This is a genomic window from Mucilaginibacter gynuensis (genome assembly GCF_039541195.1).
GTDB lineage: Bacteria > Bacteroidota > Bacteroidia > Sphingobacteriales > Sphingobacteriaceae > Mucilaginibacter > Mucilaginibacter gynuensis.
In genome coordinates this window covers 57,672-115,342 of sequence record NZ_BAABFT010000013.1, presented here as the reverse complement: position 1 = coordinate 115,342, position 57,671 = coordinate 57,672, and the positions used below count along the sequence as shown (strand labels likewise).

At 43.0% G+C, this 57,671-nt stretch carries 48 protein-coding genes (1 of these 48 only partly in view); 25 read left to right on the top strand and 23 right to left on the bottom strand.

All coding sequences use genetic code 11. The features are described from left to right. A protein-coding gene (locus tag ABD894_RS20790) for a hypothetical protein (RefSeq protein WP_345213000.1) crosses the window boundary here: on the top strand, positions 1–56 show its end. It extends 184 nt beyond the left edge of the window; the window shows 56 of its 240 coding nt (coding positions 185–240); the start codon falls outside the window, past its left edge; it ends in the stop codon at positions 54–56. A 16-nt stretch (positions 57–72) separates the two neighbouring features. Then, complete coding sequence (locus ABD894_RS20785; RefSeq protein WP_345212999.1) at positions 73–1,023, top strand: aldo/keto reductase; 951 nt, start codon at positions 73–75, stop codon at positions 1,021–1,023. 142 nt (positions 1,024–1,165) lie between these two features. Here the strand turns inward: ABD894_RS20785 and ABD894_RS20780 are convergent, their stop codons facing one another. The 5 genes from ABD894_RS20780 to ABD894_RS20760 all read right to left on the bottom strand — a co-directional run bounded on the left by ABD894_RS20780 (position 1,166) and on the right by ABD894_RS20760 (position 5,107). After that, the gene (locus tag ABD894_RS20780; RefSeq protein ID WP_345212998.1) at positions 1,166–1,687 is read right to left on the bottom strand and encodes a tetratricopeptide repeat protein; all 522 of its coding nucleotides are present in this window, start codon (positions 1,685–1,687) and stop codon (positions 1,166–1,168) included. A gap of 489 nt (positions 1,688–2,176) precedes the next feature. Continuing rightward, on the bottom strand, positions 2,177–2,476 hold the full coding sequence (locus ABD894_RS20775; RefSeq protein WP_345212997.1) for a hypothetical protein: 300 nt from the start codon (positions 2,474–2,476) through the stop codon (positions 2,177–2,179). A gap of 42 nt (positions 2,477–2,518) precedes the next feature. Then, on the bottom strand, positions 2,519–3,268 hold the full coding sequence (locus ABD894_RS20770; protein ID WP_345212996.1) for an ABC transporter ATP-binding protein: 750 nt from the start codon (positions 3,266–3,268) through the stop codon (positions 2,519–2,521). A 2-nt stretch (positions 3,269–3,270) separates the two neighbouring features. Next, positions 3,271–4,134: an ABC transporter permease gene (locus ABD894_RS20765; protein ID WP_345212995.1), complete on the bottom strand. Its 864-nt coding sequence runs from the start codon at positions 4,132–4,134 to the stop codon at positions 3,271–3,273. Between the two features lies 1 nt (position 4,135). After that, positions 4,136–5,107 (bottom strand): ABC transporter substrate-binding protein, encoded by a 972-nt coding sequence (locus ABD894_RS20760; protein ID WP_345212994.1) that lies wholly within the window; start codon positions 5,105–5,107, stop codon positions 4,136–4,138. A 361-nt stretch (positions 5,108–5,468) separates the two neighbouring features. Between ABD894_RS20760 and ABD894_RS20755 the strand changes: the two genes are divergently transcribed. The 3 genes from ABD894_RS20755 (at position 5,469) to ABD894_RS20745 (ending at position 10,673) form a co-directional block, all read left to right on the top strand. Continuing rightward, a complete protein-coding gene (locus tag ABD894_RS20755; RefSeq protein ID WP_345212993.1) occupies positions 5,469–6,614 on the top strand; it encodes a methionine aminotransferase in 1,146 nt (381 codons plus the stop codon). Between the two features lie 66 nt (positions 6,615–6,680). Next, a complete protein-coding gene (locus ABD894_RS20750; protein ID WP_345212992.1) occupies positions 6,681–7,460 on the top strand; it encodes an amidohydrolase in 780 nt (259 codons plus the stop codon). Between the two features lie 189 nt (positions 7,461–7,649). After that, positions 7,650–10,673, top strand: coding sequence for a GH92 family glycosyl hydrolase (locus ABD894_RS20745; protein WP_345212991.1), 3,024 nt, complete (start codon positions 7,650–7,652; stop codon positions 10,671–10,673). Between the two features lie 168 nt (positions 10,674–10,841). Here the strand turns inward: ABD894_RS20745 and ABD894_RS20740 are convergent, their stop codons facing one another. Further along, positions 10,842–11,723, bottom strand: coding sequence for a polyphosphate kinase 2 family protein (locus ABD894_RS20740; protein WP_345212990.1), 882 nt, complete (start codon positions 11,721–11,723; stop codon positions 10,842–10,844). Positions 11,724–11,836: 113 nt separating this feature from the next. Between ABD894_RS20740 and ABD894_RS20735 the strand changes: the two genes are divergently transcribed. From ABD894_RS20735 to msrB, 4 genes are all read left to right on the top strand, one after another. Continuing rightward, positions 11,837–14,161 (top strand): penicillin-binding protein 1A, encoded by a 2,325-nt coding sequence (locus tag ABD894_RS20735; RefSeq protein WP_345212989.1) that lies wholly within the window; start codon positions 11,837–11,839, stop codon positions 14,159–14,161. Between the two features lie 76 nt (positions 14,162–14,237). Next, complete coding sequence (locus ABD894_RS20730) at positions 14,238–17,435, top strand: tolB protein precursor (protein WP_345212988.1); 3,198 nt, start codon at positions 14,238–14,240, stop codon at positions 17,433–17,435. 10 nt (positions 17,436–17,445) lie between these two features. Next, positions 17,446–17,997, top strand: a complete 552-nt coding sequence (locus ABD894_RS20725) for a fasciclin domain-containing protein (RefSeq protein ID WP_345212987.1) — start codon at positions 17,446–17,448, stop codon at positions 17,995–17,997. Between the two features lie 52 nt (positions 17,998–18,049). Further along, positions 18,050–18,544 (top strand): peptide-methionine (R)-S-oxide reductase MsrB, encoded by a 495-nt coding sequence (msrB, locus tag ABD894_RS20720; RefSeq protein ID WP_345212986.1) that lies wholly within the window; start codon positions 18,050–18,052, stop codon positions 18,542–18,544. Here the strand turns inward: msrB and ABD894_RS20715 are convergent. Then, positions 18,534–18,887 carry a GIY-YIG nuclease family protein gene (locus ABD894_RS20715; RefSeq protein ID WP_345212985.1) on the bottom strand — a complete coding sequence of 118 codons (354 nt, stop codon included), beginning with the start codon at positions 18,885–18,887 and terminating at the stop codon, positions 18,534–18,536. The genes msrB and ABD894_RS20715 overlap by 11 nt on opposite strands. A gap of 82 nt (positions 18,888–18,969) precedes the next feature. Between ABD894_RS20715 and ABD894_RS20710 the strand changes: the two genes are divergently transcribed. From ABD894_RS20710 to ABD894_RS20685, 6 genes are all read left to right on the top strand, one after another. Next, positions 18,970–19,743: an XRE family transcriptional regulator gene (locus ABD894_RS20710; RefSeq protein ID WP_345213040.1), complete on the top strand. Its 774-nt coding sequence runs from the start codon at positions 18,970–18,972 to the stop codon at positions 19,741–19,743. A 91-nt stretch (positions 19,744–19,834) separates the two neighbouring features. Beyond that, positions 19,835–20,233 (top strand): hypothetical protein, encoded by a 399-nt coding sequence (locus ABD894_RS20705; protein ID WP_345212984.1) that lies wholly within the window; start codon positions 19,835–19,837, stop codon positions 20,231–20,233. 60 nt (positions 20,234–20,293) lie between these two features. Next, positions 20,294–21,421, top strand: a complete 1,128-nt coding sequence (locus ABD894_RS20700; protein ID WP_345212983.1) for an aminotransferase class I/II-fold pyridoxal phosphate-dependent enzyme — start codon at positions 20,294–20,296, stop codon at positions 21,419–21,421. Next, positions 21,414–22,031 carry a dethiobiotin synthase gene (bioD, locus tag ABD894_RS20695; RefSeq protein ID WP_345212982.1) on the top strand — a complete coding sequence of 206 codons (618 nt, stop codon included), beginning with the start codon at positions 21,414–21,416 and terminating at the stop codon, positions 22,029–22,031. Before ABD894_RS20700 ends, bioD begins: the two co-directional genes overlap by 8 nt. Positions 22,032–22,094: 63 nt before the next feature. Further along, complete coding sequence (locus ABD894_RS20690) at positions 22,095–22,991, top strand: 3-hydroxybutyryl-CoA dehydrogenase (RefSeq protein WP_345212981.1); 897 nt, start codon at positions 22,095–22,097, stop codon at positions 22,989–22,991. 247 nt (positions 22,992–23,238) lie between these two features. Beyond that, positions 23,239–23,532 carry a hypothetical protein gene (locus ABD894_RS20685; RefSeq protein WP_345212980.1) on the top strand — a complete coding sequence of 98 codons (294 nt, stop codon included), beginning with the start codon at positions 23,239–23,241 and terminating at the stop codon, positions 23,530–23,532. A gap of 74 nt (positions 23,533–23,606) precedes the next feature. On the opposite strand, the gene argS is transcribed toward ABD894_RS20685, so the two are convergent. Then, complete coding sequence (gene argS / locus ABD894_RS20680; RefSeq protein WP_345212979.1) at positions 23,607–25,373, bottom strand: arginine--tRNA ligase; 1,767 nt, start codon at positions 25,371–25,373, stop codon at positions 23,607–23,609. A gap of 276 nt (positions 25,374–25,649) precedes the next feature. Between argS and ABD894_RS20675 the strand changes: the two genes are divergently transcribed. Beyond that, the gene (locus ABD894_RS20675; protein ID WP_345212978.1) at positions 25,650–27,086 is read left to right on the top strand and encodes an arginine deiminase family protein; all 1,437 of its coding nucleotides are present in this window, start codon (positions 25,650–25,652) and stop codon (positions 27,084–27,086) included. Between the two features lie 220 nt (positions 27,087–27,306). Continuing rightward, the gene (gene ctlX / locus ABD894_RS20670; RefSeq protein ID WP_345212977.1) at positions 27,307–28,233 is read left to right on the top strand and encodes a citrulline utilization hydrolase CtlX; all 927 of its coding nucleotides are present in this window, start codon (positions 27,307–27,309) and stop codon (positions 28,231–28,233) included. A gap of 25 nt (positions 28,234–28,258) precedes the next feature. Here ctlX and ABD894_RS20665 read toward each other — a convergent pair whose 3' ends face one another. Together ABD894_RS20665 and ABD894_RS20660 are read right to left on the bottom strand one after the other, a co-directional pair. Further along, positions 28,259–28,768 (bottom strand): hypothetical protein, encoded by a 510-nt coding sequence (locus tag ABD894_RS20665; RefSeq protein ID WP_345212976.1) that lies wholly within the window; start codon positions 28,766–28,768, stop codon positions 28,259–28,261. Positions 28,769–28,923: 155 nt separating this feature from the next. Continuing rightward, on the bottom strand, positions 28,924–29,622 hold the full coding sequence (locus tag ABD894_RS20660) for a hypothetical protein (RefSeq protein WP_345212975.1): 699 nt from the start codon (positions 29,620–29,622) through the stop codon (positions 28,924–28,926). Between the two features lie 555 nt (positions 29,623–30,177). Between ABD894_RS20660 and ABD894_RS20655 the strand changes: the two genes are divergently transcribed. Further along, positions 30,178–31,572 carry an arginine decarboxylase gene (locus ABD894_RS20655; protein WP_345212974.1) on the top strand — a complete coding sequence of 465 codons (1,395 nt, stop codon included), beginning with the start codon at positions 30,178–30,180 and terminating at the stop codon, positions 31,570–31,572. Between the two features lie 155 nt (positions 31,573–31,727). On the opposite strand, the gene ABD894_RS20650 is transcribed toward ABD894_RS20655, so the two are convergent. Beyond that, positions 31,728–32,447: an RluA family pseudouridine synthase gene (locus ABD894_RS20650; RefSeq protein WP_345212973.1), complete on the bottom strand. Its 720-nt coding sequence runs from the start codon at positions 32,445–32,447 to the stop codon at positions 31,728–31,730. A 196-nt stretch (positions 32,448–32,643) separates the two neighbouring features. Between ABD894_RS20650 and ABD894_RS20645 the strand changes: the two genes are divergently transcribed. Beyond that, positions 32,644–33,120 (top strand): hypothetical protein, encoded by a 477-nt coding sequence (locus tag ABD894_RS20645; RefSeq protein ID WP_345212972.1) that lies wholly within the window; start codon positions 32,644–32,646, stop codon positions 33,118–33,120. Positions 33,121–33,181: 61 nt separating this feature from the next. Here ABD894_RS20645 and ABD894_RS20640 read toward each other — a convergent pair whose 3' ends face one another. From ABD894_RS20640 to gatB, 3 genes are all read right to left on the bottom strand, one after another. Beyond that, positions 33,182–33,871 carry a response regulator transcription factor gene (locus ABD894_RS20640; RefSeq protein WP_345212971.1) on the bottom strand — a complete coding sequence of 230 codons (690 nt, stop codon included), beginning with the start codon at positions 33,869–33,871 and terminating at the stop codon, positions 33,182–33,184. 93 nt (positions 33,872–33,964) lie between these two features. Continuing rightward, a complete protein-coding gene (locus ABD894_RS20635; protein ID WP_345212970.1) occupies positions 33,965–35,089 on the bottom strand; it encodes a peroxiredoxin family protein in 1,125 nt (374 codons plus the stop codon). Further along, a complete protein-coding gene (gene gatB, locus ABD894_RS20630) occupies positions 35,086–36,558 on the bottom strand; it encodes an Asp-tRNA(Asn)/Glu-tRNA(Gln) amidotransferase subunit GatB (RefSeq protein WP_345212969.1) in 1,473 nt (490 codons plus the stop codon). The genes ABD894_RS20635 and gatB overlap by 4 nt, the downstream gene beginning before the upstream one ends. Positions 36,559–36,699: 141 nt before the next feature. Between gatB and ABD894_RS20625 the strand changes: the two genes are divergently transcribed. Further along, the gene (locus ABD894_RS20625) at positions 36,700–37,242 is read left to right on the top strand and encodes a hypothetical protein (protein ID WP_345212968.1); all 543 of its coding nucleotides are present in this window, start codon (positions 36,700–36,702) and stop codon (positions 37,240–37,242) included. A gap of 230 nt (positions 37,243–37,472) precedes the next feature. Here the strand turns inward: ABD894_RS20625 and alaS are convergent, their stop codons facing one another. Beyond that, the gene (alaS, locus tag ABD894_RS20620) at positions 37,473–40,124 is read right to left on the bottom strand and encodes an alanine--tRNA ligase (RefSeq protein ID WP_345212967.1); all 2,652 of its coding nucleotides are present in this window, start codon (positions 40,122–40,124) and stop codon (positions 37,473–37,475) included. A gap of 305 nt (positions 40,125–40,429) precedes the next feature. Between alaS and ABD894_RS20615 the strand changes: the two genes are divergently transcribed. The 4 genes from ABD894_RS20615 to ABD894_RS20600 all read left to right on the top strand — a co-directional run bounded on the left by ABD894_RS20615 (position 40,430) and on the right by ABD894_RS20600 (position 45,568). Beyond that, positions 40,430–40,765 (top strand): MerR family transcriptional regulator, encoded by a 336-nt coding sequence (locus ABD894_RS20615; RefSeq protein WP_345212966.1) that lies wholly within the window; start codon positions 40,430–40,432, stop codon positions 40,763–40,765. A gap of 52 nt (positions 40,766–40,817) precedes the next feature. After that, a complete protein-coding gene (locus ABD894_RS20610; protein WP_345212965.1) occupies positions 40,818–42,917 on the top strand; it encodes a ComEC/Rec2 family competence protein in 2,100 nt (699 codons plus the stop codon). Between the two features lie 58 nt (positions 42,918–42,975). Then, positions 42,976–43,623 (top strand): DUF4412 domain-containing protein, encoded by a 648-nt coding sequence (locus ABD894_RS20605; RefSeq protein WP_345212964.1) that lies wholly within the window; start codon positions 42,976–42,978, stop codon positions 43,621–43,623. A 76-nt stretch (positions 43,624–43,699) separates the two neighbouring features. Next, positions 43,700–45,568: an LTA synthase family protein gene (locus tag ABD894_RS20600; protein WP_345212963.1), complete on the top strand. Its 1,869-nt coding sequence runs from the start codon at positions 43,700–43,702 to the stop codon at positions 45,566–45,568. A 628-nt stretch (positions 45,569–46,196) separates the two neighbouring features. Here ABD894_RS20600 and ABD894_RS20595 read toward each other — a convergent pair. The 4 genes from ABD894_RS20595 to ABD894_RS20580 are packed head-to-tail and all read right to left on the bottom strand — an operon-like array spanning position 46,197 to position 49,498. Then, a complete protein-coding gene (locus ABD894_RS20595) occupies positions 46,197–46,805 on the bottom strand; it encodes a hypothetical protein (protein WP_345212962.1) in 609 nt (202 codons plus the stop codon). Between the two features lie 5 nt (positions 46,806–46,810). Beyond that, a complete protein-coding gene (gene bioA, locus ABD894_RS20590) occupies positions 46,811–48,076 on the bottom strand; it encodes an adenosylmethionine--8-amino-7-oxononanoate transaminase (RefSeq protein WP_345212961.1) in 1,266 nt (421 codons plus the stop codon). Next, positions 48,063–48,521: an NUDIX domain-containing protein gene (locus tag ABD894_RS20585; protein WP_345212960.1), complete on the bottom strand. Its 459-nt coding sequence runs from the start codon at positions 48,519–48,521 to the stop codon at positions 48,063–48,065. The genes bioA and ABD894_RS20585 overlap by 14 nt, the downstream gene beginning before the upstream one ends. Positions 48,522–48,523: 2 nt before the next feature. Then, entirely contained in the window at positions 48,524–49,498 is a 975-nt protein-coding gene (locus ABD894_RS20580; protein WP_345212959.1) for a cation diffusion facilitator family transporter, read from the bottom strand. Positions 49,499–49,590: 92 nt separating this feature from the next. Here ABD894_RS20580 and ABD894_RS20575 point away from each other — a divergent pair, with 92 nt between their 5' ends. After that, a complete protein-coding gene (locus ABD894_RS20575; protein ID WP_345212958.1) occupies positions 49,591–50,784 on the top strand; it encodes a pyridoxal phosphate-dependent aminotransferase in 1,194 nt (397 codons plus the stop codon). Positions 50,785–50,851: 67 nt separating this feature from the next. On the opposite strand, the gene ABD894_RS20570 is transcribed toward ABD894_RS20575, so the two are convergent. The 4 genes from ABD894_RS20570 to ABD894_RS20555 form a co-directional block, all read right to left on the bottom strand. Then, positions 50,852–51,388: a hypothetical protein gene (locus ABD894_RS20570; protein WP_345212957.1), complete on the bottom strand. Its 537-nt coding sequence runs from the start codon at positions 51,386–51,388 to the stop codon at positions 50,852–50,854. 370 nt (positions 51,389–51,758) lie between these two features. Further along, the gene (locus tag ABD894_RS20565) at positions 51,759–54,938 is read right to left on the bottom strand and encodes an efflux RND transporter permease subunit (protein ID WP_345212956.1); all 3,180 of its coding nucleotides are present in this window, start codon (positions 54,936–54,938) and stop codon (positions 51,759–51,761) included. An 82-nt stretch (positions 54,939–55,020) separates the two neighbouring features. Then, a complete protein-coding gene (locus ABD894_RS20560) occupies positions 55,021–56,157 on the bottom strand; it encodes an efflux RND transporter periplasmic adaptor subunit (protein WP_345212955.1) in 1,137 nt (378 codons plus the stop codon). A gap of 10 nt (positions 56,158–56,167) precedes the next feature. Beyond that, the gene (locus ABD894_RS20555) at positions 56,168–57,511 is read right to left on the bottom strand and encodes a TolC family protein (RefSeq protein ID WP_345212954.1); all 1,344 of its coding nucleotides are present in this window, start codon (positions 57,509–57,511) and stop codon (positions 56,168–56,170) included. Positions 57,512–57,671: the final 160 nt, after the last annotated feature.

The following is a 57,671-nucleotide window of genomic DNA, read 5'->3' as shown; positions in this document are numbered from 1 at the left end:
ATTTTTCGGGTTGGGTAGACGAACTGGCCGAGCAAATTAATTATTCACATCAATAAGCATTTAATTTTAAGTATGACAAAGAGAGAGATTGGAAGTTCAGGATTATATGTAAACCCTTTTGCCTTTGGAGGGAATGTTTTTGGCTGGACAGCAGACGAAAAAACATCGTTTGAGCTGCTGGACGCTTTTGTTGATTCGGGTTTCGACCTGATTGATACAGCCGATGTATACTCGTACTGGGTACCCGGCAATAAAGGCGGCGAATCGGAGAACATTATTGGCAACTGGTTAAAAAAATCGGGCAAGCGCGATAAGGTTACCATTGCCACCAAGGTGGGCAAACCAATGGGCGAAGGTAAAAAAGGTCTTTCGAGAGCTTACATTACACAAGCCGTTGAAGATTCTTTGCAACGTTTGCAAACCGATTATATCGACCTGTATCAATCGCACGACGATGATAAAGACACGCCGCTTACCGAAACACTCGAAACTTATAGCGACCTGATAAAACAAGGGAAAGTACGCGCGATAGGCGCTTCAAACTTTACGGCAGACCGTTTAAAGGAAGCTTTACAGGTAAGTGCCGAAAACAATTTGGCGGCGTACCAAAGCCTTCAACCCGAATATAATTTATATGATCGTGCAGGTTACGAAGCCGAACTGGAGCCTCTTTGCCGTGAAAATAACATCGGGGTAATTACCTATTACTCGCTGGCCAGTGGTTTCCTAACCGGCAAATACCGCTCGCAGGAGGACCTGAACAAGAGCCAGCGTGGCGGCGGTGTAAAGAAATATTTGGATGAGCGCGGTTTCAGAATACTGGATGCTTTGGATAAAGTAGCGGCAGACCATGCCGTTAACCCGGCAACGGTAGCCGTGGCCTGGGTAATTGCAAGGCCGGGCATCACCGCCCCTATTGCCAGCGCCACCAGTACCAAACAACTCAATGATATTGCCAAAGCAGCACAGCTTAATTTAAGCGATGCTGATATTGAGTTATTGAATAACTCAAGTAAATATTAATAAGAAAGCCATATCCGGCATAACCGGGTATGGCTTTTTTTGCAAAATTCCTACAAAGGGTCATCCTGAGCTTGTCGAAGGATCGTGCGTAGAGGCCCTCACCCACACACCCTTCGACAAGCTCAGGGTGACAGTCCTATCCTTATTCTATAACCTCATAAGTATACGCCTGCTTTTGTTGAATTTTAGACTTTACACGCTCAATCGCTTCTTCAATATCAATTTTTTGCTGTTTATCGGTAACCTCCATAAAGGCGGTTCGGTAATCGGCAAGGGCGGCTGCCCAGTTTTTGTTTTTTTCCTGAAACAAGCCCGATACCTTGTAAATTGAAGCAGCGGAAACACCCGGTACTGTAAGGGCCTTTTCTTTTACCTTTATTACCTGGGTTTTCATATTTAAAAAAACCAGTAAACGCATATAATGATAATACGCGTTAGGAAAGGTAGGTTCAAGATCGATACAGGTTTTGAAGTGATAGCCGGCCGTTTGATAATCGTGCACCTCGTAATAATATATTTTACCCAACTGGTAATGCGCCTTGGCATAAGTTGGGTCGTTATTGATGATCTCGGTAAGTAAACGTAAGCCCATTGGTCGTTCGCCGTAAGCTAACTCGTCAACCGCCTGCAGATATTTTTCATCAACAGAATAAAAAGTGTCCATAAAAAAATTTATGATGATGGCTTAAAATTAAAAGCCGTAATAAAAATTGTAATTAGTAATTGTGTACGTTTTTTGGTAAGGATACTGTACTATACCGGCACAGAGAAGAGTGGTAACGTAGCTGCACACTGCTTCTGAAGCGAGGCCATAGGCCACACCACATTTTTATTGCAGAAGTTATTTATCCGTAGCATTGCAGTATGTTTTGCTGCAAAAGTAACGATAAAGCACCGGTATTACAAAAATTAAGATACAGCAGGTTAATGGCTTAGGGAAATAAGAGGTATTATACAGGCAGATACGACTCGATTTAATAGGCTATCGCGAGTTTAGCATAGCGTAACTCGGATAACACATGGCTTAAGCTTTCAGACTTAACCACATTAATATACATATCGTTTTCACGAAAGCTGAAAGCTTTCGGCATGCTCTGTCACGAGTTACGCTATGCTAAACTCGCGACAGCAATAGTTCAATAAAATGCGGTAATTAAGCGCTTCTCAAGCTATTGATATCCTGCATCACATCAGCTTGCGATACAGCCGAATTGATGGCTTTTACTTTTACCACTTCTATCAGGTAGTTATTTTTAAGTTCTTTTTCAGATACCAGTACGCTAAAGTCTTTATAGCGTACGCCTTCTTCGTAAGGGTACACGGTGTAGCCGCGTTTGTTAGCATCGTAATGGCCAAGCTCAAATATTTCGTCTTGTTTTTTGCCTTTTATTTTTGCACCGTTTACCAGTTGGTAAGCGTCGTATATGGTTTCAAAGTTGTTAGTCTTCATCATACTTACCCAAATACAATAACTTTGCCAGTTTTTTACGGGAGCCTAACTAAACCAATCAAAAAGGTCATTTTGCTTTAATTGTAATTTTTGTGACTGTGGAATGTCTTTTAATATTTGCCCCTCGCCCATCTGTATAATTCGTGTTCCATAATTATAGGCATCTTTTAAATTGTGGGTGATTAAAATTGAGGTCAGTGCGAAATCTTTTACCAGTTTATCGGCAGTTTGCATCACCACCCCGGCAGATCGCGGATCGAGCGCCGCGGTGGGTTCATCCAGCAAAAGCACCTTGCAATCGTCCATAACGCTCATGAGCAGGGTAAGCGCCTGCCTTTGTCCGCCGGATAAAGTACCCATGGGTTGTTCTATCTTATTTTCGAGCCCCATGCCCAGCGTCGCAATTTTTGTTCTCACGTCGTTTTTAAACCCGGCATTAATACCTATCGATAACCCTTTGCTTTTTGTACGGATAGCCGCCAGTCTGAAATTATCCAGAATGCTCAAATCGGGCGCGGTGCCACTTAGCGGATTTTGAAATACCCTTGCTATCCATTTACTGCGGCGATGATCGGCCAGTTTGGTTACGTCGTTATCATCTATCAGCACTTTGCCTTCATCGGCAATAACGCTGCCCGCTACTAAGTTAAGCAGCGTACTCTTTCCCGAACCGTTAGCCCCTACTATCACTACAAATTCGCCCGTTTTTATTTCAACGCTCACATTATTGAGCGCCGTTATTTCGGCGGGTTTACCTTTATTAAATACCTTGGTTACGTTGCTTAACTGTATCATCGTTATCTTTTAAAGGCCAAACGCGGTATACCCACTATTAATAAAACAAATACGGCAGTTACCATTTTTAGCAGATTGGCATCCACCCCTATATCGAGCGTAATAGCCAGCACCAGTTGAAATATTATCGCCCCGGCCAGTACCAGGGCCAGGCTTATCCATATAGAGGTAATGCTTAACCAGTTGATAAATGTTTCGGCAATTATTACCGAGCCTAAACCTACTATAACCACACCTATGCCCATATTAATATCGGCAAAGCCCTGAAACTGGGTCATCAAGTAACCACTTAACGCTGTTAACGCGTTGGCGAGCGCCAAGCCGGTGATTTTCATGCGATCGGTATTTACACCTAATGCCCTGATCATGCTTTCGCTGTTACCTGTGGCCCGCATAGCCAGTCCGAAATCTGTTTTGAGCAGGTAGCCTATCAACAGTATCACGATGAACACTACTACAGCCAATATTAAAAATGTATTTTGGTTAGGATCGGTGATCACATGCAGCAGATCGAACAGTGTAGCGGTACCAATAAGCGGCAAATTAGAGCGCCCCATGATGGTTAAATTAACGGAGTATAAACCCGTCATCACCAAAATACCGGCAAGCAGGGCATTTATTTTCAGCTTAGTATGGATAATTCCTGTAAGCGCACCCGCCAATGCCCCCGCGCCAAGCACAACAGGCAAGGCAATGTACACCGGCTGATGATGGGTGAGCAATATGCCTGTTACCGCACCGCCCAGTGTATAGCTGCCATCGGTAGTGATATCCGGAATGTTAAAGATTTTCATGGATATGAAAATACCCAGCGCGATGCCCGAAAAACACAAACCCTGTAAAAGCGCGGTAAGATAAAAATCCATTTTATTTTACAGCTTCAAAATTTGAGGGGATGCTGATGTTATACTTTTTAACCATTTCCGGATTATATACCCTTTTCCTGATCTTCACCATTTCGGGTTTCAGGCCATCGGTTTTGTGCGTTTTTAAATATTGCGCGGCCTGTTCACCTGCCTGGTATCCCCATTGGTAAATATCTGCACCAAAGGCGGCTACTGCTCCGCGCTGTACCAAACCTGCTTCGCTGGTAAAAATGGGCACATTTTTTTGGTCGCAATTCTTTTTAATTGTTTCAAAAGCCGCGAACACGGTATTGTCCGGATTGGCGAAAAACGCGTCGATGTTTTTACCCAATAAAGATTGTGTTACCAGTTGCGCATCGGCAGATGAATTAAGCGGCAGGGCGATCAGTGTAACATTCAGTTTATCTGCCAGACCCTTAATACGCTGCATAGCATCAGCCGATTGAGGTTCAGATTGATTATAGATCATCCCGATCACCAGCTTCGCCCCTTTTGGTTTAAGCAGTTTTGGGATGATGGAAAACGAGGTATCAATGTAATTCAGATCTTCCACCGTACCGAACAGGTTAACCGGCGCCTTGCCATCTTTAAGTACGTTCATACGCTCCGGTGTTGGCGATACCATTTCGAAGATAGGAATGGTGGTTGTTTTTTGAACGGCAGTTACCGATGATAAAGTAGTTGAGGTTGCCAGCAGATCAACATTTTCAGACACATAATGGTTAACGATCTGCGTAAGGGTTGGGATATCACCCTGCGCGTTGCTGTATTCTATTTTGATGTTCTTTTGTTCTTCGCTAAAGCCGTTCTTTTTAAGGGCATCAACAAAACCGGTTTTGGCTTGCGATATGGTGGCATCTTCAAAAGCTTCCACAAAACCCACAACGGGCACGCCGCTTTTGGTTTTTGATTGGCACGATACAATGGCTGCTAATATAAACAGGGCACTAATAAATTTTAGAGGCTTCATCATTTTACTAAGGTAAATAAAAGTAAGAAAAGCGAAAGTGGAAAGAATTTGGTAATTGCGGTGTGATGACAAACGTTTATAGTTTTTTATGGTTATTGTTTTTTTACCACAGAGTTCACAGAGGTTTTCACGGAGTTACACAGAGTTTTTATTATATCTTAAGGTCTATAATTCATAATAAAGGAACTATTGCGCCACAACAAAGTACTCTATTAAACTATTAGCTTTCTCTGTGTAACTCCGTGCAAACCTCTGTGCACTCTGTGGTTAATAGCCTTTATGCGGTTAAACCCACTCTCTACCAAACCCATATTTTTCAACAAATCACACCCTTCAAACATTAAAACGCTTATTTTAGCCACTGATGATTCCTTTTATATCAAAACTTCCGCAAACCGGAACTACCATATTCACTACCATGTCGGCCCTGGCTAATGAGGTTGGTGCTATAAATCTTTCGCAGGGTTTCCCTGATTATGAGTGCTCTGCCGAATTAACCGACCTGGTGAATGCCGCCATGAAACAAGGCCATAACCAATATGCGCCTATGGGTGGCGTTATGTCGCTTCGCGAACAACTGGCTATTAAAACCGAAAAACTTTACGGCGCGGTATACAATCCCGAAACGGAGATCACTATTACCGCAGGCGGTACTCAGGCATTATTTACAGCCATAAGTACGGTAGTTAATCCAAACGACGAGGTAATTATTTTTGAGCCTGCTTTTGACAGCTATGCCCCTGCCATTAAACTGATGGGCGGCGTGGTGAAATCATTGTCGCTTGATCCGCCCGATTATCGTATTAACTGGGAGATGGTAAAAAGGCTGATCACCAACCGCACAAAAATGATCATTCTTAACTCGCCGCATAACCCTACCTCTACTATTTTGCATAAGGAGGATATCGAGCAGTTATACAGCCTCATCAAAAACCAGGATATTTTTATTTTGAGCGATGAGGTATACGAACACCTGATATACGATGGCGAAACCCACCACAGCATTGCCGCCTATCCCGAATTGCGCGACCGCAGCTTCATCATCGCATCCTTAGGTAAACCTTTTCATACCACCGGCTGGAAGGTTGGTTACTGCATAGCGCCCGAATATATGATGAAGGAGTTCCGCAAGATCCACCAGTTCCTGGTGTTCAGTGTGAACACACCCATGCAATACGGGTTGGCCGAATTTTTAAAAAATGAAGATAATTATTTGAGCTTGCCGGGCTTTTTTCAGCAAAAGCGTGATTCGTTTCGCCAAGGACTTGAGCAGACCCGTTTCAAGCTGTTACCATGCTACGGATCATACTTTCAGTCAGTAACTTATAATGACATTACCGACGAGAAAGATATGGACTTCGCCATACGTTTAACCAAAGAATTTGGGGTGGCATCTATCCCTACATCGGTGTTTTATAGCAAGGGTACTGATCATCATGTATTACGTTTTTGTTTTGCCAAAAGGCAAGAAACGCTCGATAAAGCCGTTGATAGATTGATGAAGGTTTAATAACCTAAAGCATAGTATGTACGTACAAGGCTATTATTTGCCGAACCTATAAAAAACATTTCGCTTATGGATAATTTAAAGATCACAGTATTTCAGGGCTATTTATTTTGGGAAAATATTGATAAAAATCTCCAGAATATAACCCTCCGGTTATCCGGCATCCGCGAAAAAACTGATCTCATCATCCTGCCCGAAATGTTTAATACCGGCTTCACCATGAATGCCGCCACTTTAGCCGAACCCATGGGCGGCAAAACCATAGAGTGGATGCACACCACCGCCAAAAAGTTTGATTGTGTAATTACCGGCAGCCTTATTATTGTAGAAAACGGCAAATGCTACAACCGCCTGATATGGATGCGCCCCGATGGTAGCTATGAGCATTACGATAAACGTCATTTATTCGCTCTTGGTAAAGAGCATGAAACTTATACCGCTGGCGTAAAAAAACTGATAGTTGAACTTAATGGCTGGAAAATTTGCCCGGTTATATGTTACGATCTGCGTTTCCCGGTGTGGTTGCGTAACGTAGATGCCGAGTATGATCTGCTGCTGATTGTAGCCAACTGGCCCGAGCGACGTGCTTTGCACTGGCGTACCCTTATCCCCGCCCGTGCCGTGGAGAACCAAAGCTATGTAATAGGTGTAAACCGTGTTGGTCACGATGGCAACGAAGTATACCATTCCGGAGATTCAACCTGCATAGACCCCAACGGCAACGTGGTATACTACAAACGCGACGAAGAAGATGTATACACCTTCACCATTATAGCCTACGAACTGGAAAAAGCACGCCGCACCCTCCCCTTTTTAAAGGATGCCGATAAGTTCGAGATCAAAGATTAATACAGATAGCTTCGGTACAAAAATATAACAGGCAGTTGTCCGCACAAGCAAATCAAAGCATTCTTATAGAACGTGTTAGCTACACCTTTTTACTTACAGATACAAATTTCGTTCAGGTTGTTGGATTTTTTCAGATATTCACACTAAACGTAGTATTTTGCGTTAATTAAAAAATCTAAAAATCAATCAATGGTATCTGTAATACGCGGCGTTTTAACCGGCGCATTGGTATTGATCATTTCCGTAACGGCATCGGCCCAAAAAAAGAAAGATTACACGCAATTTGTTAACCCGTTTATAGGTACAGGTGGCCACGGGCATACCTACTCGGGCGCGGTAATGCCTTTCGGTATGGTGCAGCTTAGTCCGGATACCAGGCTTACCGGTTGGGATGGCTGCTCGGGATACCATTATACAGATACCGTAGTTTACGGTTTTTCGCACACACACTTGAGCGGTACAGGCATTGCCGATTATTGCGACGTACTGTTTATGCCAACCACCGGCGAACCTAAATTTAAGAATACCGAATACAGCTCGCCATTTAAAAAGAAAGATGAAGAAGCCTCTCCCGGCTATTACAAAACCGAACTTTCAAAATACGATATAGAGGCCGAACTTACCGCTACGCAACGCGTTGGCGTACACCGGTACGATTTCCCGAAGACAGCGCAAGCCAATATCATTATCGACCTGCAACACCGCGACGAGGTGCTTGAATCGTGGATTGAAGTAGTTAACGACCATGAGATCCGTGGTTTTCGCAAATCAAAATCATGGGCTAACGATCAGCATGTATACTTCTACGCTAAGTTCTCCAAACCATTTAAAACCTACGGTATAGCCGTTAACGATAAGGTTGAACAAGGCAAAAACAAGGCTGAGGGCAAAAACATAAAGATGTACATACAGTTTGATAACCCCGGCGAAGTAATTGTCAAAGTGGGTATATCTGCCGTTAGTGCCGAAGGCGCATTGAAAAACCTGGATGCCGAGGTACCCGATTTCGATTTCGTGAAAGTAAGAAAAGCCGCTAAAGCCGCCTGGAATGTAGAGCTTTCAAAAATACAGGTGGAAGGCGGCGCTCCGCCCCTGCCCATGCAACCGTCAACATCAAACGGCGTATATAATGGTTACGGTCGCCCAGAAACAAAAAAGAAATTACCCGACCCGGCGAGAATAAAACAGGTGATATTTTACTCGGCATTGTACCATACCATGCTGGCCCCCAATATTTATAACGATGTGGATGGCCAATACCGCGGCCTCGATCAAAAGATCCATACCGCGCAGGGCTTTAATTATTATACGGTATTCTCATTATGGGATACCTTCCGTGCCGAAAACCCGCTGTTGAGCATCATCGACCGCAAACGCACGCTCGATTTTATCAAATCGTTTTTGGCAATGTATGATGAGGGCGGCTTGCTGCCGATATGGCCGCTGGCAAGTACCGAAACTTATTGTATGGTGGGCAACCACGCTATTCCGGTTATTGTTGACGCGTACGCCAAAGGCATCCGCGATTTTGATGCGGAGAAAGCGTTCACTGCTATGAAAGCAGCCGTTAACCGCACACAATTCGGTCTTGATGTTTACCGTAAAAACGGTGTAGTGCTTAGCGATGATGAACATGAGTCGGTATCTAAAACTTTAGAATACGCTTTCGATGATTGGTGCATAGCCCAAATGGCCAAAATGCTGAACAAACCTCAGGACTATACCGAATACATACAGCGCGCCCAATACTGGAAAAACAATTTCAACGACGAGAACAGCTTTATGCAAGCCCGCGCCAATGGCGGCTGGTATAACCCTTTCGAGCCAACCGAAATCAACAATAACTACACCGAGGGCAATGCCTGGCAATACTCATTTTTAGTTCCGCAGGATGTGGAGGGGTTGATGAAAAGCATGGGTGGCAAGCTGAACTTTGAAATTCAGTTAGATGAGTTATTTACCACACAAGCTAAACTAAGCGGTCGCGAACAGGCTGATGTTACGGGCTTGATCGGTCAGTACGCACATGGCAATGAGCCAAGTCATCACATAGCTTATCTGTACAACTTCACCAATTCGCCGCATAAAACACAGTATATGCTCAGCAAAATTTTTGATGAAGAATACAGTGACCAGCCTGACGGCCTGGCCGGCAATGAAGATTGCGGACAGATGTCGGCATGGTATGTAATGAGTGCATTGGGTATTTACAACATAGCGCCGGGTCAGCTGCAATACCAGATAGGCCTGCCTCAGTTTGAAAAAGCCACCATTAATTTAGAGAACGGCAAAAAATTTGTGATCAGTAACAGCGGCGCGGCTATTACCCGGGCTAATACCTATTTACAGGGCATGAACTTCAACAAAGAGGTTTACAACAAGCTGTATCTTGATTTCAACGACATTAACAAAGGCGGCGATTTTGAAGTTTTCACCGGCAGGTTACCTAACAAGATCTTCATGCAGGATCTGGAAAAGGGCAAGTCGGCCATTACCGATAACCTGATTGTGCCTAACCCGTACATCATCGCGCCATCGCAAACCTTTACCAGCCCGATGAGCATCAGCATATCAAGTGCCGATAGTCTCGCGAAATTATATTACACATTAGATGGCACTGAACCTACAGCAAGCTCAACCCTGTACACCAAACCGTTCAGCATCAGCAACAGCACTACTATAAAAACCATAGCTATTAATAATGGCAAACAAAGTTTTGTAGATGTGGGCACCTTCACTAAAATAAGGGGCGATATTAAGCTAACGCTGACCAACCGTTACCTGCCCAATTATGCCGCGCAAGGCGATATTGCACTCATAGATGGCATCCGTGGTAAGGCCAACTGGCGAATAGGCAACTGGCAGGGCTACCAGGGAAAGGATTTGGAAGCTGTGCTTGATTTGGGGCAGGTTAAAGAAGTTAAAAAGGTAAGCCTTGGTACTTTGCAGGATAGCGGCTCGTGGATAGTTTTCCCTAAAAATGTGCAGTACCTGGTATCAAACGACGGCAAAACCTATAAGCTTGTAAGTACGGTTAATACCAAAGTTGACATTACCGATACCAAACCGCAAACACAGGATTTCAGCGCCGATATTAACCTGCGTACCCGTTTCATTAAAGTGATTGCCAAACAATACGGTCCGCTACCCGAATGGCACGAAAGCAAAGGCAATCAGTCGTATATTTTTGCGGATGAAATTACGGTAGAGTAAAAGAATTTTATATCAACAATTTTGCAGTCGCTCCGCCTCCGGGCGAGTGACCATTATTACCCGGCCTCCGGCCGTACGCATTTTTATTATTTGAGTACGGCCGGAGGCCGTGGGATAGTTGCCACTCGCCTGGAGGCGAGCGGCTGTGGTTGTTCTTTATTTATATTCCTATTTACTATTAACAAGTTCGGTTTTAATACCATCTAACCTCGTTTTATCATCATCTGACAACTCCGGGTAAGCCATTTTTAATCCTTTAAGCGTATCCAACACAATGGTTGATATTGCTACACGAGTAAACCATTTTTTATCTGCCGGGATAACATACCACGGGCAATCTGTTGTAGAAGTTTCGCTGATTGCTTTTTCGTAGGCCTGCATGTAATCATCCCAATACCCGCGCTCTTGCAAATCGGCAGCCGAGAATTTCCAGTTTTTCGAAGGGTCATCTATACGTTTCAGAAAACGTTCCTTCTGCTCTTCCTTTGAAAGGTTTAAAAAGAATTTGATAATTACAGTACCATTAGCGGTAAGGTGTTTTTCAAACTGGCGAATGCTCTCGTAACGTTGCGCCCAAAAATCCTTATCTACCTTTTTTACGCTATCAATACCGGGGATACTTTCCTTCAGTACATATTCTGGGTGTACTTTTACAACCAGCACATTTTCGTAATGCGACCGGTTATGGATACCTATCCTGCCACGTTCGGGCAAAGCCTTGTAATGTCGCCACAAAAAATCATGATCGTAATCTTCGGTGCTGGGCTGTTTAAAACTGTATACCTGGCAGCCTTGCGGGTTGATGCCACTCATGGTGTGCTTAATGGCGCTATCCTTACCCGCCGCGTCCATCGCCTGAAAAATGATCAGCAACGATTGCTTATTGGCAGCGTATAATTGGTTTTGCAATTCCGAAATTTCGGCTACCAAACCTTGCAGTATACCTTCGGCATCTTCCTTTTTCAGGTCGGCCGAGTAGGCCGGATCATAGTCTTTTAAGTTGAATTTTTTACCTTGATCGACCTTTAATTTACTTTTTATATCCTTCATAATTAAAAAATAAGCAGATAAAAATATGAACCTAAAATTTACGTGATATTTTTACGTTGTTAATATTTATTATCCCGCTATGATTTAGCACCATATTTTTACATCTTTACCACATGTTCAGACGCATAAGAAACCAATACCTGCGCTATTTTGTTATATTTATTTACTTCACAATCATATTTTTTTGCTCTATCGAGCTAAACTTCCTGTGGCTATTCGGTTATTCACCTGATATGCAGGACATTAAAATGCCTACCCTATCAGTAGGATCAGAAGTTTATACTGCCGACGGCAAGCTTATAGGCCAATATTTTAAGGAAAACCGCTCGCCTGTCGATTTTAAAAGTATATCCCCCAACCTCATTAATGCCCTTGTAGCTACCGAAGACGAGCGTTTTTACAAACATAACGGTGTTGATGTAGTATCATTTTTCAGCAGCATGCTCTCTACCGCCAAAGGCGACAGGCGTGGCGGCAGTACCATTACACAGCAGCTGGCTAAAAATCTTTTCAAAACCCGCAAAAAGAAATCGCAGGGTGTGGTAAGGTATATCCCGGTATTAAGCACGGTGGTTTATAAGTTTAAAGAATGGCTTACCGCCTTTAAAATTGAGCATATTTACAGCAAGCAGGAAATACTTACCATGTATTTCAATACCGTGCCTTTTGGTAATAACACCTTTGGTGTAAAAACGGCGGCGCTTAAATATTTCGACAAAACGCCCGATCTGGTTAATCCGGCAGAGGCGGCTACATTGATCGGGATGTTGAAAGCCACATCGACCTACAACCCTATACGCAACCCTAAGCGGGCTATTGAACGCCGTAATGTGGTTTTGGGGCAAATGAAAAAGAACAATTATCTTAATGAGGCCCAGTACAAAAGCAATGTAAGTCTTCCGCTTAATCTCGATTTAAGGTATGTGGATAACGATTCGCATGGCGATTCATACATACGCCGCGCGGTAGAAAAATGGCTGGATAAATGGTGTAAGGATAACGATTACAACCTGTATGAAGACGGCCTGAAGATATACACCACTATTGATTCGCGCCTGCAACAGTATGCCGAAGAAGCTGTTGTTGAAAAGATGAAATCGCTGCAAAAACGCTTTAATAATGTTTGGGGCGATAAAAATCCGTGGCGAGATTCAAAAGGTGAAGAAATAAAGGATTTCATCCTGAAAAACGAGCAGCGCCTGCCCATTTACAAACTTTTAGAGAAGAAATACAAGGGTGATACCGTACAGATCCAAAACTACTTCAAAACCAAAAAACGGATGAAGGTATTCACCTGGAACGGCGAAAAAGATACCACCTTCTCCAGTATCGATTCTATTAAATACTACGCGCACATCCTTAATACCGGGATGATCACCATTGAACCAACCACCGGTAAAATAAAAGTTTGGGTGGGCGGTATCGATTATAAGTACTTCAATTACGATCACGTAAAGCAATCAAGGCGCCAGGCTGGTTCAACCTTTAAACCGTTCGCCTATTTAACCGCGCTCGATAACGGTTACACCCCTTGCGATAAATTTACCGATAAACCGGTCACTATAAAGTATAAGGATAATGGTAAGGACGAAGTTTGGCAGCCCAACAATGCCGATTTCAATTTCTCATACCGCGAAATGTCGTTACGCTGGGCCATGGGCCGGTCCGTAAACTCTATTACCGCGCAGTTAACCGAAAAGGTAGGCTGGGATAAAATTGTAGAATACGCTCATAAATGCGGAATAGAAAGTCCGTTGAAATCGGTACCATCCGTATCATTAGGTTCAAACGATGTATCTGTTTATGAAATGGCGAGGGCTTACAGCACCTTCCTTAATAAAGGCGAAAAGATCGATCCGCTGCTGGTAACAAAAATAACCGACCAGCAAGGTAATGTATTGCAGGAGTTTACACTGAAAACCGAAAGGGTATTAAGCGAAGAAACCGCCTGGCTGATGTTGTACATGTTCCGTGGGGGTATGGAAGAACCGGGTGGTACATCACAAGCCCTTTGGGAGTACGATATATGGAAGAAAAACAACCAGATAGGTGGTAAAACAGGCACCTCATCCGACTATGTAGACGGTTGGTATATGGGGATCACCAAGGATTTGGTTACCGGTATATGGGTAGGTGCCGATGACCGCAGCGTACACTTCAAAACATCAGAAACCGGCGAAGGCTCGCGTACCGCGCTGCCAATATTCGGTCGTTTTATGGAGAAAGTATATGGCGATCCTAAATCGGGTTACACTTATGGCGCGTTCCCTAAGCCATGGGTAAAAATAACCAAGGAGTACATGTGCCCGTCGCCGCATATATCGGTAGATACCACATCAACCGATAGCATGGGCTTTGATGCCGACAGCGCGATAACAGCGCCTGAAACCACCACACCCGAAACACAGCCCGAAGGTGAACAACCTGTAACACAGTAATAATTATTTTAACAGCTTATAAATTTAATTAGCCATTTAAGTAAATTAGCCCTAAGTTATTATCAATTCATCAACCATGAATAAAACTTTTACCCCTGTATATAAAGTTGTAAAATATATCCTTATCGCCCTTTGCTTTGCATCGCCTGTATTGCTTACCACGCAGGCAAATGCGCAGTACTTTGGCCAAAACAAGGTGCGCTACAAAAAGCTAAACTTTAAGCTGTATAAAACCCCGCACTTTGATATCTATTATTATATGCATAATGATAGTTTGATCAAACGTTTCGCGCAGGAGAACGAGCTTTGGTATACCCTGCATCAACAGGTTTTCAGGGATACCTTTAATATTGCCAATCCGGTAATACTATATAATAATCACCCCGATTTTCAACAAACCACGGCTATTGACGGCGAGATCAGTGTGGGTACAGGTGGTGTTACCGAGGGTTTAAAAAACCGTGTGGTAATGCCGGTAATGGAAACCAACCATACCACCAGGCACGTAATTGGCCACGAGTTAGTGCACGCGTTTCAGTACCACATTTTATTAGGGAAAGATTCAACCAGTTACGAAAACCTGGGAAACATCCCCTTGTGGATGATTGAGGGTATGGCCGAGTATTTATCCATAGGTAAAAAAGACCCTTACACCGCCATGTGGATGCGCGATGCCTATTTGAATAAAGATATCCCATCGGTAAAAGACCTTACCGAGAGCAATAAATACTTCCCTTACCGCTATGGTGAGGCCTTTTGGTCGTTCATTGGTTCAACTTATGGCGATACCGTAATTGTGCCTTTCTTTAAAAATACGGCACGCTTTGGTTTGGAGTATGGTATTCGCCGTACATTCGGGTATGATGACAAGACGCTGTCGCGCCTTTGGAAAAACTCTATCGAGAACACTTATAAACCACTGTTATTAGATACCGTGCAGAAACCGGTAGGTTACCGCGTGATAGACGAGAAAAGCGGCAGCGAAATGAACGTTGCCCCTACTGTAAGTCCGGATGGAAAGTATCTTACTTTCCTGTCGTCGAAGGATCTGTTTACGATAGACCTCTATCTCGCCGATGCTAAATCGGGCCGCATCATCCGGCGGTTAAGCAGCAAGGTATCTAACACGCATATTGATGAATTTAACTTTATAGAGTCGGCTGGCGCATGGTCGCCGGATAGCAAGCAATTCGCTTTCAGCGTGTTCAACAAAGGCCGTAACAGGTTATTGGTTGTTGATGTAAATAACGGCCGTGTAAAATACGACCTCTCGATGGGTAAAGCCGAACAATTCGGTAACCTTACCTGGTCGCCTGATGGTAAGCATATCGCTTTCCAGGGTTTATCAGAAGGCCAGGGCGATTTGTATACTTACAACCTCGAAACCAAAGAACTAAAACAACTTACCAACGATAAATACTCTGATTACCAGCCGAACTATTCGCGCGATGGTAAAAAGATAGTTTTCGCAAGCGACCGTACTACTTACGACAGATCAACTTCGCAGGATATCAGCTTTAACCTGGCCGAATTGGATATAGCCACCGGCAAGGTAACCGATTACATGATATTTAACGGTGCCAATAACCTTAACCCGGTTTACTCGGCTGATGGTAATAAGATCTTCTTCCTGTCAAACCGCGATGGTTACCGCAACTTATACCGCTTTGAACCTGCCACCGGTAAAATTGAGCAGATGACAGAGTTGTTCACCGGTATCAGTGGTATTACGGAGTTTTCGCCCGCGTTGAGCGTATCAAATAACGATGACGTTTTATACTCCTATTACCGCAAGCAGAAATATTTATTATACAATGCCAAGGCTACCGATTTTAAACCCAAAGAGGTACAGGCTACCGATGTAAACTTTGCAGCGGGTATGTTGCCGCCGCCGCGTTCGGTAGGTGTCGACCTGATCAACTCCAACCTAAATAATTTTTTGGCTTACCCGCGCATAGGCAGCGATTCGATTAAAAGTTCGCCTTACCGCCCGATGTTCAAAATGGATGCCCTGGCCAGCAGCGGTATCGGTATTGGGGTGAATAGCTATTACGGTACAGGCCTGTCAAGTGGTATACAAGCTATATTCAGCGATATATTGGGCCAAAATCAAATATATGCTGCCGCTAACGTAAACGGCCAGATCTACGATTTTGGTGCCCAGTTTGCCTATGTTAATCAAAAAGGCAGGTGGGATAAAGGTATCAGCGTATCGCATATTCCTTACCAGTTTGGTTTCTACAACCAATCATACGATTATCAGGAAATTAACGGTAACCGCGAGTTAGTGTTCAACAGCGATAACTATATCGTAAGGAACTTTGAGGACGCGATAAACATTTTCACTTCGTACCCTATTTCACGCATTAACCGATTGCAATTTGGTACCGGTGCATCTTATAACTCATACCGTACAGATCGTTACCGTACTACATCAGTAATCGATACGGTAAATAACTACTCTTACTTTTATAATGCCGACCGCAAAAAGGTTAACAATAATGAAGTTGAAAACACGCTTGGTTTCAGCCTTAAATCATATACCCTGTTAAAAGCCAATGTGGCTTTAATTGGCGATAACTCATTCTTCGGAGTTACCGGACCGCTTAATGGTTTCAGGTATCATTTAGAGGCTGAATATATTTTCGGCTCTTTCAACTTCTTCTCGCCTACTATAGATTTAAGAAAATATGTGCGTGTAGCACCGGTTACATTTGCCGCCCGTTTATATGGTACAGGTCGTTTTGGTAACAGCGATAACCGCTTATACCCGTTATATGTAGGCTATCCATTCCTGATAAGGGGTTATGAAGCACAGAGCTTTTACAATGCGCAAAGCGCGTCAACCAACGGTTTCAATATCGATCAATTATCGGGCGATAGGATAGCCGTAGCTAACTTCGAGGTACGTTTACCACTTACCGGGCCTGAAAAGTTAGCGCAAATAAAATCGGGTTTCTTATTTACGGATCTTAACTTCTTCTTTGATGCCGGTTTGGCATGGAGCAAAGGCGACAAGATATACTTCAGAAAAGATCCGCCGATTGTAGGTACACGCCAGCTATTGGATGCCAACGGAAACCCGGCTGTTGATATGGATAATAAACCACTAACTACCAATGTTTATGGCAGAGTGCCTGCGTTAAGTGCCGGTGTATCTATACGTGTTAACCTATTTGGCGCGTTAATACTTGAACCTTACTATGCCATTCCGTTTAACCGTACCGATGTTAAAAAACCGGTATTCGGGCTTGCATTTACACCGGGTTGGTAATTTTATAGTGATGAGGAAATTTATATTAGCCTTTTTAGCAGGCTTGCTTTGTTTGCATGTTAGCGCGCAGGTGAAAACCATTGATGGCGATAACATGCCTGCAACAAAAAGCATCTATGATAATTTAGCTACGGCCAAAAACTTCACGGTTTTGCTGAACGCTATACAAAAGGCAGGCTTATCAACGCAATTTACAGGCACTACGCCCGTAACCATTTTAGCGCCTAACAACAAAGCGTTCGCGGCTTTACCTGCCGGTACTATCGACACCCTTTTAAAACCCGAACATAAGATAGAACTGGCAAGGTTGATCAATAACCATATACTGGCCGGTAAAATAACATCGGCAGATATTGCGAGGCAAATAAAAATGAATAATGGGCAGGCTGTATTTACCACGCTTGCGGGCAGCAAGCTTACAGCTAAAATAGATGCTAACCGCAACATAGCGCTTACCGATGAAAACGGAAGCCAAAGTGTGGTCAGTCGTTTTGATGTGCAACAGCTTAACGGTGTATTGCATACCGTAACCGCTTTGCTCATTCCCTCCCCGGCATTGTAAACAAGACCGTTAGCTGACAAACTACAGGGCATTTTCATACGTATCTTTAAGTATGAAAAAGTCGATAATAATTATACTGATATTAGGTGTTATTACAGCTATTGGCTGCGAAAACACAAAAGGCCAAACCGATAAAAAGAACGATGCTGTCAAAGAAGTTACCAAGGCAGATAAATCAGTTTGGAAAACCAAACTTACGCCCAACCAATACCACATTATGGTTGAACAGGGCACCGAAACCCCATATAAGAACGAATACTGGAACAATCACCAAAAAGGTGTTTATGTTAGCGCTGCCACCGGCGAAGTACTATTTACATCCGACGATAAATTTGACAGCGGCACCGGCTGGCCGAGTTTTGTTAAACCGGTTAGCATGAGCAAAATTGCCATAGTAACTGATCGCAGCTTCGGCATGAGCCGCGACGAGGTAGTTGAAAAAAGTACCGGCCTGCACCTTGGCCACGTATTTGACGACGGCCCTGCCGACCGTGGCGGTAAAAGGTACTGCATGAACTCGGGCGCGTTAAAGTTTATTAAAAAGTAACCGCGCGGCGTGGGCTTATTGAAGGGCGCAGCTGTGGTCTTACACGGGTGTTCCCTTCCTGGCTTAAACCAATGGTAAGATCAACCCACTCCTTATTAACAGCCCTGATCATTCTTTCTTTTTGCATGCGGGTAAAAGTGCTCACAAATTTAAAACGCTCCATAGCCATCTCTTCAGAATTTATCTCTTCAAAATAAACAAGGCGGGTAAGCTGCTGCGCGCTGTCGAAAAACAGGGTTGGCATCTGTTTGTAAAACTCCAGTGTTTTTAGCAAATCCGAGCTTAAGCCTACGTGCAAATTGTTTCTGTTTCTGTCTGTAATGATATAAATAAAGCGTTTCATGATAATAAAATTTGCTGTTTAAAAAATAATTACTAATTTTATGAGCATAAAAATACTAACTATTTTAGCAAATCCAAATTTTATGTCAATTATTTCATCAAATATTAAATTCCTAAGGAAAAAGAAAGGCTTAACCCAGCAACAATTTGCAGATCAGGTTGGTATAAAACGGTCTTTAGTGGGTGCGTATGAAGAAGAAAGAGCTGAACCAAAATACGAATTGCTAAAAACGATAGCATCTTTCTTTGATGTAACCATTGATGATTTTATAAAAGAAACCATCGATGAGAAATGGGCGCCAAAACCAAAGGGTAATCCGGCCAATTTGCGCGTGCTTAGCATATCGGTAGATAAGGATGATAACGAGAATATTGAACTGGTACCGATGAAAGCCAGCGCAGGCTATATGAATGGCTACGCCGACCCTGAATATGTATCAAAACTGCCTAAGTTTTATTTGCCCATGTTTAAGCAGGGCACTTACCGTGCTTTCGAAATAAAAGGCGACTCGATGCTGCCTTTATTATCGGGTACTATTATAATAGGTGAGTATGTAGAAAACTGGGGCGATATTAAACAAGGTGAAACCTACGTGGTGTTATCAAAAACCGAAGGTGTAGTATATAAACGTATAGGCAACAAATTCAGGGATAACAAAAAGCTGAAATTAATGTCAGACAATCCGGCGTATGAACCTTATGAAATAGGCGGCGAGGATATACTGGAAATATGGAAGGCAAAGGGTTATATATCAACCCAATTACCTACCCCAACACCCGAGCCTACTATGGAAAGTTTAACAGCCATGATGGCCCAAATGCAACGCTCAATATCCAAGCTGCAAAGCAACAACTAAGTTACAAGCAACAATTAAGTTACACGGGTGCGGCTAAACCATTATACATTACTTTTATCAAAACATCTATAAAAACCAAACAAATAGAAGAATGAAAAAGATTTTGTTAATGTGCTGCCTGTTTTTAGGAATTGCAGCTGTAAGCCATGCCCAGGGTGGCGGTGGTGGCCGTAGAATGAGCCCCGAAGACAGGGCTAAACAATTACAATCTGATTTGAAGTTAACTGACGATCAGACCACTAAGATTGTTGCTATTTACAAAGAGCAAAACACTAAAAGAGACAGCGTAAGAAAAGCTGCCGGTGACAACGCCGACAGACAAGAGTTGTTGAAGGCAATGATGCCTTTGATGCAAGCATCGAACGACAAAGTGAAAGCTTTATTAACTAAAGAACAAGCTGAAGCGTTTGACAAGCAACAAAAAGAAAGAATGGGCAGAATGCGCCAGGGTGGCGGTGACGGCGGAACCCCTCCTCCATCACAAAATTAATTTAAAGAAAAGCGGCTATCGGCCGCTTTTCTTATTTTAGCCGAAATTCATTTTCGCATTGTGAGGTCGTTTGAAAACTTTATAGAACAAAAACTCGCCGAAAGGCAGTCGGCAGGTATTTACCGAACGCTAAAACCGGAGAACCTACTGATAGATTTTTGCTCAAACGATTACCTTGGTTTCGCGCGATCGTCCGCACTAAAAGAAAAAATAACCACGGAGGTAAACCAGTACCCCGACAGCATGAACGGCTCCGCCGGATCGCGCTTACTGGCCGGCAACTTAACTTATACCGAAACTTTAGAGAAAGTAATAGCCGCCTGGCACAATAGTGAAACAGGATTATTATTTAACTCGGGATACGATGCTAATGTAGGCTTGTTCTCATCTCTCCCGCAGCGCGGCGATACCATCATCTTGGACGAGCTGATACATGCCTCTGTAATTGACGGCGCACGTTTAAGCCACGCTAACCGCTATACCTTTAAACATAACGATCTGCAAAGTCTCGAAGACAAACTGAAACAGGCCAAAGGCAATTGTTATGTAGGTATTGAAAGTGTTTACTCTATGGATGGCGACACCCCGCCCATAAAAGAAATTATTGAGATTACCGAAAGATACAACGCCGCCCTCATTGTTGACGAAGCGCACGCTGTTGGCTTGTATAATAAAGGGATAGTAGTCGAACAGGGCTTACAGGATAAGGTATTTGCGCAAATAGTTACCTTCGGTAAAGCTTTGGGTTGCCATGGAGCCATAGTTTTAGGCAGTAACAAATTGCGGGAGTACCTCATTAATTTTGCCCGTTCTTTTATTTACACCACGGCGGCATCATTCCATCAACTGGCATCGGTAAAAATAGCTTATGAGTTTTTACAGGGTGCTGATAGCGAGATCGAATCCTTACAAAACAATATAGCCGCTTTTAAACAAGGAGTCCAACATAACCCTGCCTATCCCCTGCTGGTCAGTGATAGCCCGATACAATGCCTGGTACTGAACAGTAACGAAAAAGCCCGCGAGGTAGCCGCAGCATTACAGGCAGCGGGAATGGACATCAGGCCGATATTTAGCCCGACAGTACCACAGGGCAGCGAACGGATAAGGATTTGCCTGCACAGCTATAATACAATAGAGGACATCGCTTTACTTACTAACACCATTAATACATTGCTACATGGCTGATCAACAACCATTATTTATAACCGGCATTGGCACCGGCATTGGCAAAACCATTGTATCGGCCATATTGGTAGAAAAACTAAAGGCCGACTATTGGAAACCCATTCAATCCGGCGACTTGGATAATAGCGATACCCTGAAAGTACAAAGCCTCGTATCAAACACCCAAACTGTATTTCATCCCGAAGCATATCGTTTAACACAGCCTTATTCGCCTCATAAATCGGCCGATCTGGATGGTATTACGTTAGATCTGCAACAGATCAATCTCCCCGAAACAAACAACCGCTTACTAATTGAAGGCGCAGGCGGATTGATGGTGCCCCTTAATTCGGGCAACTTATTGATCGACCTGATAAAGCAACTAAACGCTAAGGTGATACTGGTATCGCGTAATTATTTGGGCAGTATCAACCATACCTTGTTATCAGTTGCGGCCTTAAAACAATACGGCATCCCACTGGAGGGTATTATTTTTAACGGCATTAGCGATAGTTATTCGGAGAAATACATATTGGATTATACCGGCGTAAAACTGCTGGGCCATATCCCGGAATATCCGGCTATTGATAAAAAGATAATTGTTGAGGCAGGCAATTACATTCAATTATAAGCGGCATTTTGCTATGCGAATAATTTGCCTCACATTAGTATATCAATTACAAACAGTACACCAATGAAAAATATTACGGTTATAGGTTCGGGCACTATGGGGAATGGTATTGCGCACACCTTTGCGCAATACGGCTTTACAGTGTCGTTAGTTGATGTAAACGAGGCAGCTTTAAGCAAGGGCTTGCAAACTATTGCCAATAACCTCGACCGGCAGGTAAAAAAAGGCAGCATAACCGAACAGGTAAAAGCTGATACTCTTGCCAATATCACCACCTATACCGATTTAACCGCAGGTGCCCAAAATGCCGATCTGGTGGTAGAAGCCGCCACCGAAAACCCGGATATTAAGCTGAACCTGTTTAAACAACTTAGCGATATTTGCGGCGAGGATACCATACTGGCCTCAAACACATCCTCTATATCCATCACCCGCATCGCGTCGGTTACCAAAAAACCGGGCAATGTAATTGGCATGCACTTTATGAACCCTGTACCGGTGATGAAACTGGTAGAGGTGATTCGCGGTTACAGCACTACCAATGAGGTTACTTCTACCATTATGGCGCTATCGAGGCATTTGGGGAAAGACCCGGTAGAGGTAAACGACTACCCCGGCTTTGTGGCCAACCGCATACTGATGCCTATGATAAACGAGGCTATTTATACTTTGTACGAAGGCGTGGCCGGTGTGCACGAAATTGATACCGTAATGAAGCTTGGGATGGCACACCCCATGGGTCCGCTGCAACTGGCCGATTTTATTGGTTTGGATGTTTGTCTCGCCATTTTAAATGTATTGCATAGCGGTTTCGGAAATCCTAAATATGCTCCTTGTCCGCTGCTGGTAAATATGGTAACGGCGGGTAGCACAGGTGTAAAATCGGGCAATGGGTTTTACAAGTACACACCGGGAAGTAAGGAATTGGTAGTGGCAGATAAGTTTAATGGTGAAAGCTAAAAGGCTAAAGCGGAAAGGTGAAAGGATAAAGGTTAAAGCGGAAAGGCGAAAGCGGAAAGGTTAAAGGTTAAAGGTTAAAGCGGAAAGGCGAAAGTCGGAAAGGTTAATGACTGATGACCAAATGCCGAATGACAAAAAACTTTGCGCAGCGGAAAGAGATGTTGAGCATGGCGATGACAGGGTAAGTGCCGCCTCACTTTAAACCATTTATTATGTAGTATGGTCAAACCGGTAAATACTACATATTATGAAAGCAATATCAAAATTCGGAATATTGGCGATGCTGGTGGTATCGTTTCTTATAACTTCATGCAGCAGCAATCGTTATGTGGCTGTGCGCCCTGCCGATCCTTATTATAACAGACCACCTGTGCCTTACCGTGGCGCTGTTTGGGTGCCGGGCGAATGGGCTTATCGTAGCCACCGCTATGTTTACGTAAATGGTTACTACACTCAACCCCGTCGAAACCACGTTTACGTACAAGGCCATTGGGAACAAACACGCCGTGGCCATGTGTGGCATAAAGGCTACTGGCGATAATTATAAATGAGCCGTATATAACTTTGACAACTTTTTAAAAGTTGTCAAAGTTGAAATGCAAATACTATAATCTTTTACATCCTTTCAGGCACTTCGATGCCCAGCAAGCCCATGGCTTTCTTAATCACCTTGGCCGATGCTGCCGATAATTGCAACCTGAACTGTTTCAGGGTATCGTCTTCGGCAGAAAGTATTGATTTTTCGTGATAGAATTTATTGAACAGTTTAGCCAGTTCGTATACGTAATTGGCTATTACCGCCGGGCTGTATTCGTTAGCCGCGGTAGTGATGATCTGTGGGAACTGGTTCAACCATACGATCAGGTCGCGTTCTTCTTTGGCCAGTTCGGTTATAGGTGTACGATCATCAAAACCGATACCTGCCCTGCTCAATACCGAACGGATACGGGCATGGGTATATTGAATGAATGGGCCTGTATGTCCCTGAAAATCTACCGATTCGTTAGGATCAAATAACAGGCGTTTCTTTGGATCAACCTTTAACAGGAAGTACTTTAGCGCCCCCATACCTATAGTGTGATATAACTGCTTTTTTTCTTCTTCGCCAAAGCCGTCTACCTTACCGGCAGCATCCGTTTGTTCTTTGGCAGTTTGCACCATTTCGGCCATCAGATCGTCGGCATCAACTACCGTACCCTCGCGCGATTTCATTTTACCCGAAGGCAAATCGACCATACCGTACGAAAGGTGATACAAGCCATCGGCCCCGGCCTTACCTAATTTTTGCAGTATCAGGAAAAGTACTTTAAAGTGATAATCCTGCTCGTTACCCACCACGTATATCGACCTATCCATGTGGAATTCGTTATACTTTAATTGGGCTGTACCCAAATCCTGGGTAATGTAAACCGATGTACCATCCGAACGTAAAACGAGTTTTTCATCCAGTCCGTCGGCAGTAAGATCTATCCAAACAGAACCATCCTCTTTTTTAAAGAATACACCTTTTGCAAGTCCTTCTTCAATAATATCCTTACCTAATAGGTAGGTATTTGATTCGTAATAGTATTTATCAAAGTCAACACCAAGCGCCTTGTAGGTATCGGCAAAACCGGCATATACCCAGCTGTTCATGGTTTTCCACAGGCTGATCACCGCTTCGTCGCCTGCTTCCCACTGTTGCAGCATTTGCTGGGCTTGCTTTATCAGCGGAGCGTTCTTTTTAGCTTCGTCTTCCGTTTGGCCTTCAGCTTTTAAAGCTTCTATCTGTTTTTTGTATTCCTTATCAAATATCACATAGTATTTACCCACCAAATGATCGCCTTTAAGACCCGATGATTCAGGAGTTTCGCCATTGCCAAACTGTTGCCAGGCCAGCATTGATTTACAAATGTGGATACCACGATCGTTCACCAGGTTGGCCTTGATAACTTCGTAACCGGCCGCGCCTAAAATTTGCGCTACCGAATAACCTAATAAGTTGTTACGGATGTGGCCAAGGTGCAGCGGTTTGTTGGTATTTGGTGATGAATATTCCACCATTACCTTTTGTCCGTTTGGCTTTGCTTCGGCGAAACTTGCCGGTAATATTTCATTGTATAAGGTATCCAGCCAAAAAGCATCGCTGATAGAAATATTGAGGAAGCCTTTTATTACGTTAAAAGCAGCTACTTCGGGCAGGTTGGCCTTCAGGTATTCGCCAATTTCGTTACCGGTTTGCTCGGGCGATTTACGTGAAAAACGGGTGAACGGAAAGGTTACAATAGTTAACTGGCCTTCAAATTCTTTACGGGTTTCCTGTAAATTGATATCCGCGGGGGCAATATCGGTTTGGTATAAGTCTTTAACCGCTTTAACGGCTGCTTCAACAATAAAATTCATCGGGCAAAATTAATTAAAATGCCGGGAGTTTGGCGGAAAATTTCCACGATGCTGACTCATCCCGTCATCGCTGCGCTCGACACCCTTCTCTGCTGCGCAAAGTTTTTTGTCATTCGGCATTTTGTCATCAGTCATTAACCTTTCCGACTTTTGCCTTTCTGCTTTATCCTTTTACCTTTCAGCCTTTTGCTTTTACGCACGAAGTAGACAGTGTGAGTTAAACCCGCATGATATTTTATTGATAATTTCTGAATAGATTTGTTGTTTACAAACTGTATGACACTTAACGATAAAGATTTTAAAATAGATGTTACTTCAGAGATAGGCAACCTGCGCGCATTGCTCATACACAGCCCCGATAGCGGTCTTGGCAAAGTGGTGCCCTCAAAAGCGCAAGACTGGCTTTTTGAGGATATAGTGCACCTGGATACCCTCCGCAAAAAAGAATACGACTATTACGTTAAGCTGTTGCTGTACTTTCTCGATCCTGATAAAATTAAAGGCAAACTAAAGCAACTGGGTAAAGACCGCTCTTTTTACAAACCCGATAATAAAAACTTTCATGCCTCAACCAAGGTAATTGAGCTGCAAACCCTGTTAAGCGATATTTTAGAAGAAACCGATATCCGCAAGAAACTCGTGGCCTCGGTTTGTGCTATTGAGGGCTGCAATTATCGTTTACAGTTAAAGCTGATAGACACCCCTCCTATTGAACTGGCCAAAATTTTCATCTCCGGCTCGCTGAATGATGATGAAATGATATTTGCCCCTATCCCCAACCTTATATTTTCGAGGGACTTGGGGATTGCCGTTAACAACCATATACTGCTGAATAAACCTGCAAAAAAAGCCCGCTTCCGCGAGAGTTTGCTGGTGCGATATATCTTTTTTAACCATCCGCTGTTCGTTAAATTCAGGGATAATATATTGGAGATTCCCGAAACGGTGCAGCACTTTTTACGCCCAGGCGAGGATACCGATACCAAAACCACTTTAGAGGGCGGCGATGTAATGATGGTGAGTCCGCAGCATTTAATTATAGGTTGCAGCGAGCGTACTTCAACCAGCGGTGCCGATGAAGCCATAAAGCTCTTATTTGAAAACGATATGGTTAAGAAAGTAACCGTAGTTAAAATACCGCATAAGCGCGACTATATGCACATCGATACCGTTTTTACCCAGGTAAAACGTGATATGTGGGTGGTATTACATTCGCTGGCTGTGGCCGATAAACCTGTTAAAGAAGAAGGCCCGGCCAATTGGTTTGCCGACAAAAAGCTGAAAGAAAAACCCGAAATAGTACAGTTCAGGCAAGGTAAAAGACCAAAAACGTTCGACAATATTGAGCACCTCTTATCAGATATCAGCAAAAAAGATTTTGGCAGCGAGGGCGATACCAAGTTTATTTACTCGGGCAATAATACCTTCCCTTACGATGCCCGTGAGCAATGGACAGACTCGTGCAATCTGCTGGCGCTCAAAGAGGGAGTTGTTTTAGGGTACGACCGCAACGACAAAACCGTAGAAGCATTTAAGCAGAACGGCTTTACCATTATTAAGGTAGATGAACTGCTGCAGAAATTTGAGAACAACGAACTCGACCCGCAATCCCTTACCGATACCCTCATCCTGATGCCCTCGGCCGAACTTTCACGCGCCCGCGGTGGTTTCCATTGCATGAGTATGCCGCTGTGGAGAGAGGCAGTTGTCTGAACCGGAATTTGGGGGAATTAAGGAATTGGCAGATTTTTTTTTATTCCTTGCCTGTATCCCTATTCTCATTCATTCTGTAAATTCATAATATTGTCCGAACCAGAATTTGGGGGAATTAAGAAATGAACAGAATTTTTCTATTTCAACTATTACTCTATCCTGTTAACCATTTAAGTTCATTCTGTAAATTCATAAATTCTAAAAATTCCGGTTCAGACAAATGACCAACATGCAAACCACCTCCAACATATTAATGATTCGCCCGGTTAATTTCGGGTTTAACGAGCAAACGGCTGATAGTAACGCTTTTCAAAATCGCGATGCGGAACAGCAGGATGCACAGACCAAAGCCTTGCATGAGTTTGATAGCTTTGTGAAAATACTGCGCGATGCCGGTGTTAATGTAATTGTGGTTGATGATACACCTCAGCCACACACGCCCGATTCTATTTTTCCTAATAACTGGGTATCGTTTCATGATGACGGCACTATGTACTTATACCCTATGCAGGCCGAAAACCGCAGATTGGAGCGCCGCGAGGATATTTTAAGAGATTTGCAAGATAATTTTAAGGTAGCCCATGTTAACGACCTTAGTCGCTACGAGCTGGAGGATAAATTTCTGGAAGGTACCGGCAGTATGGTACTCGATCGTGAAAACAAGATCGCTTATGCCTGCATTTCGCCACGTACTAATGAGGATGTTTTACAGGCGTTTAGTGAGCAGTCGGGTTATAAAACAGTATTGTTCCATGCTTTCGATCAAAATGGCAAAGCCATTTACCATACCAATGTGCTGATGGCAATGGGCAGTAAATATGTGGTGATATGCCTGGATACCATTACCAACGACGACGAACTGGAACAGGTGATCGACGCTTTTTCTTCTACAGGTAAAGAGATCATCCCGATCAGTTTTGAGCAGATGAACCATTTTGCAGGGAACATGCTCGAAATACAAAACAAGGACGGCGAAAGCTTGCTGGTGATGTCGAAAAGCGCCTGGGACTCGTTAGACAACGAACAGAAAGAGTTACTAAGCAGCTACAGTAAGCCTGTGTATGCCGACATCAACACTATAGAAACCCTTGGCGGCGGCAGCGCGAGGTGCATGATGGCGGAAGTACATTTGCCAGCATTAAAATAAAATTTTTGAAAAATATAAAGGCAAGTCAGTCTATTTGCTGAATGTCAGAAATAACCATCGGATAGCCTTTTATAAAAATACACTTATTCTTAACCACTTTGTAATCAACCAATATGCAGAAACCACTTGTATAGCTTTTATCTTTGATCCATAAGATAGTTGTAAAAACATTCCTTTTTTTATCATAACAAGGTGTAACTACTTCAACATAGTTAAAATCTTCATCGGCTTTCATGGATATGGGGTTGGTGGTTTCGCTTTGTTTATATGAGTCGATATTTAAACTGTATGAAGCCGTGCTGTCAACACATTCACCCTTATTGGCATCTTGCAAAATATTGCTGAGATCATTGTTTTTCACGAACCTGTTACATACCACCCACTTTTTGGCGGTATATTTATTATCCATGACGTCTTTATCGAATTTGACAGAAGCGATTTTCTCTGATTTTTTGATAATGTCGCTTATATCCAACGATTGATCACTGTTATGTAGATTAAGCATCAGCATCATAGCGATCAGCATTTTGTTCATTTTTTGATAGTGTTAAGAGTTATGCAGATATCAAATATGCATTCTACAATTACTTATATCAAGTAAATCATTATAAATCTTTTTATAATGATAAATGCGCTCTGTATTAATACAAAGCACATTTATTGTTTTTTTTTGCCAAAATGTTTTGGTTATTATTCCGTATCTGTATAAGCATCACCGCCAATAAATATCATCGTGTTGGTTGCTTTTGCCGGTCTACCTGAAGCACCAAAAGCGAAGGATTTTTTAACGGTTTTGCCATCGGTAAAGGTAAGTTCAATGGTATTATTGTAAACTTTATAGGTACCGGCGGCGCTTGTTTTATTCCAGGCTTTGGCAGCGGGTGTTGATACCCCGGTATTGCTGCCTTCGGTGAAATGCGTGGCATCTACAAAATTTATTTTTGCTATGGATAAGGTATTAAGTCCGTTGCCGTAATCGCCGCCGCTTACCTTTTGATAGCCCTTTTTCAGTTTGACTGCACCTGTATAAGGATAGGCCGGAAACCAGTTTCCATTACCCAATTTATAATCGTGCTCCTGGCCTTTACTGTTGGTGAGGTAATAGGTTTCGCCGCTTTTACGCCACTTGCCCCAAACCTTGGGGGTTTTACTTTTTGATTCGGCTATGTTAAGCTGATCGATGGGTTCGTCACTTACTTCATAAAAGTCGCCGTTCTTAAACAATACTACGGGCTCAAACCGTATAGCTGCCGGGTAGCCACTAACGGCCCGGAAAAACCAACCTTCCACAGGAGGCGCTACCATTGAAAATGTTTTTACTCCGCTTGTAAAACTTGCAGTTACCAACAAAAGTGTAAAAGCAATAATGGTTGAATATGCTGCTTTCATGTTCATAATGAGTTTGTTTCGTTTTGAAAATTAACGCAACATGGGCACTTGTTGTTTGTTAAGTTTTTGTTATTAGTGCTGATTATAAAAATGTTGTATCCGTCATGCCGCGTTAGGGATTGCAGTGAAAAACTCACAGCGCGGGATGGGATGAAGCATGAGCGAAGCTTAATTTAAAAGTTAAAAGTCAAAAATCAAAAAACTTGTCGACCTGTTTATCGCCTTAGACATGAGAAAAATCATTTTTTGGGGCTTCGATTGAGAGATATTGCCAGTTTCTTTATCCACATACGTTTAAAGCTTCTTTAAAGTACACTTTCTGCTGTTTAAAAAACTTTGGGAGTATAAAGCATAACATTTGCAAACTATCCTACATAACATATTATTTATAAGCACCTTACAAACATTCATTTTCATATAACTGGCATCATAATGAGGCGAAAAATCCGCACAAAAACTGGACACAAAACAAATTACATTTCAACTATAAAATTAGGCCTAATAAATAGCTGAAAAATCCGTTTGAATTTTACATTTTTGCCAAAATTTTATAACATGCAGAGTTACCAGGAATTTCTTGACCTAAGTGTAGGTTTCCCGCAGGATGGTTTTGAGATAATAGATGATGAATTATACTTTCATGATCTTAATTTGATGGAGATGATTGAAACGTACGGTACTCCGCTGCGTTTTACCTACCTGCCAATAATTTCGAAGAAAGTACAGCAGGCCAAGCTGTTATTTCAGCAGGCCATAATTAAAAACAACTATCGCGGTAGTTATAAATACTGTTATTGCACCAAAAGTTCGCACTTTAAACACATTGTTGAAGAGGCACTTAAGAACGAAATCCACCTGGAAACATCATCAGCCTTTGATATGCCGATGATTGATACACTGGAGAAAAAAGGTACTGTAACAAAAGATATCACCGTGATTTGCAACGGTTTTAAAACCTTCCAGTACAAGCAATATATTGTGGATATGCTGCACGATGGTTTTACAAACATCATACCGGTGCTGGATAACAAGGAGGAATTTAACATTTACGATGACGAGATCGAGATGGATACGCCTTGTAACCTCGGGATTCGTATAGCGGCAGAAGAGCAGCCCGATTCACAGTTCTATACCTCGCGTTTAGGCGTACGTATGGAGGATGTTATCGACTTTTACCACAACAAAATTGAGAAGAACCCTAATTTCAGGGTGAAGCTGTTGCACTTCTTTATCAATTCGGGTATATCTGATACGCCATACTACTGGAACGAGCTGGAAAAATACGTTACCCTGTATTGCAAATTTAAAAAGGTAAACCCTGATCTGGATACTTTAGACATTGGCGGCGGTATGCCTTTTAAAGATTCATTGGTGTTCGATTTCGATTACGAGTACATGATCAACGAGATTGTAAGCCGTATTAAAGAAATCTGTGCCGAGCACGATACCATTGAACCGGATATTATTACCGAGTTTGGTAAATATACTGTAGCCGAAGCTTCGGGTATATTATATAAGGTAATTGGCCGTAAACAACAGAACGACAGGGAAAAATGGCTGATGCTGGATGGCTCTTTCATTACCAACCTTCCTGACGTTTGGGCACTCAACCAAAAATACATCCTGCTGCCGGTGAACAACTGGGATTCGGAGTATGACCGTGTTAACCTTGGTGGTATCACCTGCGACGGACAAGATTATTACAACCAGGAAGCCCACATGAACAGTGTGTACATGCCTAAAACCCGTAAGGTGCAATATCTTGGCTTCTTTAACACAGGAGCTTACCAGGAAGTATTAAGCGGATACGGTGGTATACACCACTGCCTGCTGCCATCGCCCAAGCATGTAATTATCCGCCGCAACCGCGATGAAACATTCAACTTCGAAGTATTCGGCGAAGAACAAAACAGCAAGCAAGTATTGAAAATACTCGGATACACTACTTAATTAGTGATTTAGTGAGTAGTGAATGAGTGATTAAGTCATTGGGCATTGGGTCATTAGTCACTAAGTAAGCATAAAAGGAAAGAGCGAAAACCACAGGTTTTCGCTCTTTCCTTTTTTATATCACTGATCAATCAATATCACTCAATCATCTTCCCTTACGCGTCAAATTTATCCAGCAGCTTTAATAGCGTTTCAAAATCTTTAGGGTATGGCGCGTGGATGGTTATTTCTTCACCGTTGAACAGTTTAAAGCTTACCTCGTAGGCATGTAGCGCAAAGCGTTTCATGATGGGCAGCTCTTCCTGCTCTTTACCTAAATGGTATTTACGTTTCAGTTTCGACAGAAAAACGGGCTGACCTTTGTACATCTCGTCTCCCGCTATAGAAGCCCTTTGTGTGGCTAAATGTATCCGGATCTGGTGCATACGACCTGTTACCGGGCGGCATTCTACCAGGGTATAGTGTTTATAGTACTTTAGGGAGTTGAACCAGGTTTCGGCACGTTTACCATCCTGCCTGCTGATGGTAACACTGCTTTTACCTACGTTAAGTATAGGCAGGTCAATAAACAGGTTCTCGAACACATGCGTACCATCAATTACGGCATGATATACTTTTTTAACCTGGCGCCTTTCAAACTGCATAGATACAGAGCGGTATGCTTCGGGGTTCTTGGCTATTATAAGGGCACCGGAGGTTTCCTTATCCAGGCGGTGGCATATCTGCGCGTCGTCCGAATAATTCTTCGCCAGGCGCAGCATATTTATCTCTCCGCCTTCACGCTCATCTAACGAACTGATGAAAGGTGGCTTATTAACCACAATCAGGTCGTCGTTCTCAAATAGTATCAGGTCGGCAAACTTTGGGATCTTCATATTTTATTATAGCCTGCAAAAATACGCTTTTAATTTTATACCGCACGCGGTTGCTTTAATCGGCTTTGCTACCGCAAAATAAACCGCTGACAAGGCTAACTATTGTCACTATATCACCAATAAAACAAAAGCCCAGCACCACTTGTTAAATATTTTATAATCAACAAATTAATCTATCAATTAAAGCATACATACCATGAGTACTAAATCAACTCAACCTGTTAACGACGAAAAAGGTTTTTTCGAAAAGGTGAAAGAAACGATCAGTCATATTTGGGAAGGCACCAAAGATGAAGCCGCAGAACTATCGGACAAAGCCGGCGATAAAATAGAAGAACTGAAAGAAAAAGTTACGGCAAAGAAAGCAACCGTGGCCAAAAAGACTGCCGCTACCAAAACAGCAGCAAGCAAAAAAGTAGCTGATACCACCGCGAAGGCCAAAGCTACTGCCGCCAATGTAAAAGCAAAAGCAGCCGACAAAGCCGAAGCCATAACCGAAAAAGCTAAAGCAACTACAGCCAAGTCTCAAAAAGAAGTGAAAGCCATAAAGACCGATGCCGCAACCAAAGCGAAAGCGGTAACCACAAAGACCAAAGCAGAAACAAGCGTTGTTAAAAAAGCAGTAGCTGCAAAAGCCACAACAACCAAACGCAAGCCAGCAGCAAGCAAATAGCTGTAAACAAAAAATGGATGGTAATTGATACCATCCATTTTTTGTTTAATATTTTCACAGCTTAAGCGCCAAATTTGTAACCAACACCTTTTACGGTTGATACGCAATCGTCGCCAAGTTTTTCGCGTAGTTTGCGGATGTGTACATCGATAGTACGGTTAGTTACTACCACTGAGTCTTCCCAAATGTTTTTCAGGATAACTTCGCGGGTATAAACCTTGCCCGGTTTTGAGGCCAGCAGGTATAATAATTCAAATTCTTTTTTAGCTAATACAATACGCTCGCCGGCTTTGTACACCAAATAAGCTTCGCGGTCGATAACCAGGTCGCCAATTTCCAGTTTGTTATCTACCACATCTTCAGACGGGGCGTTACGGCGTAATATAGCGTTGATGCGGCTTACCAGCGCGCGTGGTTTTATAGGTTTAGCTATGTAATCATCAGCGCCTACGTTAAAACCGGCAATTTCTGAGTATTCTTCGCTGCGGGCAGTTAAAAACACCATAAAGGTATTTTTAAACTCGGGCATGGTGCGCATAATACGGCATGCTTCAATACCATCCATTTTAGGCATCATGATATCAAGAACTATCAGATCGGGCAGTGAGCGTTTAGCTTCAGTTACCGCCTCCTGGCCATTATGTGCCAAAAATACCTGATAACCTTCTTTTTTTAAATTGTACTCAATCAACTCCAATATATCCGGTTCGTCATCAACAATTAAAATCTTTTGTTTGGCAGTGTTACTCATCCGTTAAATTTTTGCATAAAAGTATACGCTTAATTGAAGTAAATAGTTAACCTAATATTAACAAATTGTTAAGTATCACGATATATTAACAATTTATTGAGGCTTATTAAACGTTTTTTTAAGAAAATCTTCAAGTAGCACCCCGGTTATATTCTTGGCAACGATAACTCCCTGTGGGTCAATAATAAAGTTTGAAGGTATAGATTCTATTTGATAAAGACGCTCAACAGGTCCATTAAAGCTACTTAAATCAGAAGCATGATTCCATGTTAATTTATCTTTTTCGATAGCATTTTTCCAGGCCGGTACCTTATCGTCAAGTGATATGCCAAGTATATTAAATCCTTTGGGGTGATAAATAGCGTATTGCTTTACAATATTAGGATTTTCTTTACGACAAGGCGGGCACCACGAAGCCCAAAAATCAATCATTACATATTTACCTTTATAATCGGCTAAATTAATAGGTTTTTCATCAAGTCCGGGAATAGTAAAGTCCGGAGCCTTTTGCCCTACAGACACAGGTTTTATGATTGCCATTTGTTTAAGGAACTTCTGCACGAAAGGGTTATCTGAAAATTTCCCTTTTATAGCATCGGCATAAGCAACTAATTGCTGTTCATTCTCGCGCGGATCGAGAGAGGTAGATGCGTAAAATGCCGTAAAACTCTCCTTATTTTTACTAATAAAGCCAATAATTTCTTTTTCGTAATCTCTTACATTTTTTTGAAAAACAGGGCGGTAAACTTCGAGTAAAGAATCTTTATTACTCAATTTTTGTGTTGCCTGCTCATATTCAAGTCCGAGACGGGAGTTTTTATTACCCCAAAAATTACTTATTTTATTGAACTCTTCCAATTCTTTCGCCTCTTCAGAGCCTTTAATATTAACAGGGCCTTTTCCATTAGCAAATTCTGTTGAAAAGGTAATATCATCGCCATTTTTGGCTATCAGATCGTATGATGTTTCGGCCAAACGTATTTTATACAAGTTTTGGTAAGCCGATGAATACTTCAGTTCAAATTCTCCCTTTTCATCTAATTTACCTGTATCAACAACTGTAAGCTGGGTACTATCTAAACGAAGCAGATACGCTGTTTTTATCGGTCCGGGGTTTGCTAATTTGCCTGCAATATGAAAACTATTTTCATCATGCGCGCACGATGATACAAACGCGGCGATTAAAACAATGGCGATATACTTTAAGCTGTTTCTCATTTTGAGGCTTCTAACTCTTTTACTAATAGCTGGTTGGTTTTCTGCGGATCGATCTTCCCTTTCGAGCGTTTCATGATCTCGCCCATGAATAAGCCTAAAACGCCTTTTTTGCCTTTATGGTATTCCTTTACCTTATCAGGAAATTTCGCTATCGCTTCGCGGATGAACTGGTCGAGTTCATCGGTATCGGCACTGATAAGTAAGTTAAGTTCTTTAGCCAGCTCTTCGGCTGTTTTATCGGGCGCGTGCAGCATAGCCGGGAACAACTTGTGCGAGGCTACCGTATTATTTACCAGGCCATCGTCAATCAATTTGATCAACCCGGCAAGGTTACCCGCCTTCAGCCCAATGTCGCTGATATGCTTACCGGTTTCGTTAAGGTGCGATTTTACCGGCCCCATCAGTAAGTGCACCGCTGCTTTATAATTAGATGTATTTTTTATCAGTTCTTCAAAATACATGGCCACCTCTTTATCGGCAGTAATTACCGAGGCATCATAATCTGAAAGGCCCAGGGTTTGGGTGTATTTTTCGTAAAGTTCGGCCGGTAAAACCGGCAGGCTTTTGCGGATCTTGTTTACATAATCTACCGTTAAGCGTATCGGTTGCAGATCGGGCTCCGGGAAATAGCGGTAATCGTTCGCCATTTCTTTTGAGCGTAATACCGATGTTTCGCCGGTGTCGGCATTAAAATTCAATGTATTTTGGTCGATATGGCCGCCTGCTTCTATCACTTCTACCTGGCGGGCAAACTCATGCTCAATGGCACGCTGTACGTTACGTATAGAGTTAAGGTTTTTCACCTCGCAGCGGTTGCCGTACTCTGTAGCGCCTTTTAAACGGATGGAAATATTGGCATCGCAACGCATACTGCCTTCTTCCATGTTGCCATCGCAAATATCGAGGTAACGTAGTAAACGGCGAATTTCGGTAAGGAACTGAACGGCCTGCTCGCTGCTGCGGATATCAGGGTTGGATACGATCTCTATCAGCGGTACCCCTGCCCTGTTCAGGTCTATAAGCGAATCAGTACTGTGGTTATCGTGCGAGCTTTTGCCTGCATCCTCTTCCATGTGGATGTGGTGCAGCGTAAGCGTTTTAGTACTGCCGTCGGCCAGCTTTACCTTTACCGAACCACCCAAACATATAGGTGCCTGATCTTGCGAGATCTGGTAACCTTTGGGCAGATCGGCATAAAAATAATTTTTACGGGCGAAGCTATTATTAAGGTTGATATTACAATTACAGGCCAAACCCATTTTTACCGCGTACTCTACCGCCTTTTTATTGGTAAAAGGTAAAGTACCGGGGTGCCCTAATGATATGGCACTAATGTGGTGGTTGGGTTCAGCGCCAAAAGCTGCCGAATCGGGCGAAAAGATCTTGCTGTTGGTTGATAACTGCGCGTGCACCTCTAAACCAACCACCAATTCATATTTATCACCCTGTGCGCCTGTAAGAACTGTCATAGAAAATAGTATTCAGTTTTTGTTTACTGATTGTAAAGCCCCAAATATATAAAGTTAAACCTTTTTAGTAAAGCATTGTCAATTAAATAGGCACAAAGTTTGATTAATGCCCAACATATAAAACAGATACTTACAGATAACATGAAAAACCTTCTTAAAGGCTTGCTTGCAGCTACAGTTTTGCTTGCAGCCACTTACACCAGTACCAAAGCACAAGTTAGTTTAAGCGTTAATATAGGCACCTGGACACCGCCGCCCGCATACAGTACCGTTAACTATTATTACCTGCCCGAAGTAGAGAGCTATTATTATGCCCCAACACGCCAGTACGTTTACTTAGATGGCGGCAACTGGGTATGGCGCAGATCGTTACCGGTGCGTTACAACACCTACAACATTAATAATGGCTATAAAGTAGCGGTTTACCGCGATAGGCCTTACCGTTATTTTAATAACGACCGCACCCGTTACGTTAAATACCGCGGCTACCGCGGCAACGGCGTTGTAGTACGCGACAGGTATGTAAGTCGCCCCAGGGTAATAAACAGAACACATTATGTAGCCCGCCCAAGAGTGGTTAACCGAACACGCTATGTATCACGTCCGCGAGTAGTAAACCATACACGTGTAGTTAACCGGGTACATGTGGTAAACCGCGGGCATGGAGGACATGGAAAGCATTAATTGATAATCCCCCAAACTGTCATTCTGAGGTACGAAGAATCTATTATGCGTTACTCCTATCAAGCGTTTATTAGATGCTTCGTTCCTCAGCATGACAGTGTAGTACGGAGTTAACATACCTCCATTCAATAAAGTGGTTATAACATTTCGTTATTTCTACAGATCATTAAGCAGAAAGGGTTGAAAACTTTAAGTTTTCAACCCTTTCTTATGTAGTTAAATAAAAATATCTACGCTACAAAACTCCTTGCTTTTTCAAGAGCCCTGTCTAATCCGGTGATATCTTTACCGCCTGCTGTGGCGTAGAATGGCTGACCGCCGCCGCCGCCCTGGATCTCTTTGGCCAGTTCGCGGACGATGTTGCCTGCGTTTAGGCCTTTCTCTTTCGCCAGTTCTTCGGTGATCATTACCGTAAGGTTTGGTTTTCCTTCAATATCGGCAGCCAGCACCAGGAACAGGTTTGGTACTATGTCCTTCAAGTTATAAGCCAAATTCTTTATCGCATCGGCATTTGGCAGCGCCACTTTTTGGGCGATGAAATTGATACCGTTAATATTCTCTACTTTTTCGGCCAGTTCATTTTTTAAACCGGATGATTTTTCGAGCACGCTTTTTTCAAGTTCTTTTTTCAGTTTGACATTTTCTTCCAACAGGCTTTCGATACTTTTTGAAAGATCCTTCGGATTTTTCAGCAGCTCTTTAATATCTGTTACCAATTTGGTTTGAGCATTGATATAGTTTTCGGCAGCAATACCGGTAATAGCCTCAATACGACGAACACCTGCCGCAACAGCACTTTCAGAAATGATCTTAAAATAACCGATCTGTCCGGTTGCTTTTACATGCGTGCCACCGCAAAGCTCTTTGCTGAAGGTATCATCGAAAGTTATCACCCGTACAAAATCGCCGTACTTTTCGCCAAACAAAGCAGTAACACCGCTATTTATCGCCTGCTGATACGGTACGTTACGCTCTTCTTTCAGCGGAACATTCTCGCGTACCTTCGCATTTACAATAGCTTCTATTTGCGCTAATTCTTCATCGGTAACTTTACTGAAGTGCGAAAAATCGAACCTCAGATATTCAGCATTTACCAACGAACCTTTTTGGTTTACGTGGCTGCCTAATACCTGTTTTAAAGCGGCATGCAACAAGTGCGTTGCCGAGTGGTTACTCTCGGTACTATGCCTGCGGGATGACTCAACAATGGCGGTAAGCGCATCGTTAATATCCGTTGGCAATTTATCGGTAAAGTGAACGGTAAGGCCGTTCTCTTTTTTGGTATCGGTAACATAAATGATCTCCCCGTCAGGGAAAACCAGTTCGCCCTTATCACCAACCTGGCCACCACTTTCTGCATAAAAAGGTGTTTTATCTAATACCAGCTGGTATTGATCTTTACCTTTAGCGGTTACCTTACGGTATTTTACCACATGGGCAATGCTGTCTGTTTCATCGTAACCTGTGAATATTACAGCCTCTTCATCGCGGATCACCGTCCAGTCACCGGTATCAATAGCGGTAGCTGCGCGGGAGCGAGATTTTTGCTCTTGAAGAGCATCGTTGAAACCTTCAATATCAACTTTCCAACCTTTTTCACGAGCCATCAATTCAGTTAAATCCAACGGAAAACCGTAAGTATCTGATAACTCAAAAGCGGCCTGACCCGTGATTGTGTTTTTTTCAGCATCAGTTAAAGACACTGTTGTTATTTCTTCAAACCTTCTGATACCATTTTGCAATGTCCTTAAAAATGCAATCTCCTCCTCCAAAATCACCTTTTGTACAAAATCTTTCTGGCTATATAATTCAGTAAACACATCCTTAAACTGTTCAGCCAATAAAGGCACCAATTGGTTAAAGAAAGGCTCTTTAAAGCCAAGGTATTGGTACGAATAACGCACAGCCCTGCGTAATATCCTACGGATAACGTAGCCTGCTTTGTTGTTTGATGGCAGTTGCCCATCGGCTATAGCGAAACTGATGGCACGGATATGGTCGGCCAGTACGCGCATGGCTACGGCTTCGTTCCAATCGGAATCGCCGGGTACTGATTTTGCATTGTATTGTTTGCCTGATTTTTCCGCGATGAACTGGATCATCGGTTGAAAAACGTCGGTATCGTAGTTGGAAGTTTTACCTTGCAGTATCCTTACTAAACGCTCGAAACCCATACCGGTATCCACATGTTTGGCCGGTAATTGCTGTAGCGATGTATCCTTCAAACGGTTAAACTGCATGAATACATTGTTCCATATTTCGATCACCTGATCGTGATCGGCATTCACCAGCGTAGCGCCGCTTACTTCGGCACGCTCGCTATCGGGGCGGCTATCAAAGTGAATTTCAGAGCACGGGCCACATGGACCGGTTTCGCCCATTTCCCAAAAGTTATCCTTTTTGTTGCCGGGCAGTATGTGCGCTTCGTCAACGTAGGTTTTCCATAACTCGTAAGTTTCGGTATCTTTTTCCAAACCCTCTTTTGCGTCGCCCTCAAAATAGGTAACGTACAGGCGGTCTTTAGGTAGTTTATAAACTTCGGTAAGCAGTTCCCAGCTCCAGGCAATGGCATCCTTTTTAAAGTAATCGCCAAAGCTCCAGTTGCCCAGCATCTCGAACATGGTATGGTGATAGGTATCGATACCCACCTCTTCCAGATCGTTATGCTTGCCCGATACACGCAGACAGCGCTGCGTATCTGCCACACGCGGACTTTTCGCAGGCGCTTCACCTAAAAATATTTCTTTAAACTGGTTCATCCCCGCGTTGGTAAACATCAGGGTGGGGTCGTTTTTAATAACAATAGGCGCAGAAGGCACAATAGTATGCCCCTTAGAAGCAAAAAAATCCAGGAAAGCCTGACGTATTTCGTTAGCAGTCATTTATAAAATATTTGGAGTGCAAAGGTAGTTATTAGTGCGGAAGTCCGAAAGTCGGGAAGACGGAAAAGTCAGTAAGTCCGGAAGATAGAAAAAGTCTGAAGTCCGAAAGTCGGGAAGACGGAAAAGTCAGTAAGTCCGAAAGATAGAAAAAGTCTGAGAAGCAAAGAAAAAGTGACAAAAGAAAATGCACTGCAAAAATATTTCTTCCGGGTGTCTCATCTTTCGAGCTCCAAAACTTAAAATTTCTTTCGGACTTCCGGACTTGCTGACTTCCGGACTGAAACAAAAAATAATTACATTTGCACATGCCTTACAAAGAACGTGAAATAAACAAGATGTACTACACCATGGGTGAGGTATCGGCCATGTTTGATGTAAATCAATCGTTAATAAGATTTTACGAGAAAGAGTTTGATGTTCTGCAACCCAAAAAGAACAAAAAAGGCAACCGTTACTTTACCCCCGAAGACCTTGAAAACCTGAAGGTGATCTTTCACCTGATACGCGATAAAGGCTATACACTTAACGGCGCAAAAGAGCACCTTAAAAATAATATGGGCGATACCAAAGATAATCAGCGTGTGATAGATGCTTTGGATAACCTGAAAAAATTCCTGCTCGAAGTGCGCGATCAGCTCTAATTCCGGAGGCTAAAACATATCTTTATCGGCAACCAAACCAGGGCTAACAGATATGATTGCCGGTCATAAAGGCGAAATTCCATTTATAATTTTATTGATCCCCTACCTGCTGGGTATCGCCTTTGGCATTGGCTGTTTATCGGCCGCGCCGGTATGGTTGTTTGGGATCGCGTTTTTATTGCTTTCGGCTGTATTCGTCATTCTTAATTTAGCATATAAAAAGCTGGGCATTTATAAAATGCGCTGGCTGGGCGGTGTGCTGATCTTGTTTACCCTCACTTCGGCAGGCATTTTTAACGCTAACCGCAGCAAACAGCTTAATGATCCACTCCACTTTTCTAAGTATACCGGCAGTAGCCTCATTGTAAAGATCAACAGTGAACCTGTATTAAAGAACGATCTGTACAAATTCACCGCCACCGTAATACAAAGTATAAATGGCAATAAGCGACAAAACACCGCTGGACAATTGCTGATCTCAATAAAAGATACCGCGGCGAGCAGCTTATATTATGGCGATATATTGCTGATCCCGTCCAATTATAACGAGGTTGACCCGCCATTTAACCCGGCGGAGTTCAACTACAAAAAGTACCTGACCAATAAGAATATATATCACCAGGCCTACCTCTACCCTGGGCAGTACAGAGTGCTTGATATAAATAAAGGCAATCCTATCATCAGTTACGCCTTGCGTTTAAGGCAGCGGTTGGTACAAAAACTAAAAGCAAACATCCATAATCCGGATGCGGCGGCTGTAGCAGCTACGCTCATACTCGGTTACAAAGCCGATTTAAGTAACGATATTTTGCAAGCCTATTCAAAAACGGGCACCATTCATGTGCTCTCTGTATCGGGCGCGCATGTGGGTTTGGTGTATTTGGTGTTGGGTTTTCTGTTATCGTTTTTAGATAGATATAAGCATGGCCGTTTGATACGGACATGTATCATCATCATGTTGGTGTGGTATTATGCTTTACTCACCGGGTTTTCGCCGCCTGTATGCAGGGCAGCGGTAATGCTGTCGCTTATTGTGGCGGGTAAAACTTACAGCAGGTATATCAATACGCTCAACCTGCTGGGCTTTTCTGCTTTCGCGCTTTTACTGTTCGATCCTTTTTTAATTACCGATGTAGGCTTTCAACTCTCGTACCTTGCCGTTGCCGGTTTAATTGTTTTGCAACCTGTTATTTATAAATGGATACAAGTAAAAAATAAGTGGCTGGATAAGTTGTGGCTGTTATGCTCGATATCTATAGCCGCGCAGGTGATCACCTTTCCGCTAAGCGCTTATTATTTCCATCAAATACCGGTTTACTTTTTATTCAGCAACCTGTTCATCCTGATACCATCGGCAGCTATTATGTATACCGGGATTGCCTGCCTGTTACTGCCCGAGCATTGGCTGATCAGCAAGTGGCTGGCTTATGTTACCGAGCAATTAATACTACTGATGAACCGTGTGTTGGCCTTTGTAGAGCATGCGCCTTTCGCCAGCATCAGCAAAGTGTGGCTTACCACTGCCGAATATTTGTTGCTGTATGCCATCATCATCACAGGCTTTTATTTCATCTACAATAAAAACCACAAGCTGTTAAAAGCCGGTATTGGTTTGCTTCTGTTATTTTGCATCAGTATCAGCTATAAAAAATATCGCGCTTACAGCAGCAGTGATGTGGCTTTTTTAAATCTGCGCAAGCATACCGGCATCGTGTTAAGGCAGGGAAGTGAGGCCGTAGTAATTACCGATATACCGGCTGATGATAAAGGCTATCAATATTCGGTACAGCCCTATTTGGATAGCAGTAAGGTAGCCACTACAACATTGGCAAACATTGATAGTAATGTAAAAACAGACTTCACCTATAAAAACGCTGGCTTGATAAAATTTCGATCGCTGAATATTTTAATGCTTACCCATGCTGCTAACCGCTTGCCTGCAAGCGATATAAATGTCCATTACGTTTATGTCAGCGGTAATCCTGAAATTGACATTGCTTCTTTATTACATAACAATAGCTGCAAAATGCTTATTATAGCTGCCGATAACGGGAAAAAGTTAACAAATGAATTGGTAAACGCGGCACGAGTGCATCATGTAAAATATTATCTGCTCAAGCGTAACAAATCATTTATAGCCCCATCTAATTGAAAAATATAATTGCTATACAAGTATAAAAAACCTACATTGTATTAATTAAACAACAACCATGAATATCAAATTTTTCTCGGCTGCTCTGGGCTTAGCGCTTACCGCCACTGTAATGAGCGCAAGTGCGCAAAAAGAGTATAAAGAAGGTGTTATTACCTATACTATTGAGTCGCCGCAGGGCACTATTGATGCCAAAACATATTTCAAAGGCGATAGCAGCGCATACAGCATGCAACAAGGCCCGGCAGATATTAAATTTATCGGCACCAACGAAGGCACTTTCTTCGCGGTATTAGTTGACGTACCTGTTGCATCAATTAAAAAAGCGGCCATAGCTACCCCTGCCGAACTGGAAGATTTTAAATCAAAATCACCTGATTTTACTTTCACCCCTACTACCGAAACCAAAGTGATCAATGGTTTTAAATGTAAAAAAGTAACTGTAAAAGATACCAAAAGCGGCAGCAACTACGATGCCTGGGTAACTAATGATATTACCATCCCTACCAACATGATGAGCACCCACTTTAAAAAAGCAGGTGGCATACCGGTTCAGTTCACTACTTTACAAATGGGACAAGCCATTAACATCAACCTGAAATCAATTACAGGTGATAAAGTACCGGCAGGCATATTCGCTATACCGGCCGACTTTGAAAAAGTAACCATTTCAGATCTTAAAGCAATGGGTGGCGGCGGTAACTAAGAATTACTGTCATCACTGATTAACAATTTAATAAAGGCTTTTTAACATTGAGGTAATTCGCTATTTTTGCGCCTCAATGTTAAAGAGCCTAATTACTTTTGTCCGTTTCCTGATATTTTGGGTAGTCTTCTCGGTAATCACCCGAGCTACCTTTGAACTGTATTTTATTGACAAGTTCAAGAACGTTACTGTCAGCGAAATCATACAAAGCTTCCTCTACGGTGTCCGTATCGATTTTTCTACCGCCGCTTATATTTCGGCTATTCCCCTGCTGGCTTTTATTATTAACTGGTTTATTCCGAGAGGCTACATTAGGCCCATTTTTTTAAGGGGTTACGTATACTTCTGCATATTCATCATCTCGCTGATCGCTATTCTTAACCTGAATATCTTTAGGGAATGGGGTACCAAGATCATTTTCAGGGTATTTGATACCTTTTATCATTCACCATCAGAAGCAGTTGCTTCTACCGGCTCATCGCCTATCGGCTTTAGCTTGCTTATCGGTGCTTTCCTGCTGGCATCGGGCATCCTATTATCGCATGTAATTATCGATTACAACTTTAAAAAGCCGCAGGTTTCCATTTACGCAAAACCTTTTTTAGCACTTTTGCTTGTTGGCTTAAATGTACTGGTGGTACGCGGCGGCTTGCAGGTAGCCCCCATGAACCAAAGTATGGCTTATTTTTCGGACAAACAGATCCTTAACCAAAGCGCCCTCAATACCGAATGGAACCTGCTGCATAACACGGTTGAAAATTTTAAAACGCCATATAATCCTTATGTTTTTATGCACCCGGGCGAAGCAACGGCATTGGTGAATAGTATGTATAAGGTCGAGCGCGACAGCACTACGCACATACTTACCACTAACCGCCCCAATATTGTCATTTTTCAACTGGAGAGTTATACGGCCGATGTAATAGAATCATTAGGCGGTGAAAAAGGCGACGCGCCAAACTTTGAGAATTTCATCCATGAAGGGGTATTGTTTGATAGCGTATACTCTGCCGGCGACCGTACCGATAAGGGCATTGTTGCCATACTGAGTGGTTTTCCATCGCAGGCTATCCGTACCATAGTTGTTGATAACGGCAAACAGGAACGCCTGCCTGCATTAAGTAACGTGTTTGAAAAACTGGGCTACCCTACCTCCTATTTTTACGGCGGCGAAAGCGAGTTTATGAACTTTAAGGCTTACCTGTTAAGCCATAAGATAGACAACCTGATAGACAAGAAGAACTTTGAGCAAAAGGACATGAACTCCAAATGGGGAGCGCATGACGATGTAGTACTGAAAAAGAACATCAAGTTTTTAAAAGGCCAGCAGCAGCCCTTCTTTTCTTACGTGCAAACGTTGAGCAACCACGAACCTTTTGAGTTGCCTGTTCCGCCGCATTTTCCGGGAGATGATTTGAGTAATAAATTCAGAAGCACGGCTTATTATACCGATGCCAGTTTAAAAGAGTATTTCGACCTGGCTAAAAAATACGACTGGTACAAAAACACGCTGTTTATTTTAGTGGCCGATCATGGTCACCGTTTACCACGCAACAATGCTGACCCGTTCGAGCCTGAAAAATATCATATCCCGCTATTGTTTTTTGGCGATGTGATAAAACCCGAATACCGTGGTAAAAGGATCAATAAACTCGGTAACCAAACCGATATTGCCACTACCCTGCTTGCACAGCTTGATTTGCCGCATAACCAGTTCAAGTGGTCGAAAAACCTGTTGAACCCCTATTCCAAACCATTTGCGTTTTTCGATTGGGATAACGGTTTTGGCTTTATGCAGCCTAACCAGGTAGTATCGTACGATAGCGGCGGTCAGCAAGTGATATTTATTCAGAACAAAGACCAAAATAAGCAACTCACTGATAGCACTTTGCAATATGGCAAAGCTTTTATGCAGCAGATATTTACGGAGTATATGAAGCTGTAAGTGGATTATCAGCCTCACCATCCACTGTCATGTTGAGGTACGAAACATCTGTTATTCGATTGGCTTTTTATCAGCTGAACCGATTCTGGCTATACCTTCCATAACGATTTTACTCACCCCGCCTACGCTTCGCTGGGCGACCCTCTCTTTCGCAAGCGAAAAAGAGGGTAAAAAGAAATCGCGATAAAAATACACTTATTAAATTCCCTCTTTACGAAGTAGAGAGGGTGGTCGAGCGAAGCGAAGATCGGGTGAGTTAGCCTATCGGTATGCAAACTTTTACACTTCCGCAGTCGCTACGGCTACGGCCGAGTGACGACTATCCCGCGGCGTCCCGCCGCTGTACAATAGATACGTATTTAGTATGTAAGCTGAAAGCTTACGCCATGCATTCGTCACGAGTTACGCTATACTAAACTCGCGACAGCGGAGAATGCATTTTCAAGAATCAACCTTTGACAACTTTTAAAAAGTTGTCAAAGGTGAAATATACGAGTATCCGGCAGGTGAAAGCCGCCAACATGCTTACTCATGGGCTTCAAGTCCGCAAGAGCCGGGAAGATTAAAAAACTAAAAACCGGAACCTGAAACCTCGAACCCGGAACCTCCCCCTCCCACAACCTACAACTCAATTCAACTCATTTCCCAAAGCATTTACCCAATCGCCAAACAGTTTGGTTTCTATGGTTACGGCTTTGTCGGCGTGGAGTTGCCAGTCGGTTGAGAAATGCTGAAGTTGGTTGATCATTTCTTCGAGGTGACCTTCTTCTTCCAGTATGATAGATTTTACGTTTACTTTGCTGCCTACTGCATCCAGCGCGTCCTGGTAAATTGGGTATAATTCATCGGCACGCACTTCAATGGCGTAAGTAACTAACAAGTAAGCTGCGAAACGCAATTCTTTTCCTGAAAGGCCAAGTTCTTTTTTAAGATAACGGCAAACCTCTACATCCAACTGGTTCAAATAATATTTACTGTAAGCCGGTGCCAGCAGGTATTCGGCAGCGTAAGTTGGGCATAAATCGTTGCCTGTTTTTTCTATTTGTTTTTTGAGGTAGAAAGCATGGCGGTGTTCTTCGGCGGCATGCTTCAGTATGATATAGGTAACCGTTATCGGATCCTCACTGGCAGATATTTTGCGTGCGCCGGTATTTTCCATCAGCGAAAGCGTATTTAACCAGCGGGCGTGTAATTGGTTATCGGCAATTATGTTTGGTAAAATTGTGTTCAGTTCCATAGGGATCAAATTTCTTCGAGGGCATCCTCAATTTTGCGGTAAATATAGTTTAGCTCATCGTTGCTAATGCAATAAGGAGGTAAAATGTAAATAATATTACCAAGCGGGCGCAGTATAACTCCGGCATCCAAAAAGTAATGGTACAGCTTATCGCGCAGCGAACTAAAGTACGATGTATTATCGCCCGTTTCCCATTCTATAGCCAGTATGGTACCGGTTTGGCGGGTGGCTTTTATTTTAGGGTGATGTTTTATCTTTTCTTCAAACTTAGTATGGGCAGCTACTATCCTGTTGATATTATCCGCGGTAGCGTTATCCAAAAACAGATCTAAACTGGCTAAAGCTGCCGCGCAGGCTACCGGGTTAGCGGTATAAGAATGTCCGTGAAATAAGGTTTTCAACTTATCGTAGCTTAAAAAGGCATCATATATGGCCTGCGTACAGGTGGTTAAACCGAAAGCCATAGTGCCGCCGGTAAGTCCTTTTGAAAAGCACATGATATCCGGCTGGGTGTTTAGGTGATCGCAGGCAAATGATTTGCCTGTGCGCCCGAACCCGGTAAATACTTCATCAGCAATGGTGAGTACTTCTTCCTCACGGCAGTGCGCCATCAGTTCATCCAAATATTTAGCCTCGTACATGATCATCCCTGCTGAACCTTGTACCAATGGCTCGAAGATGAAGCAAGCGAGATCGGATTTGAGAGACGAGATGTGAGATTTGAGATTGCCAATATTATCTTCATTTGGCAGATCGATAAACTCCACCTCAAACAACAAACTATCAAAAGCAGCCGTGAAAGCGCTGCGCCCGCTTACCGACATGGCACCGAAGGTATCGCCATGATAGGCGTTTTTAAAGGCCAGTATCTTTGTGCCCGGTTTATCCTGGTTGCTCCAGTATTGCAGGCACATTTTAATGGCTACTTCAACTGCGGTAGAGCCGTTATCAGAATAAAAGGCTTTTGCCTGATTGTCAGGCAAAATAGCCAGCAGCCGCTCGGCCAGTTCAACAGCCGCGGGGTGCGTAAACCCGGCGAAGATCACATGCTCTAATTGCAATAATTGCTCGGCAACTTTTTGAGCAATGTAAGGGTTCGCATGGCCATGTATGTTTACCCACCACGACGATACCGCGTCGATATATTTTTTGCCATCCTCACCGTACAAACAAGCGCCCTCGCCGCGTACTATGGGTACAGGTGGCTTGGCGGTTTGCATTTGCGTATAAGGATGCCATATTACTTTTAAGTCTCTTTCAGCTAAGTTCATATTGTGTTTTTAACAGTTTAACCACGTGCTGATCTATCGGAAAGGTTACATCAGCAGGTTGCAATTCACTAATTTTTATCCAGCGAAAGGCCTGCAAGGCTTCGCCCTCTCCATCAAAATCAAATGCCGTGGTTTTCATGACCAGGTTAAACGGATCAACATTTTTTACGAGGTAATACACGCTGATCAGTTGCGTATCTATGTGATTGGCAAAGGCCGATTTTATAAAGAAATCCGTAGTGTAAAAATGGCTCAATATTTCCACTTCCATATTACATTCTTCCATAAACTCACGCTTAAGGCCGTCTATCAATCCTTCACCATACTCTAATCCCCCACCAGGGAATTTGCTGAACCTCATGCCGTACTCCTGCTCATCGCTTATCAGCAATTCATTATCGCTGTTGATCAGCAAGCCGTAAACCCGTAAATTTATTTTGCTCATGGTTATTCGAAGTGCTTTTTATTAGGCATCACCTTGTCCAAGGTCCATTCAATCTCAATACGTTTAGGCTCCGATCGTATGGGGCAATTGGGCATACTGCAATAGTGGCAGCAGTCGGGCAGGCAAGGGTCGGTGTGTATAAATAACTCGGTTTTAATGCCGGCTTCGCTGTTGATCATCTTATCTACCAAAGAAACCTCCTCGTGCACCCGTATCAGGTCGAAATAATTTGGCAGGGTCAAATGGCAATCGATATGCAGTTCATTACCATACTTTTGCGCACGCAGGTTATGAATATCTATCCATTCGTCCTTACGTTTATCGCTTAGTACTTTCAATAGGTTATTTACCAGTTGAAAATCGGTTTCATCCATCAACCCGCCAACCGAACGGCGTACCAGTTTATAACCTGTGAATACGATATATAAGCCCACAGCGATAGAAAGCGCGCTATCCAGCCAAAGTATCTTAGTAAAATGAATCAATAACAAACCTACCACCAGGCCTATGCTTGTAACAGTATCGGTAAGCAGGTGGTGACCGTCGGCTTCAACGGTTATAGAGCGGAGTTCTTTACCTTTTCGTATCATATAATACCCCAAGGCGCCATTGATCAACCCGGTAATACCAATAATGGTGGCTCCTAATAAAAGATCGTGAATTGCGGTTGGGTGAAAAATGCTGTAGGTTGATTTTATGATGATCATGATACCGGCAATGCCGATGAGTGCGCCCTCGATGAATACCGAAAAGAACTCTACTTTACCGTGCCCGTAAGGATGGTTTTCATCGCGCGGAAGCGAAGAAAGATAAATGCTGAAAAACGCGAACGAACTGGCTACCACGTTTACAATACTCTCGGCAGCATCGGTAAGTACAAAGTTTGAGGCTGTTAAAAAGTAGGCAATAAACTTCGCAAACATCAGCTCAGCACCCGTTATCAGCGAAATTAAAATGATTCTTTTCTGTTCCCTCAAAGCGTTCCGAATTTAGAGTTCAAATTTAAAAAATAACATCAGTAAGTAGCAGTAAACTTATTTTCTATATTTGCCGCGATAACACAAATAATATGAGTACATTAAGTAACAGGATAAATAACCTGTCGGAATCACAAACCATTAAAATGGCCAAAATGGGCCGTGAGCTTGCTGCTAAAGGTGTTGATGTGATAAGCCTTAGCTTTGGTGAGCCTGATTTTCATACCCCTGAACATATTAAGGATGCCGCTAAGAAGGCGATGGATGAAAACTTTACCTATTATACACCCGTAGCCGGTTACCCGGATCTGCGTAAAGCTATAGTGAAGAAACTTAAGGACGAGAACAACCTTGATTACGACATTAGCCAGATCGTAGTATCAACCGGTGCTAAACAGGCTATCGCTAACGCGGTTTTATGTTTGGTTAACCCGGGCGAAGAGGTAATTATCCCTACCCCTTACTGGGTTTCGTACTCTGAAGTAGTAAAACTTGCCGAAGGTAACAGCGTTTTCATTAACACTACCGTTGAGCAAAACTTTAAAATTACTGCCGAGCAACTGGAAGCTGCCATTACCCCGAAATCAAAACTGTTCATGTTTTCGTCGCCATGTAACCCTACAGGCAGCGTTTACACTAAAGAAGAGCTGGAATCACTGGTAAAGGTTTTTGAAAAACATCCGCAGATCTATATCCTGTCTGACGAAATTTACGAGCACATCAACTTTGTTGACAAGCACGAATCAATCGCCCAGTTTGACAGCATTAAAGACCGCGTGGTAGTGATCAACGGTTTCTCAAAATCTTATGCCATGACCGGTTGGAGAATTGGTTACACGGCATCAAACAAAGAAATTGCCGCTGCCTGCGATAAAATGCAAGGCCAGATCACTTCAGGTACCTGCTCTATTACCCAACGTGCCGGTGTTGCCGCTTACGAAGGTGGTTTAGAGAGCGTACACCAAATGCGCGAGCAATTCAGAAAACGCCGCGACATTGTGTACAACCTGCTAAAAGATATTGACGGCGTAAACGTTAACCTGCCCGATGGCGCGTTCTACTTTTTCCCTGATGTAACTTCTTTCTTCGGTAAAAGCTATAATGGCAAAACCATTAACGATGCTGATGAACTGAGCATTTACCTGCTTGAAGAAGGCCATGTTGCTACCGTAGGCGGCGATTCATTCGGCGATAAAACTTCTATCCGTTTATCATACGCGGCATCAGAAGAAAAACTGATTGAGGCTGTAAGAAGAATAAAAGAAGCTTTAGGCAAACTAAGCTAAGCAAAACCTTATATAAAGCAGAAAAGCCCGCGAATTGCGGGCCTTTCTGCTTTTAAAGTACTGTTGATTACAACGAGAAGCCGTAAGCTAAACGTAAACCAACTGTACCCCAGTTATTATTGTTACCACTGAAGTTTTCGTATTTAACGCCAACATCCCATGATTTATCGGCCCAACCCAAAGTTGGCGCTAATATTAATTTAGTGTTGTTACCTTCGTTAGTAGCAAAACCGGCACCGGCCTCTGCACCAAAATACAGGTTATCTGTAAAGAACGATTTGATACCCAATTTAACCGGGATGATACCGATATCATCATTTTTAAAAGTTACACCTGATTGGGTTACATCTTTACCAAAATAGTTGTAGTAACCTGATGTTAAGGTAAGGGCTAAGTTATCAGCCAAACCGTATTGTAAACGGGCAGTACCACCTAATTGGAAACTTGTATAGTCTTTTATTTTACCGGTTGGAAGACCGCCTTCTAAACCGAAACCTAAACGCCATGCGCTTTTATCATTAGTTTGTGCTTGTACATTAGTAGTTCCGATAAAGATAGCAACTGCTGTAAGGGCTGTAGCTACAATTTTAGTCATTGTTTTCATTGTTGTGTGTTTTTGTAAATAATCATTTAGATTTTCACGTCAACCTTTACAAATACTTTGCCAACAAGGGCTGCTTAGTGTGTTGTGATATTTGTATGACGGAAGCTACAACATGAAATATGAAGAAATATTTCATAATTGAAATATCTTTCAAATTGTTATTCAGTCGTTTAATATTAGCGCATATCAGCTTAAATTTCATAATATGATATAGTATGTATCATATATTATTAAAAACAATATGTCCTGTCAGACTGACAAAGTGTATTAAAACCATGTCAACACTGTATTATCAAAGTGTATATTATAAACTGCACTAAAGCAGAAAAGCCCGGTAAACCGGGCATTTCTGCTTATAATATCGCGTAGATTACGCTTGCGGATCGTGATCCGGATCGGGCTTGTGATTAGCCTTTAATTCGGCCAGCTTCTCTTCGCCATAGGCAAACTTGGTAATAATGTAGAACAATACCGGTACTATAAATATAGCCAGTGATGTTGCCGCAACCATCCCCCCGAATACCGTGAAGCCAATAGTTTTACGGGCTTCAGCACCTGCACCTGATGAGAACAATAAAGGTAAGATACCTAATATGAATGCCATCGACGTCATGATGATCGGTCTTAAACGTAGTCTTACTGCTTCAAGCGTCGCTTCTTCGAGGTCTACCCCCAAATCAACACGCTCCTTGGCAAACTCTACAATCAGGATGGCGTTCTTGGCCGCCAAACCTATGAGCGTTATCAAACCTATTTGCGCGTAAACGTTATTGGTTAAGCTTGGGAAGAAGTACAGGCACAAGATTGCACCAAACGCGCCCAGCGGCACTGCCAGCAGTACCGAGAACGGTACCGACCAACTTTCGTACAAGGCGGCCAGGAACAGGAACACGAAACCGATTGACAACGCGAAGATGTAAATGGTTTTTGAACCCGATAACAACTCCTCACGGCTTAAGCCCGAGAACTCGTAACCATACCCTTGCGGCAAGGTTTGAGCGGCTACCTCTTTTAACGCGTTGATAGCATCACCACTACTGTAACCCGGCTTGGTACCACCGTTGATCTCGGCAGAACGGAACAGGTTGTAGTGAGAAATAAGCGGCGCGTTTTCGATTACCTTATAACTGGTAAGCGTGCTTAAAGGCACCATGCTACCCGATGAGTTACGCACAAAATACTGCCCGATGTTTTGGATATTGGTACGATAGTTAGTATCGGCCTGGGCCACTACCCTAAAGTTACGCCCATATACGGTGAAGTCGTTAATGTACGAGCTACCCATGTAGGTTTGCAGTGCAGTGTTGATATCATTGATCTGCACGCCTAATTTTTTAGCTTTTTCACGGTCAATAGTCAACTGGTAAGCCGGTGTACGAGCCGTGAAGAACGAGAACGCGCGTGCAATTTCCGGTCGCTGATTTACAGCTGCCAGGAAGGTTTGCAGAGTTTTTTCAAAGGTTTTAATATCGCCGCCTGCTTCTCTTTCCTGTAAAATGAACGAGAAACCACCGGTGTTACCCAAACCCGGGATTGCCGGAGGCGAGATAACTACCACACTGGCCTCTTTAAAGCGTGCCAGCTTTTTTTGCAGGGTAGCGATAACGCCTTGCAGTTTATCTTCTTCCTTAGTACGTTCTTCCCATTTTTTTAGCTGAACGAATATGGTGGCACTGTTTGATTTGGTTGCAAAGTTAACCGCGTTCAAACCGCCTAATGCCGCGTAGTGATTAATAGCAGGTACACTATCCAGCACTTTCATCATTTCGTGCAATACGGCAACGGTTCTTTCAGTTGATGAACCTTCCGGCAAATCGTAAGTAACAAATACACGGCCTTCATCTTCCAGCGGAATAAACCCTGATGGTTTAGCCCTGAAGAGTAATACCGTACCTATAATAATACATACCAGTATAATAATTACAAACTTGGAGTGTTTGATACCTTTATCAACCGTGTTACGGTATTTATGGGTTACCCTATCAAACCAGCTGTTAAACTTAAAGAAGAATTTATCAAGGCCTTTTGAGCTTTCGTCGATCTTATGCGGACGTAATATCAACACGCACAATGCCGGCGTTAATGAAAGCGCCACAAATGCCGATATCAATACCGATATAGCGATGGTAATTGCGAACTGCTGGTATAAACGACCAACAATACCCGGTATAAAACCAACCGGTACGAATACCGCGCCCAAGATAAGGGCAATGGCAATTACCGGGGCCGAGATGTCGCGCATGGCATGCAGGGTTGCATCCTTTGGCGACATGCCCTTTTCATCCATGTAATGCTGCACGGCCTCTACCACCACAATGGCATCATCCACCACAATACCAATGGCCAGTACGAAACCGAACATGGTAAGCGTATTAATAGTAAAGCCGAGCGGGATAAAGAAGATGAACGTACCAATAATAGATACCGGGATAGCCAGTACCGGGATAAGCGTTGTACGCCAGTTTTGCAGGAAGAGGAATACCACTATAATTACCAGCGCGAGCGCGATAACCAGGGTTTCTACCACCTCATCCAAAGATACCTTTACCACAGTTACCGATTCGAACGGTACTACGTAAGAAATATCATTAGGAAAGGTCTTTTTCAAATCTTCCATTGTAGCGGTAACAGCGTCGGCAGTTTCAATAGCGTTACTTCCTGGGGCCTGGTATATTAACAGGTACGAAGCACGTTTACCATCAACAAATGAGTTACCGGCATAGTTAAACTTACCTAACTGCACGCGGGCAACATCTTTTAAATGCACTATAGCGCCATTGTTAGGCTGTGTTCTTACTACTATGTTTTCAAACTCCGATGCCTGGGTTAAACGGCCTTTTACCAATACGGTATACTCAAACGTTTGACCGGTCATTTGCGGGGTTGAACCTACTGTACCCGCGGCTACCTGCGCGTTTTGCTCCTGCAAGGCAGCGGTAACGTCGGCGGCGGTCATGCCTAAGGCAGCCAGTTTATCCGGCTTAAGCCAGATACGCATACTAAAGTCATCGGCACGTGTAAATACGTCACCCACACCTTTGGTACGCAAAAGCGCATCTTTAATAAATACGTTGGTATAGTTATCTACAAAGGTTACATCGTGCGATCCTTTTGGTGAAAACATGGCCACAAGCATCAAAATGCTCGGGTTACGTTTACGTACGATCATACCTAAACGCTGTACTTCCTGCGGCAAGGTTGGCAGGGCTATACCTACACGGTTTTGCACATCGAGCGCGGCAATATTAATATCGGTACCAATTTCAAAGTTAACCGTCATGCTCATGGCACCGTTACCGGTACTGTTACTTTGCAAATAGGTCATGCCGGGGGTACCGTTCACCTGTACCTCTACCGGTGTAGCAACAGTTTGCTCCACCGTGAGTGCATCGGCACCCGTGTATGTACCGGTAACCTGTACTGTAGGGGGTGTAATTTCAGGATACTGGCCTATCGGAAGACTCATAATGGCGAGTGTACCTACTATTACGATCACTAATGATATAACAATAGCGGTAACCGGTCTTCGTATAAAGGTTTCTGCAATCATTCTTTTTTATATTTTAAACGGGCGTAAAACATACACCCGCAAGTACAATTTTAATGGGTAGATATAAGGCAGGAACGCTTGGTTATTTACCCGCGCCCTTTTTCATTTCAGGTGCAGCTTGTCCCGGCGGCGGACCTAATGTGATCTTACCGCTGTCGCGTAAACGCTGAAAACCTTCGGTGATCACCTTGTCGCCAACTTCTAAACCATCCATTACAATTACCTTATCTTGTATACGTGGCCCAAGCACTACCTTTTTCTGTAAGGCAATGGTATCTTTAGCGGTAAACACAAAAAACTCACCCATTTGCTCGGTTACTGATTTGTACGGGATCAGGATACGGTCGCCCGATTGATTGTTCAATACCTGTAACACACCGCTCATACCATCACGCAGTACATCTTTATCATTGGTAAATTGTACCCTTACCTTAATACTACCGGTTTGGTTGTTAACTCCCCTATCGATAGCTACAATTTTACCCGGCTTATCGTACATGCTGCCGTTAGATAGTTTCAGTTTGAAGGTGGTATCGTTGGTGCTGCTTTGCAGTTTGTAAAAACGTTCGATATCCTGCTCGTTGATCACTACATCAATACCTATAGGGTTTTCGGTTGATATGGTATTTAATAAGGTAGTACCTGATGATACCTGCGAACCTAACCTCACCTGCGATATACCTATACGGCCTGTAAAAGGCGCGGTAATAGTAGCGTAAGAAAGATCGGTACGGGCAGATTCAAGCGCGGCTACGGCTACGGCAACCTGGCCTTTACTGGTTTCAAACGCTGCAAGTGCCTGATCAACCGTTTGGCGGGCAATCGCGTCGTTCTTCAACAACATATTATAGCGGTCGATATCTTTTTGCGCTTTTACCAAGTTGGCTTTCGCGCTTAATACATTGGCTTGTGCCTGCTGATAAGCAGCAAGATATTTACGACGGTCAATTTCGTATAGCGCTTTTCCTTTTTGTACTACCTCACCCTCTTTAAAGAAGATGCCTGTTATAAAACCCGGTACCTGGCTGCGCAGCTCAACATTGTTAAGTGCCACCACAATACCCTGGTAACTGTCGTAATAAACTGATTCGGCCTTTTTTGCCTCGGTTACGTTTACCGGGGTAGCAGGTGGCGGACCTGCCTGCGGCTGTTTATTACCGCATGCTGACCATGTTAGGATGATGATTGGAGCCAGCCAATATATATAATTGTGTTTCATATTCGGTAGTTTAGTTTTGTTGAGGTGTAAGGGTTCCTAATGATTTTTGAAAATCTATCTTACTTGATAATAGTTGAAATAACGCGTTATAATAGTTAAGCTGCGCGGTACGCAAATCAGCTTGCGAAACAATCACATCCAGGTAAGTTTTAACGCCTTCGCGGTATTGCAGGCTTACTACATTGTATACGTCTTTAGCCAGCTCTACGTTTTCTTTTACTAATTGCCAGGCCGTATAGTTTGTTTTGTAATTAGCCAAAGCCTGTACATACTCTGTATTCAGCGAGTTTTTGGTATTGATTATGTCGAGGTCAACCCTGTCTTCCTGCAAGCGGGCTTTGCTTAAGTTTTGCAAACGCCTTGTACCCGTAAATATTGGTATGCTTAACGATAACCCTACATAACCGTTAGGGAATGTATTGGTATACAGGTTTGACAGGTTTTTATTGGCATATATTAAGTTGTAGTTGGCAAATGCTGATAACGACGGCAAAAAGCCCCACTTGTAGTAATTTACATTAAGGTTGCGTAACGATTTGGTGCTTTGCAGCAAACGGTACTCGATACGGTTATTAACGTCGAGCGTTTGGTTGGTATCTATCAAAGCGGCCTGCTCATAACGGCTCGAATCATAAGCCAAGGTTAAATCACCTGCCTTGCTCACACCCATAATTTGCTTTAAATAAGCCAGTTTGCTTTTTATAGCTTCTTCTGTTTGCTTACGGGTAACCTTTGAATTGTTGAGCGCAATGGTAGCCTGTTTGTAATCTGTTTTATCAGATACGCCAGCCTGGTAGCGACTGCTTGCATCTTTTAAGCTGCGTTGAAGGCGTATAATATCTTCGTTGGTAATGTTGAGTTGTTTTTGAGAGAGCAATACATCAAAAAAGGCCTTGCTTACATCGGCCACTACATTAATTTGGCTGCTTACCACATTCTCTTTATAATATTGCCTTGAATAGCGGGCAGCACGCGCGGCCAGGAATACGTCATTATTATACAATACCTGGTTAGCCTGCAAACCTAAGGTAGAAAGATTGCTGATATCGCCGCTGTTGGTACCGCCCGGCAAACCGCCGCCGGCAGCACCCGCAACCGGGCTACCTTTAAAATAATGTTGCACATTGCCTGTACCGGTAACCTGGGGAAGCCACCCTGCCAAACCAATACGAATATCGCGTTCGTTGATTTGCTCATCGATAGAAGCCTGCCTTACCACAGGTTGATTGCGCAACGCGAAATCAATGGCCTGGTTTAAATTTACGGTTTCGGGCAAGCTATCTGTTCTGATTTGGGCAAAAACGGTTATTGATAACAGGTTGAAACAGGATATCAATAGTGGAATTTTTTTCATATAAACAGATATAGTAGATTTTTTATAAGCAGCAAAACTACGCTCAATAATTCTAAATACTTTGTAATATTTAAGCGATTGTTTGCTAATATGTTATTAATATGACTTACTTTTTACACACAACAAAATTTTTACGTAAAGGTTGTGTTACCTGTTACTA

What these genes read in the sequence shown, in the direction of transcription:
- ABD894_RS20555 (WP_345212954.1), bottom strand. Translation starts at nt 57,511, where the DNA reads ATGAAAAAAATTCCACTATTGATATCCTGTTTCAACCTGTTATCAATA.
- ABD894_RS20750 (WP_345212992.1), top strand. Translation starts at nt 6,681, where the DNA reads ATGGATAATTTAAAGATCACAGTATTTCAGGGCTATTTATTTTGGGAA.
- ABD894_RS20725 (WP_345212987.1), top strand. Translation starts at nt 17,446, where the DNA reads ATGAGGAAATTTATATTAGCCTTTTTAGCAGGCTTGCTTTGTTTGCAT.
- ABD894_RS20715 (WP_345212985.1), bottom strand. Translation starts at nt 18,887, where the DNA reads ATGAAACGCTTTATTTATATCATTACAGACAGAAACAGAAACAATTTG.
- ABD894_RS20575 (WP_345212958.1), top strand. Translation starts at nt 49,591, where the DNA reads ATGAGTACATTAAGTAACAGGATAAATAACCTGTCGGAATCACAAACC.
- ABD894_RS20775 (WP_345212997.1), bottom strand. Translation starts at nt 2,476, where the DNA reads ATGATGAAGACTAACAACTTTGAAACCATATACGACGCTTACCAACTG.
- alaS (WP_345212967.1), bottom strand. Translation starts at nt 40,124, where the DNA reads ATGACTGCTAACGAAATACGTCAGGCTTTCCTGGATTTTTTTGCTTCT.
- ABD894_RS20710 (WP_345213040.1), top strand. Translation starts at nt 18,970, where the DNA reads ATGTCAATTATTTCATCAAATATTAAATTCCTAAGGAAAAAGAAAGGC.
- ctlX (WP_345212977.1), top strand. Translation starts at nt 27,307, where the DNA reads ATGACCAACATGCAAACCACCTCCAACATATTAATGATTCGCCCGGTT.
- argS (WP_345212979.1), bottom strand. Translation starts at nt 25,373, where the DNA reads ATGAATTTTATTGTTGAAGCAGCCGTTAAAGCGGTTAAAGACTTATAC.
- ABD894_RS20650 (WP_345212973.1), bottom strand. Translation starts at nt 32,447, where the DNA reads ATGAAGATCCCAAAGTTTGCCGACCTGATACTATTTGAGAACGACGAC.
- ABD894_RS20600 (WP_345212963.1), top strand. Translation starts at nt 43,700, where the DNA reads ATGTTAAAGAGCCTAATTACTTTTGTCCGTTTCCTGATATTTTGGGTA.
- ABD894_RS20605 (WP_345212964.1), top strand. Translation starts at nt 42,976, where the DNA reads ATGAATATCAAATTTTTCTCGGCTGCTCTGGGCTTAGCGCTTACCGCC.
- ABD894_RS20745 (WP_345212991.1), top strand. Translation starts at nt 7,650, where the DNA reads ATGGTATCTGTAATACGCGGCGTTTTAACCGGCGCATTGGTATTGATC.
- ABD894_RS20595 (WP_345212962.1), bottom strand. Translation starts at nt 46,805, where the DNA reads ATGGAACTGAACACAATTTTACCAAACATAATTGCCGATAACCAATTA.
- ABD894_RS20655 (WP_345212974.1), top strand. Translation starts at nt 30,178, where the DNA reads ATGCAGAGTTACCAGGAATTTCTTGACCTAAGTGTAGGTTTCCCGCAG.
- ABD894_RS20705 (WP_345212984.1), top strand. Translation starts at nt 19,835, where the DNA reads ATGAAAAAGATTTTGTTAATGTGCTGCCTGTTTTTAGGAATTGCAGCT.
- ABD894_RS20660 (WP_345212975.1), bottom strand. Translation starts at nt 29,622, where the DNA reads ATGAAAGCAGCATATTCAACCATTATTGCTTTTACACTTTTGTTGGTA.
- ABD894_RS20610 (WP_345212965.1), top strand. Translation starts at nt 40,818, where the DNA reads ATGATTGCCGGTCATAAAGGCGAAATTCCATTTATAATTTTATTGATC.
- ABD894_RS20570 (WP_345212957.1), bottom strand. Translation starts at nt 51,388, where the DNA reads ATGAAAACAATGACTAAAATTGTAGCTACAGCCCTTACAGCAGTTGCT.
- ABD894_RS20665 (WP_345212976.1), bottom strand. Translation starts at nt 28,768, where the DNA reads ATGAACAAAATGCTGATCGCTATGATGCTGATGCTTAATCTACATAAC.
- ABD894_RS20770 (WP_345212996.1), bottom strand. Translation starts at nt 3,268, where the DNA reads ATGATACAGTTAAGCAACGTAACCAAGGTATTTAATAAAGGTAAACCC.
- ABD894_RS20565 (WP_345212956.1), bottom strand. Translation starts at nt 54,938, where the DNA reads ATGATTGCAGAAACCTTTATACGAAGACCGGTTACCGCTATTGTTATA.
- bioA (WP_345212961.1), bottom strand. Translation starts at nt 48,076, where the DNA reads ATGAACTTAGCTGAAAGAGACTTAAAAGTAATATGGCATCCTTATACG.
- msrB (WP_345212986.1), top strand. Translation starts at nt 18,050, where the DNA reads ATGAAAAAGTCGATAATAATTATACTGATATTAGGTGTTATTACAGCT.
- ABD894_RS20675 (WP_345212978.1), top strand. Translation starts at nt 25,650, where the DNA reads ATGACACTTAACGATAAAGATTTTAAAATAGATGTTACTTCAGAGATA.
- ABD894_RS20615 (WP_345212966.1), top strand. Translation starts at nt 40,430, where the DNA reads ATGCCTTACAAAGAACGTGAAATAAACAAGATGTACTACACCATGGGT.
- ABD894_RS20730 (WP_345212988.1), top strand. Translation starts at nt 14,238, where the DNA reads ATGAATAAAACTTTTACCCCTGTATATAAAGTTGTAAAATATATCCTT.
- ABD894_RS20760 (WP_345212994.1), bottom strand. Translation starts at nt 5,107, where the DNA reads ATGATGAAGCCTCTAAAATTTATTAGTGCCCTGTTTATATTAGCAGCC.
- ABD894_RS20765 (WP_345212995.1), bottom strand. Translation starts at nt 4,134, where the DNA reads ATGGATTTTTATCTTACCGCGCTTTTACAGGGTTTGTGTTTTTCGGGC.
- ABD894_RS20635 (WP_345212970.1), bottom strand. Translation starts at nt 35,089, where the DNA reads ATGAGAAACAGCTTAAAGTATATCGCCATTGTTTTAATCGCCGCGTTT.
- ABD894_RS20735 (WP_345212989.1), top strand. Translation starts at nt 11,837, where the DNA reads ATGTTCAGACGCATAAGAAACCAATACCTGCGCTATTTTGTTATATTT.
- ABD894_RS20740 (WP_345212990.1), bottom strand. Translation starts at nt 11,723, where the DNA reads ATGAAGGATATAAAAAGTAAATTAAAGGTCGATCAAGGTAAAAAATTC.
- ABD894_RS20645 (WP_345212972.1), top strand. Translation starts at nt 32,644, where the DNA reads ATGAGTACTAAATCAACTCAACCTGTTAACGACGAAAAAGGTTTTTTC.
- ABD894_RS20625 (WP_345212968.1), top strand. Translation starts at nt 36,700, where the DNA reads ATGAAAAACCTTCTTAAAGGCTTGCTTGCAGCTACAGTTTTGCTTGCA.
- gatB (WP_345212969.1), bottom strand. Translation starts at nt 36,558, where the DNA reads ATGACAGTTCTTACAGGCGCACAGGGTGATAAATATGAATTGGTGGTT.
- ABD894_RS20785 (WP_345212999.1), top strand. Translation starts at nt 73, where the DNA reads ATGACAAAGAGAGAGATTGGAAGTTCAGGATTATATGTAAACCCTTTT.
- ABD894_RS20690 (WP_345212981.1), top strand. Translation starts at nt 22,095, where the DNA reads ATGAAAAATATTACGGTTATAGGTTCGGGCACTATGGGGAATGGTATT.
- ABD894_RS20685 (WP_345212980.1), top strand. Translation starts at nt 23,239, where the DNA reads ATGAAAGCAATATCAAAATTCGGAATATTGGCGATGCTGGTGGTATCG.
- ABD894_RS20780 (WP_345212998.1), bottom strand. Translation starts at nt 1,687, where the DNA reads ATGGACACTTTTTATTCTGTTGATGAAAAATATCTGCAGGCGGTTGAC.
- bioD (WP_345212982.1), top strand. Translation starts at nt 21,414, where the DNA reads ATGGCTGATCAACAACCATTATTTATAACCGGCATTGGCACCGGCATT.
- ABD894_RS20755 (WP_345212993.1), top strand. Translation starts at nt 5,469, where the DNA reads ATGATTCCTTTTATATCAAAACTTCCGCAAACCGGAACTACCATATTC.
- ABD894_RS20560 (WP_345212955.1), bottom strand. Translation starts at nt 56,157, where the DNA reads ATGAAACACAATTATATATATTGGCTGGCTCCAATCATCATCCTAACA.
- ABD894_RS20585 (WP_345212960.1), bottom strand. Translation starts at nt 48,521, where the DNA reads ATGAGCAAAATAAATTTACGGGTTTACGGCTTGCTGATCAACAGCGAT.
- ABD894_RS20640 (WP_345212971.1), bottom strand. Translation starts at nt 33,871, where the DNA reads ATGAGTAACACTGCCAAACAAAAGATTTTAATTGTTGATGACGAACCG.